Here is a 57,671-nt window from a genome sequence, read left to right on the forward strand (position 1 = left end):
GATTTTTTTTCGGAATTACTAAATATTGCAAAGACTATTTTTTTAAAAGCACCTGCGTATTTTTCAGTAATAATTTCCTTGAACAAATGTGCTACATCTTTGGTTTCATTTCTAAAAACGCCACAACCCCAAGCTCCCAAAATTATTGTATCACTTTTTTGCTTTAAAGCAATTGCCAAGACTTTATCCATTCTGTTTTTAAAAACCTCTTCTGTTGCAGCAATTTCTTCTTTCCTATTATGTTGCAGCATCGCGCCTTTGTTTGGCGCTGGAGATGTGATAATGTCTGCAACTAATGGTTTTTCAAAATAATTTCCGCTATCATCATTCCAAAACAAGACATTCGGACTATAAATCATGTAATCTGAATATAGAAATGAAGACTGATTTCTATTAAAATCATACATCACTTTGTCTTTGATTTGTGTTTCATAAAGGTTTGAAGATCTAGCTAAACTTTCTTCCTGAGCAGAAGCACCTCCTAAAAATCCACCGCCTGGATTTTTTGCAGAAGCAAAATTCAAGACGCAAATTTTGCCGTTTTTCTCTTGAACAATTGCTTCAATTGTAGAACAATTTTTCGTTATAATCTCTGTTTCAAACTTATTTTCAATTGGAGTTTTCAAGATTGCATCCCAATCGTTTGGCTCAATTGTAAACGTATTTTCTATAGATTCTTCAAGTTCTTTATCTATGACAATCTTTTCCCCTTTATATTCATAAAAACCATTCTTTATGATTTCTAAAGTTTTATTTGCTATTTCTACTCTATAATTTTTATTCATAATTCTAATTTTATCACTTCAACACTTTCGCCTTCAAAATCTTTGAAAGAATTCGTTGTGAATATTTTCTCGAAACAATCTAAAACTTCAAAGCCTTTATTGAAAATTCCGTGGCTTACAGCCAAATATAATTTTCCTGCATTCTTGTTTTTTAGTTCTTCTGCCAATCCTACAAATGTTCCTCCACCATCACAGATATCATCTACAATAAGACAATCCATTCCTTTTAAGTCTTCTTCATAAACTTTAAAACCAGATAATCTTCCTGTTTTTACATCACGACTTTTGCTACATTCAACAACATCTACTCCTCCTAAAAACTCAGAAACTTTGTAGATTTTTTTCAAAGCACCACCATCAGGAGAAATCAATTTTACATCGTTTCCTATTGTTTTAATAACTGCTGCTATAAAAGTATGATTCGGGATTACTTCACAATTGTTTACCAAAGCTGGTGTAACTTCAGAATGTGCATCAAAAACAAACACTTTGTTTAATTGCATTGCATTGATAATATCCGCATATACTTTTACAGACAATGGTTCTCCTTTTATCATTACACGATCTTGTCTTGCTGCTGGAAAATAAGGAATAAACAAATCAATAACTTTTACATCCATTCTTCTTAAAGCATCAACTGTTAGACACAACAATCCTAAATCGTTGAATGAATTTAATCTATGTGTGATTGTAATTTTTTGATTGACATCAAAATCAGGATTAATTTTGATATGTGGTTCTCCTCCAGAAAAAGTAAAGCTTTTAAAATCTATTTCTTTTTGTCCTGTAAAAGGGGTAAAATTTGGGTCTAAATTAAGTATCATAGTTTTTTTGTTTTGCGTTAATTATACGCAAATATACATTTAATATTTATACAAACAATTATTTTGTGTAAAATTTACGCAAACTTAATTTCAAAGTGAAATCCTTCCTTCAATAAAGCATTGTATTTCTGCTGATTGAACTTAAATAATTTTGCGGGCCTTCCTGTTTTATTAGGCGAAAAATTATCTGTTTCCTGAATAATCCCAAAACTTAAGATCTTTTTTCTGAAATTTCTTCGGTCTATTTCTTTCTCCAGGATTGTACAATACAAATTCTCCAGTTCCGAAAATAGAAATTCTTTTGGCAACAAATCAAATCCGATTGGTTCGTAAGTAAGTTTTGCTTTTAAACGCTCAATCGCTTTTTTTAGAATTAAATTATGGTCGAATGCCAAAGCAGGAATAGCATCCACTTGAAACCATTGTGCATTATCTGCATCAGAATCGGCTTTAACTTTTAACTTCGAAGGATCTACCAATGCAAAATAAGCAACAGAAATTACCCTGTTTCTCGGATCCCTGAAAACATCATCACCGAAAGTAAATAATTGTTCAAAGTGATTCACCGTAATATTAGTTTCCTCTTTTAACTCACGTTTTACAGCTTGTTCTAGTGATTCATCATTTTTTACTAAACCACCAGGTAAAGCCCAATACGATTCTTTAGTTCCAAATTTTTGCTGAATTAAAAGCACATATAATTGATTGTTCTGGTATCCAAAAACAATCGCATCAACAGCAACTCTAATATTTTGATTTTCTATCATAACTCTAATGCGTAAAATTTACACAAATATAACAAAGAAGAGTCAATTTTATAATTTATGCTATTGCAATAAATTATAAAATTGACTCTCCTAAATATGTTTTCTTCCTGCTTTTTTAATTTACCGTTATACTTTTCTTTGGGCTTGTAGTACAACTGCCTCCGTCTTTGGAAATAGTTACTTCCGCTGTAACTTCAAATGTTCCGGCAGCACTGTAAGTATGTGCTACTGATCCCGTAGTAGTGCTTATAACTTCAGAAGGAGATCCATCTCCAAAAGTCCATTTTACAGAACTTATCGTTTTACTTCCATAATATTCTATAGAATAATTAATTTTCTTAGAATCAGTTTCATCTTCAGAATGTTTTAATTTCATTAAAATTGAATCTCCTAAGCAATCTACTATTGCCTCATCTTCGCTCTTACTGCATGAATTACTCATAAAGACTACAGCGATCATTATTAAAATTATTTTTAAATTATTCATTTTTCAAAAATTAAGTTGTTTAGCCATCAAAATTATTCTTTTAAAAATAAAAAATAAAGGATTACGGCTAAAATATCTTACTAAAAAACAACTTTAATTCTGTAGCAATAATTTCAAAAATCGGACTCAGGTTACTGTTTTTTCCTGATAACAGGAAAACATCAATACTTGGCATTTCCTTACTATCCCATAATAACTGTAGTTTACCTTCCTCAATCAATTCTTTTGCATTGCAATTCCAGGTTATCCCAATTCCGCTATTTTTAGAGAGTACTCTTAGCATTTCACTTTCATTAGGAATAATATAATTAGGAACCATCGAAGGTCTTTTTTTATTAAAAACGTGCAGCCAGAATAATTTAACATGAGGAATTCGTGCATCATGACTATACCATTTTTGCTCATTAAGCCATTGTTCTATTTCAGAGGATTCTTTAGTTTTTAACTTCTGCGTAAACTCATTTACCTCAAGTTGTGGTGACGAAACCATAACTAATTTAATTTTTCCAACAACTTCCTGAATAGTATCAAACGTATCAAATTGCTTGGTAATAATTGCAAAATCAAGTTTTTTGGCATCTACTAATTCAAAAAGAGTATCATTATCATTAAAACTAAAATCGATAAAATCAAATTTAGATATTAAGACACTACCTAAGCTAGCAAACAGGTTTTTAGAAATGCCAACAGAAATTAATCGATTTGCATCGGATGCTTTGGCTCGAAACCCATTCTCTACGTTTTCGAGACGGTCAAGCGCATCTATAATCAAATTATTAAGTAACTTAGCGTAATCCGTTGGTTCGACTCCTTTTGATTTTCTGTTAAAGAGTTTATAACCAACGTGTGCTTCTAACATTGATATCTGCTGGCTAACTGCGGGTTGACTAATAAAAAGCTCTTTGGCAGCCAAAGAAAAATTGCCATTTTTATATACCGATTTAAACGTTCTGTACCATTCTAGATTAACCATGATATAAATATATTTATCACAAACATAATTTATTTTATTTTTACTAATACCTTAATTGCTCTAATTTTGTATCAAATAAAATACATTATGAAGAAAATCGCTCTATTTGTTATTATCGCATTAACTATAAATTGTGCTAAAACTACTGCGCAAAAAGTAAATAAAAAAAATATGAAAAAAGTATTATTTGTTGTTACTAGTCATGATAAGCTGGGTAACACAGGCGAAAAAACCGGATTTTGGACAGAAGAACTTGCAGCGCCTTATTATGCTCTTGTAGATAAAGGAGTTGAGATAACAATAGCAACACCACTTGGTGGTTCAACCACCTATAGATCCTAAAAGTGCAGACCCAGCATCGGCAACCGAAGACACTAAACGATTTGATGCTGATAAAGTTTTATTAGAAAAATTAAAACACACCATTAAATTATCAGATGTAAATCCTGCTGATTATGACGCTGTATTTTATCCTGGTGGTCACGGTCCTTTGTGGGATCTAGCCGAAGACAAAAACTCGGCAGAATTAATCTCCGCATTTTACACACAAAATAAACCTGTAAGTTTTGTTTGCCACGCTCCTGGAGTTCTTAAGGATGTTAAGGTAAATGGGGAATTTTTAGTAAAAGGAAAAAAAGTTACTGGCTTTTCTAATGCCGAAGAAGAAGCAGTAGGATTAACAAAAATAGTTCCGTTCTTGCTTGAAGATGCATTACAAAAAGATGGGGCAATTTATTCTAAAGGACCAAACTGGGAACCATACGCAGTTGAAGATGGATTATTAATTACAGGACAAAATCCAGCATCATCAAAATTGGTAGCTGAAAAATTATTAAAAAAATTAACTAAATAAGAATCTAAGATACTGAGTCGCTAAGTCGCTGAGATTAAAAAAAAACTTAGAACCTCAGCGCCTTAGTATCTTAGTAACTAAAAAACAAAAAAAATGTTAAACTTTGAATTATACAATCCGACAAATCTAGTTTTCGGAAAAGGACAAATTGAAAAACTAAAAGACCTTGTTCCTCAAGGAGCTAAAATATTATTAGCTTACGGAGGTGGAAGCATCTTTAAAAACGGAATTCACGAACAAGTAATCAATAATCTAAAAGGATTTAATATTGTAGAATTTGGTGGAATTGAACCAAATCCTCATTTTGAAACTTTGATGAAAGCTGTTGCTGTTATTAAAGCCGAAAAAATCGATTTTATCTTAGCTGTTGGTGGTGGATCTGTTATTGATGGAGTTAAATTTATTTCGGCTGCGGTTAATTTTGAAGGAAACCCGATTGATATCCTTCAAAAACGTTTATTGATTAAAGAAAATGCAGTACCATTCGGGACAGTTTTAACATTGCCTGCAACGGGAAGCGAAATGAATTCTGGTGCTGTAGTAACCATCGAATCTACTCAGGAAAAATTGGCTTTTGGTGGTAGTGCTTTGTTTCCTAAATTCTCTATTTGTGACCCAACTGTTATTGCTTCTTTACCAAAAAGACAATTACAAAATGGTGTTGTAGATGCTTATACGCACGTAATGGAGCAATACTTAACTTATCCTCATGAAGGATATTTACAAGATCGAATTGCCGAAGGTATTTTACAAACCTTAATAGAAATTGGTCCAAAAGTAGTTGAAAACCCTACTGATTATGCACTGGCTTCAAACTTTATGTGGAGCTGTACAATGGCGCTTAACGGATTAATACAAAAAGGTGTACCGAGCGATTGGGCAACTCACATGATTGGTCATGAATTAACTGCTTTGTATGGTATCGATCACGCAAGAACATTGGCAATTGTTGGGCCTAGTTTATATCGTGTAATGTTTGAAACTAAAAAGGGAAAACTAGCACAATACGGAAGACGTATTTTTAACCTAACTGGTTCTGATGATGAAGTAGCAAAAGAAGCAATTAACCAAACAGTTGCTTTTTTCCATACTATGGGAATGGATACTAAACTATCTCAATATACAAACGACTATGATAAAACAGCCGACTTTATAGTAAATCGTTTTGAAGAAAGAGGTTGGAAAGGTTTAGGAGAAAACCAATTGGTTACTTTAGATAAAGTAAAATCGATTGTAGAAATGAGCTACTAGTCGCAGTATTTTGTCTTAGTTAAAAACTGAAAACTAAAAAAAGGCGTTCTTAAAACTTATTAAGGACGCCTTTTTACAATACTAAAACAAAACTAACTAACTCAATTCTTTGTAAATTCATTTAACTAAAATTCTAATTCATAAACTACTACAACGTAAGAATCAGCTACTTATTGTATATTTTGTAAAAAATAATTATTTTTTTTTATTAGATTTTAAACTAATAAAAAACGAGATAGTTTCTGTATATTTTGATATGTATTTTTCATACCAAAAGCGTTTGTTAGCATGAATTTTTCGTACTATTCGTATAATATTAGTACTTTTGATAAAAATTAATAATTATAATGAGCGAAAATTTAAAATTTGCAGTAATTGGTGGTGGAAGCTGGGCAACCGCCATTGCAAAAATGTTATGTGTAAATCTTTCCGAAATTTCGTGGTACATGCGTAATGACGCTGCTATCGAACACATTAACAAATACAAACACAATCCGAATTACTTAAGTTCGGTAGAGTTTGATACTACTAAATTAAAGCTTACTAATAATATAAATGAAGCCGTAGAATATGCTGATTATATTATTTTTGCTATTCCATCGGCTTTTTTAAATGCTGAATTAGAAAAATTAACAGTTTCCTTAGATAACAAAGTTATTTTCTCGGCTATTAAAGGTATTGTTCCTGAAACAAGTTTAATTGTTGGAGAACATTTTCATATAAAATATGATATCCCGTATTATAACATTGGTGTTATCACAGGACCATGTCATGCCGAAGAAGTTGCTCTTGAGAGACTATCTTATTTAACAATTGCATGCGGAGATTCTACTAAAGCTAGTGTTGTTGCCAAGAACTTATCTGGAAATTATATAAAGGCCAAGATATCTGATGATATTATAGGTACCGAGTATGCTGCAATGCTTAAAAATATTTATGCAATTGCTGCAGGAATTGCCCATGGTTTAGGTTATGGCGATAATTTTCAATCGGTTATAATGAGTAATGCTATTCGCGAAATGAAGAAATTCATCAAGAAAGTCCATAAAATGAAACGTAACATTAATGACTCTGCTTATCTGGGTGATTTATTAGTTACAGGATATTCTGTTTTTTCGAGAAACCGAATGTTTGGAAACATGATTGGAAAAGGATACACTGTAAAAAGTGCGATGATGGAAATGAGCATGATTGCCGAAGGGTATTATGCTACCAAAAGTGCTTATAAACTAAACCAAGGTTATGGTGCAAAAACACCAATTATCGATGCCGTTTATGCTATTTTATACGAAGGTAAAGATGCTAAAACTGTTTTCAAGAAACTTACTGATGTATTGGATTAGTATTTAGTTACAGTCGCAGTAAAAACAGTGGCGGTTTTCAGTCTCAGTTTGCGGTAGAAAGTAAGAACTAAAAAATGTAGAGTATATCTACTATATTATAAGAATAAAAAGAGAGTCAAAGCGATTTATTTCGTCTTGACTCTCTTTTTATTTATTTGAACCTCTTTACTGTTTTACTACAACTGAGACTGAGACTAAAAACTGAAAACTACTTATTCTTTTCCTCCATTTCAAGGAGCCATTTTTTTCTCCATAAACCTCCACCATAACCAGTCAGCTCACCATTCGAGCCTATAACTCGATGACAAGGAATAAGTATAGATATTCTATTCATCCCATTTGCATTGGCGACAGCCCTAACCGCTTCTGGCTTATTAATTATTATAGATTGCTCTTTATACGACTTTACGGCTCCGTAAGGAATTGCTTTTAAAGCTGTCCATACCCGATTTTGGAAATCAGAACCTGGCGAAAAAATCGGAACTGTAAAATCTTTTCTTTCTCCATCAAAGTATTCTTTTAATTGACTTTCTAACACATTAAAATGCTCATTCTCCCCTTGAATAATAGTTGCATTTAGAGTTTTTGCTAAAGCTTTTAATTCAGTTTCAAGCATTTTTCTATCCGTAAATTCAAGCAGGCAAATTCCTTGCTTTACGGCACAAGCATACATTGTACCCAGAGGAGTTTCTATCCTTTTGATATCAATTAAATTCTGTGTTTTACTATTCTTAGGAGAAACTCCAAATACAGATTTAAAAGTATCATTAAATCCACTCAATGATTCATATCCTGCGTCAAAGGCTGTGGCTGTAACACTTTCTCCTTCTTTTATTTTTTTGAAAGCACTATTAATACGAAACATTCTTTGATATGCCTGAAATGTAATTCCGTGATTTTTTAAAAACCATCGTCTCATTTTACTGGGTTCAATTCCTCGTTTAACCAAATCATAATCTTTAAATTTAAGAGATGGGTTTTCAGATAATTCTCTAAGAATATCTTTTATAAAATCGGGTGTTTCATTATATTTTTCTAATGGAAAACAAACTTTACATGGTCTGTATCCTTTTAAAATAGCTTCTTTTGAAGAAGTAAAAAATTCTACATTTTCTCTCTTTGGCTTTCTTGCAGTACACGTAGGTCTGCAGAAAATCCCTGTAGTTTTTACTGCAGTAAAAAAAACACCTTCAAATGAAGTATCTTTATTTACTGCTGCCTGATACATTATATCATCTGTGAGTTTCATAATCGTATTTTTAGAAAATTGGGCTGAAGCTATTTTTTTCAATTATCTCTTTTGTAACCACTTCCAACTGTTTGTTAAAAAATGCGTGCATAAAGTTCCCCATACTAATACGTTTTACTCCTAATGTTTTTAATTCTTCAAAATTAGGAAGATTAGGCATACACATAACATTAAGCGGAACATCTATTGTCTCTGCAATCATTTTTATATCATTCGCATTTGTAATACAAGGGAGAAAAATACCATCTATGTTAGCCGTCCTATATTGTTTTATTCTGTGTATACTTCCATTTAATGCATTTGATAAATCTAAAAGAAAAGCATCACAACGAACGTTTATAAACATTGGGATATTTCTTTTTTTGAGACCACCAACAATCGCTTTTAGTTTGATTGTAAAATGTTCTGCATCTTCTATTTTACGTTCAGATTTTTTTACTTCTGAATCTTCAATATTGATTCCGACAACTCCTACTTCATGCAATCTTATAATGTTAGTAATTATTGCTTCGGCTGTGCTTCCGTATCCTGCTTCCAAATCGACTGTTAGAGGAAGCTTTGTCGAAACTGCAATTCTTTTAATCATAAAAAAATAATCTTCAAATGGCATATCTTCTCCATCTTCATAACCTAAGTCATTTGCAATTGCTGCACTCGAAGTACCAATAGCCTTAAATCCTAATTTTTCATATTGTAAAGCTGTCTGCACATTCCATACATTTCCGATTAATAATGGCGTTTCACCAGAATGTAATTTTCTAAATTCTTCAAATTTTGTTGTCATAGTATATTGCAATTATTTATCACAAAAATACTTTAGGAGTTATGCCTCCAGCAACCGAAAAATTAACAAGTATTTTTTTTTAGGCATAAAAAAAAGAGTCAAGACTAATTTATTTCGCCTTGACTCTTTTCTTATATTTTATTCTCTAACCAATTTACTGTTTTTACTGTAACTGTAAACTGAGACTGTTTTTATACTGAGACTGTAAACTGCAACTGAGAACTAAAAACTGCTACTTCACTATAACGCCATCTACAAACAAGATAGGCACTTCTTCAGAGAAATCTTCATGTATAGAATGTGCTTTAAAAATATATTTCTTGTCGTATAATGTGTTTCCGATAAAAAAAGTAACCATAAACTCATTGTTTAAAGCTAATACACTTTTTTCTACCATTTCGATTTTTACTACCGAAACCGATGGAACCTCAACAAAAGCATGACGCAAAAGTGACGTTTTTTTCATTTCGCCATCAATTGTTCCAAAAGCTTTTGAAACGACCATTACACTTTCAATATTAAAATCACTGTCATTTACAAGATAAGCATACCATACTTTCTCCATAAAATCGTCGCTCCATTCCTGAACAACGGCCATAAAAATATTCTCTACTTCTGGAATAATTATATCTTTTTTCATAGTTGTAAAAAGTTATAAAGTCATAAAGTCGAAAGCTTCATGTTTTGAAACTTTCGACTTTACAAATTTTGGACTTAAATTATATGTTTGATTTAAATTGCTCTAAGAATCTAACGTCGTTTTCGTAAAACATACGAATATCACCAATTTGGTATAACAACATTGCGATACGCTCTACTCCCATACCAAATGCAAAACCATTATATTCTTCTGGGTTGATATCACAATTTTTCAATACGTTTGGATCTACCATTCCACATCCTCCAATTTCTAACCAACCTGTTCCTTTGGTGATACGATAATCAGTTTCGGTTTTTAGACCCCAATAAATATCAATCTCGGCGCTAGGTTCTGTAAACGGAAAATATGACGGACGTAAACGGATTTTTGATTTCCCGAACATTTCTTTAGTAAAATAAAGCAATGTTTGTTTTAAATCTGCAAACGAAACATCTTTATCAATATACAATCCTTCTACCTGATGGAAGATACAGTGTGATCTTGACGAAATTGCTTCGTTACGGAAAACACGTCCTGGTGAAATAGTACGAATAGGCGGTTTATGATTTTCCATATAACGCACCTGAACTGATGATGTATGCGTACGCAACAAAACATCAGGATTTGTTTGTATAAAAAATGTATCCTGCATATCACGTGCCGGATGATATTCCGGAAGGTTTAATGCTGTAAAGTTATGCCAATCGTCTTCGATTTCCGGACCTTCAGAAACGTTAAAACCAATGTTTGCAAAAATATCTATAATCTGGTTTTTTACGATTGATATCGGGTGACGAGAACCAATAATTACTGGCTCGGCAGCACGAGTTAAATCTCCATAAATACCTTTAATTTCTTCTTTGCTTTCTAAAGCTTCAACTATTGTTTTTACTTTATCTTCCGCAGCTGTTTTTAAAGCGTTTATAACCTGTCCAAATTCCTTTTTCTGGTCATTTGGTACCGTTTTAAATTCAGCAAAAAAATCGTTTAAAACACCTTTTTTTCCAAGAAATTTAATGCGGAATGCTTCTAACTCTTCCTTATTTTCAGTTGAAAAAGCTTGAGCTTCCCCAATATATTCTTTTATCTTATCTATCATTTTCATTCCGTAATTGAGAATACAAATTTACATAATTTGTTTCAAGTTTAAAGTCTAAAGTTTAAAGTTTCCTTTGCAAATCGTAATAATATTAACAAATAAAACGAGTAAGCCTGACAAAAATATAAACTTGATTAAAGTAGTAATCCATTTTCTATTGCAAAAACAAGTTTAATCTATAACTATTTTATCAAACTTATTTTACTTTCAATTTCCTTTACTCTATTTAACCAAAAGGTTATTCCTTCCTGATTCTTAATAATTTCTTTTTTAGAATTAGATGAAACCTTACCTAATTCATGCCAATTTTTTTGATAATCTTTCTCTCTTTCCTGTTTATTGGTAGGCTCTGTTCTTGAACGCCAAAAATTAATATTCTTAAGATAAGTATCTCTTAAGTTTTCAAAATACTCGATTAATTTTTCTTTAGAATTAGGAATATAACCTGGTCCGCTGCAACCACAGGAATGAAATGCAATTCCAACTGAATACAGACTTTTAATATGCTCCCATTTTTTTACATCATCTTTTTTAGGTGATTCAAAATCAAGTCCCATATTAGCCATTAATTCTCCGCATTCTGGACACTTTGCTTCCTGAACAGATTTCTCTCCTCTTTCTATATCAGTCATCAACCTTCTTTTAAATGTCTTACGACAATCAAAACAAGCGTAATGTGGCTTATAGGAAACCATTGCGTATCTACACATATTTTTTTAGTTTACAGTAGCAGTGTTAAGTGTTCAGTCGCGGTTTACAATTTAGCACACGCTGAAAACTGAGACTGAACACTGAATACTAATAAAACTACTCTATAAGTTTTCTTTCTAAAAAGTAACTCACAATTGCTTCTTTCATTAAAACCGATTGTTCTCCCGCTTTTAATGGTGGTAATTCTTCTTTTACCTTATAATGTGGCCAACCTTCCTCATCAAAAAACTCAAATTCATAAAAACCATAAGGCTCTAATAACCTACAAATAGCAATATGCATGAGGTTTAATTTTTCATCTTTTTTAAATTCACGATGTAATTTCCCTAATTCTTGTACTCCAATTAAATAAATTATGGAATCTAAATCTAGGTTTTCTCCTTGTGAAAATTGATCGGAAAGTATATTTACAAGCTGTTCCCAGCGTTCTTTAAGTTGTGCGTCTCTTGACATTTTTATAGGTGTGAATTATGAATTATGAATTATAAATTCAAAAGTCATAAAATTTAGTTTGCAAAGATACGGACTTCAAATCCAAACACCTTAAAAAATTAAACGTATAGATTCATAGATTTAACGTTCTAAAAAGGATCATTTTGAGACAATGCTTTTGTCTATTGATTCCGAAAAATCAAAAACATCAACATTTAAAACCTCTGTCCCGATCCCGAACTGTCGGGCAATATCATTCAGTAAAGCTTTTTTAGCAAATTATGATTAATTGTATACTCGACAAAGATTATCTAGAAGGGAACGCGGATGATGCGGATTCGCTATAGCGAAAACACGGATTAAACACGGATTTTCTTCTATTCCGACGCTCAATGTCATTAAGTTAAGAGATTGAAGATTTAGTGTTTGTAAATATCGATTGTCGATTTTCCTGAGGTTTCATACATCTGAAATCAAAAATCGTTAGTCAAAAATCTTAAATCTTTTTATCTTTTCCTTAACTCAATGACATTGACCGTCGGGACGGGATTGCATCTCTGAACCTCAGAACCTAAAAAACAGATAATTCTTCTATATTTGCGCCTTTATTAAACAAAAACAGGAATATGAGTTTTTTCGATATGATTTTGGGTGTTTTATTGGCATACGGTTTATACCAAGGTATTAAAAACGGGCTTTTTGTAGAAGTTGCTTCTTTTATCTCTTTATTACTTGGGATTTACCTAGCAATAAAATTTTCGTCTTTAATGAAAGAAATCATCATGAAACATGTTTCATGGAACCCAAATACAATCCAGATTACAGCTTTTATCCTAACCTTTATTCTAGTAGTTATCGCAGTATATTTATTAGCTAAATTTTTAACCGGAATTGCTGATTTTGCTCAACTAGGATGGTTAAACAAATTAGGCGGAGGTCTTTTTAGAATTCTAAAAACGATTCTTATTTTGAGTATTGTTTTTAGTCTTTTCGAAAAAATAAATTTCAATCATACTTTTGCAAAAAAAGAAACATTAGACAAATCGATATTTTATAATCCGATACAAAAAATAGCTGGTTTTATTTATCCATCTATAGAAAACTGGTATGATACGTTAAAGAAAAGCGAGGCCAAAAAAGAGTCTTCGGCAACTAAAGAATCATAATTATTCTTAGATTATAAAAACACTTGTTTTGCTTTAAACTTAAATTTTAGAATAAGCATTCAAGAGTGTAAAAAACAGCCGAATCCATCTTTTATTTCTTAAAGATTCAACAATAATACATCAAGATTCTACAATCCAAAAGTTTGCATTATCTTTGCCGATTAATGACGCGCCTGTATGGCACAGCCATACTATAAAATCACAACAAAAAATACTTAAACTCGTATAGAGAATTGATATAAAAGAAAATGAAAAATATACGTAACTTTTGCATTATTGCACACATTGATCACGGAAAAAGTACACTTGCCGATCGCTTACTAGGCGCAACACAAACCGTTACTGCACGTGAAGAAAAAGCGCAATTGCTTGATAATATGGACTTGGAACGTGAACGCGGAATTACCATAAAGAGTCACGCCATCCAGATGGAATATACTTATAAAGGAGAGGAATATATCCTGAATTTAATTGATACTCCCGGACACGTTGACTTTTCATACGAAGTTTCACGATCAATTGCTGCCTGCGAAGGGGCGCTTTTAATTGTTGATGCTGCACAAAGTATACAAGCTCAAACAATTTCAAATTTATATTTGGCTCTGGAAAATGACCTGGAAATTATTCCAATCTTAAACAAAGTCGATTTACCAAGTGCAAATCCTGAAGAAGTTAGCGATGATATCGTAGATTTATTAGGATGTAAACTAGAAGAAATTATTCATGCCTCTGGTAAAACAGGTTTAGGTGTCGAAAATATATTGGCAGCAATTATCGAAAGAATTCCTCCTCCAAAAGGAGAAATCGATGAGCCTTTACAAGCTTTGATTTTTGACTCTCACTACAATCCTTTTAGAGGAATTGAAGTTATTTTCCGTGTAAAAAACGGACAAATTAAAAAAGGGCAAAAAATTAAATTCATGGCCACAGGTAATGAATATTTTGCTGATGAAATTGGAACTTTAAAATTAAATCAAGTTCCAAAAAGTGTTATTTCCGCAGGTGATGTTGGTTATTTAATTTCTGGTATTAAAGAAGCTAAAGAAGTAAAAGTTGGGGATACCTTAACGGATGCGAAAAACCCAACAACTAATATGATTACTGGTTTTGAGGATGTAAAACCAATGGTATTTGCTGGGATTTATCCTGTAGATACAGAAGATTACGAGGAGTTACGTAACTCGATGGAAAAACTACAATTGAACGATGCTTCATTAGTATTTTTACCTGAAAGTTCTGCGGCTTTAGGATTCGGTTTCCGTTGTGGATTCTTAGGAATGTTACACATGGAGATTATTCAGGAAAGATTAGAACGTGAGTTTAATATGACTGTAATTACTACAGTTCCTAACGTTTCTTACTTGGCTTATACCAAAAAAGAACCTACTGTAGGATTTGTGGTAAACAATCCTTCTGATTTACCAGAACCATCAAAATTAGATCACGTAGAAGAACCTTATATCAAAGCAACAATTATCACCAAATCTGATTTCGTAGGTAATGTTATGTCTTTGTGTATAGAAAAACGTGGTTTAATTACCAACCAAACATATTTAACTACCGAAAGAGTTGAGTTGACTTTTGATATGCCTCTTGCCGAAATTGTATTTGATTTTTATGATCGTCTTAAAACGGTTTCAAAAGGATATGCTTCGTTTGATTACACACCAATTGGAATGCGAACTTCAAGCTTAGTAAAAGTTGATATTTTATTAAATGCTACAATTGTCGATGCTTTATCTTCTTTAATTCACGTAGATAATGCTTACCACATTGGTAAAAAAATGTGTGAAAAACTAAAAGAATTAATTCCACGTCAGCAGTTTGATATTCCGATTCAAGCAGCAATTGGAGTAAAAGTAATTTCTCGTGAAACTATAAAAGCATTACGTAAAGACGTTACTGCAAAATGTTATGGTGGAGATATTTCGCGTAAGCGTAAATTACTTGAAAAACAGAAAAAAGGTAAAAAACGTATGCGTCAGGTAGGAAACGTTGAGATTCCTCAAGAAGCATTTATGGCTGTTTTAAAATTGAACGACTAGTTTTTTTATTTTAGATAAAAGAAGAAAGAGAATAGAATATAGATGAACCCAATAACTAACGTTATTGGGTTTTTTTATGCTCTTTTAAATCCCTACAGCCCACAAAATCTAAATAAACCACTACATATCAACGCATTGTTAATTAAATAATGGATAAAATCTCACTTTATTAAGTATTTATTTGTAAGTTTTTAATTATTTTTACATATATGAATTAATCAGATTTTATTTAAACAATTTAAAAGCAATGATTATGAAAACAAAAATCACAACACTTGTAGCGTTATTTACATTTTGTTTTGCAAACGCACAACAGAAAGAAGTAGAAGAAGAAATTAGTACTGCCAAAGGAGTACGATTCGAAAAAGGAAGCATGTTTATTGAGGGGGGTGTATCGGTTAGCACTGTAAAAGATAATTCAAACGCATTTGCTATAAACCCTCAATTTGGATATCTTATTGCCGACAATATAGCTATCGGGTTTGACTTGGATGTATCTGGATCTACAACAAGCAAAGGAACTCCCGCAGAAACAAAAAACAATCAATTTGGTGTTGGAGCATTTGCCAGATACTATTTCTTAGAATTGGATTCTAGACGTCTTAAAGTATATGGAGAAGCAGGATTAGGTTATAGTCATGTTAAAACAGAAGTATTAAATGTAGAAAACACAACAAATGGAATTAAGGCAAACATAACAGTGGGACTAAACTATTTCTTTACCAAGAAATGGGCTGCTACATTTGCTCTAGCCGACATCTTAACGTACAATAATGCAAATCCTGAAAATGGAACATCAACTAGTAGTTTTAACTTAAACATCAACTTGTTTAATAACATTTTTGCACAACCTAAATTTGGATTACTTTATAAATTTTAATACTAGTTTAGAAATCTACTCTAGGTTTTAGAAAATAAAGTACAGCATATAGAAAAGCCCAATAACTTTCGTTATTGGGTTTTTTAGTTTAACAGTTTTATAATTTAAAGCAATAAAAACGAAACCTTTGTATCTTTGAACCTCTGTACCTATAAAAACTCAAAAGAAAAATGCTCGATGAATCCCCAAAACGATTTGACCGAATTGTTGCAATTCTTATTCAGCTACAATCTAAAAAGATTGTAAAAGCACAAGAACTAGCCAATCGTTTCGAAGTAAGTTTAAGAACAATTTACCGTGACATTCGCACTCTAGAAGCATCTGGCGTTCCTATTTATAGCGAAGCTGGTGTTGGTTATGCTTTGATGGATGGTTATCGATTACCGCCAGTTATGTTTACCCGAGAAGAAGCTAGTAGTTTTATTGCTGCTGAAAAATTGATGCAAAAATTTACTGATACTACTTTGGGAAATCATTATGCTTCGGCAATGTATAAATTAAAATCTGTGCTTAAAAGCGACGATAAAGATTGGGTTTCTACAATTGAATCGAGTGTTTTAATGCAATCTGCCGAGAAACTTTTTAACGATAAATCTCCAAATACACTCACTTTACTTTTTGAAAGTATTGCCGAAAAGAAACAAGTTATTCTTTCTTATCAAGCTTTTACTTCAGACGGAATTACAGAAAGAAATATTGAACCAGTTGGCATTTTTCATGATCACAATAATTGGTATGTTATAGGATATTGCCATTTGCGCACCGATTATCGCCAGTTTAGAACAGACCGTGTACATAGCATAAAAAAAACAGAAAAAGATTTTACATTAGAACATGATTCTCTTGAAACTTATTTGAATAAAAATGAAACTATCCCAACTACCAAAGTGCGCATTCTGATTGATAAAAAGATAGCAAGATATTTATCTCACGAACGAAAATACCATGGTTTCATCTCCGAAAAAGAAATCGATGGGAATATCGAGATGACTTTTATGAGCCGAGATATTGAAAGTGGCTTTCCGCGTTGGTTCTTAATGTTTGGAGATTACGCTACAATTCTGGAACCTGAGCGATTAAAAACACGAACTTTAGAGTTATTAGAAATTAACAGACAAAGACTTTTATAAAAAAACTCCTAAAATGAGATTTCATTTTAGGAGTTTTTTCTATATCAAATATTCGTAATTTTTATTGCTGAGCATGAACAACATTATAAAAATTATAATCTGTATTTGATGCATCTGTAATACCAATATTACGACCAATTGTAACTATCTGCCCTCGATGATACGTACCATGGTTTACAACCTGCAATAAATAATCACATATTGGCAACTCACATTGAAACCAAGGACTTTCAATTTTAATTTTTCTGGATAATTCTTCTTCTGAAAGTGATTTGATATATTCAGACAAACGAGCTGATCTATTTACTAATCCTTCAAATATTTCCTTAGTTATCAATTCTGTGTTTTCTCTTTTATCAAATTCAGAAGTCTCTGCTATTATCGAATACCAATATTCTTCGGTTGCCCAAATATGATTGAGTGTTTTAATAATACTAGAATAACTCGAAGCTACTTCTTTATGAAGCAGTTCGTCTGATTTTACAGAAAGCCAATTAACAAATTGCTGATTTACCCATAAATTATAGTCTGCATAATTTGTCATTATTTTTTTTAAGCTCATGATAATTTATTTTAGTTTTTCTGAATAAGAATTGATTTGAAAATATAATTTGATTGATGATTGAAAGGATTATTTAATTCTAATTATCTTTCCCAGAAAAAAGGAGGCTCAATACCTAATGCTCTTAGATAAACATACCCTTGTCCGCGGTGGTGCACTTCATTATCGATAAAATATAAGATATTCTGAACGATCGGAAATTCATATTGTCCAAACAAATTAAAATTTTCACTAAAATCTTCTATCTTTAATTGCTCCCAATATTTATTAATCTCATCGGTAGATTCATCCCATTTTTCAAGGTATTGCGCTTTAAAAATTAATTTCTCTTCTCCTTCTTTAAAAGGCTGACTGTCTCGATTTACGATACTTTTTAAGGCTGGTGCCGCAATCGCCAAAAGTTCATCTGTCAATTTTGAAAAAGGACGCATTCCGCCAATAGAAAATTCAAAGAAATCTTTTTCAGGAAAAGCTTCAATTACATGACGTGTCAATGCGCGATGACCTTGCCAATGTTTTAATAAATCTTCTGGAGTAATAACTTGTGCTGCTAGTGTTTTCATAATTTTAAAGTTTTGATTTTTTATTACTTCAAAAGTAAATCGAGTCGGTGACAACAGTTTGTCAGTAGTGATTTTATTTTTTAAAATTATTTCAAAAATAAAACATAAACAACTAATAATCAAACATATAAATAAAAAATTTATGTATAATTTTTCTTTAAAAAATCTTTATATTGACATAAAAACACAAAAGGCTAAACAAATTTTACTTAAAACAAATACCTCTAGTAAATGGCCTTCTTTTTAATTAGTCAAAACCTTTGCATCTTTGTACCTTTGCACCTAAGAAATTTAGTACCGTAACAAAATGATTGAAGATAAAAACCCACAACGTACCAGCATAGCGCAATTAGGCGAATTTGGACTAATTGAGCACTTAACACGAAACTTTGATGTTACACAAGAATCTACTTTAAAAAGTATTGGCGATGATGCTGCTGTATTAGATTTTAAAGACAAAAAAGTAGTCGTTTCTACCGATTTATTAATCGAAGGTGTGCATTTTGATTTGGCTTATATGCCTTTAAAACATTTAGGTTACAAAGCTGTGGTGGTAAACATTTCAGACATTTGTGCCATGAATGCTAAACCAACACAAATAACTGTTTCTGTAGCTGTTTCTAATCGTTTTCCATTAGAAGCTCTAGAAGAATTATTTGCAGGAATCACGCATGCTGCCAAAGAATATAATGTAGATGTAATTGGTGGTGATACTACTTCATCCCAAAAAGGATTAATCATTAGTATTACTGCTATTGGTGAAGCCGATGAAAATGAAATCGTATATCGTAATGGCGCTAAACAAACTGATTTATTGGTTGTAACTGGCGATATTGGAGCCGCATATATGGGATTACAGGTTTTAGAAAGAGAGAAACAAGTTTTTCAGGTAAATCCTAATTCGCAACCTGATTTAGATGCCTATACTTATTTAATAGAACGCCAATTAAAACCTGAAGCTCGCAAAGACGTTCGTACTTTGTTACATGCCTTGGAGATTAAACCAACATCTATGATTGATATTTCAGACGGATTATCATCGGAGATTATTCATTTGTGCAAACAATCTAAAGTAGGTTGTAACTTATATGAAGATAAATTACCGCTAGATCCTCAATTTATAAATGTTTGCGAAGAATTTAATATCGATAGTACAACTGTAGCAATTAATGGTGGAGAAGATTACGAATTACTTTTTACTATTGCAATGGAAGATTTTGAAAAGATAAAAGCAAATCCAAACTTCTCAATTATTGGTCATATGACGCAAGAAAGCGAAGGGATTCATTTAGTAACTCGTGCTAATACAAAAATTGCTTTAAAAGCCCGCGGATGGGATGCTTTAAGCGAATAATTACATATATCCATAAAAAAGACATCTTATCAGATGTCTTTTTTTATTTTATAGAAGCGCTGTTTATAAAAGTCCTTTGTTCCTGGCTTCGTGTACTAAATCATCATCTGTACCGTCAGTTACTTTTAACAATTCTTTTAAATTTTCTATTCTTCTTATTGTCGCTTTCAAAGAAATAGGAATGTAATGTGGCATTTCGTCTGTTTTAGTTCCTTTGGATAAATGAAACAGAATTTGTTCGTCAATCTGATCAATTTCGATGGAGTCTTTTGGTGATTTTTCTAACATTTCAACAACCGACTGGCTGTAGTAAGTCTTTTTTTTCATCACTTTATCAAAAGCAAATAACAACTCATCAAATGTTAAATCATTTTTTATGATTAATCCTCTAGGATTAATTGTTCTAATGATTGTTTTTATCTTTAGTAATTCGGTATACATTGTTAGCAAAATTATTTTACAATTTGGCATATGTTCCATAATCAGCTTTGCTAAATCTTCTCCCGAATATATTTCCATTTCTTCATAAGCAGGCATACTAATGTCTAGAAATGCAATATCAAAACTTGTTGTTGCAGGATCCATAATTACCTCGTAACCCGATTTACAATCTTTGGCCTGAGTAATTAAAAATTCATATTCTTTAGGATTATATCTCGTAATCGCATTTTTGTACCCTTCAATTATAAAAGGATGATCATCTACTATAAATATGTTATTCTTAATTATTTCTACTGGAGGTTTATCAGTTGTCATTATGCTGAAGGTTTATTTTTTGATCAATTGGAATTTTAATTACTATAACTGTTCCATCTGCTTTATTAGATTTTATATCAACGGTTCCATCGCATTCTTTTACTCGATAGAAAATATTTTGCAAACCAATTCCTTTTTTGGTTCTATTTACATTAAATCCTACTCCATCATCACTTATCAACAACGCCAAATGATTTACTTCATTTTTAAGCTCTATTTTTATTGTTTCTGCTTGTGCATATTTATTACAATTTTGCAATGCTTCCTGAATAATTCTGTACAGATTTATTTTAATGGAGTTACTTACCAAATCCCATCTTATACTTGAATCAATACTCGAGATTAATTTTGATTTAAAAGTAACTCTTTGATTTTCCAATAACTTATCAAGAATCATTACAAAATTATTAATCAATTCTGATTTCTCTTTATTTAAATCATGCGAAATTTCCCGAATATCTTGCTCAATTTCTTTTAAATCTGATAAATATTTTTTGCGCTTTACAGCTGCTGCTGCATCATCTACTTTATCTAAGCTGTCTAGGCTTATCCTAACCCCAAACATTCGCCCTAAAACACCATCATGTAAATCTTGGGCTACCTTTTTCTTCTCTTTAATTCGAATAGCTTCAATTGTATTTTGTTGCGAAATCATCAGGTTATAAATATCTTCATTGGCTATCTGCTGCTGCTGTTTAAAAAGCAGCTCTCTATTTTTGGCTTTTTGTGCCAAATAAACATAAAAAAAGAGTCCTAATAAACCACAGATACTAAAAACATATATCAATGTTCGGTTCTGAACATTTAAACTCGTATTTTCATCTTTTATTTCATTCGTTTCATATTCTATTCGGGAAAATTTTTCTCCCATCTTTCTTTCTGCTTTTTGTGCTTTTTCATTTATCTGTATATATTCTTTCGAATAAACCGATGCATTTGTTGGATCTACAAGAGCCATTTGCTTAAGTGCCTCAAGTGTATTTCTTAATCTATTCGAATTTCGGGATAACTTAAGTGCATCTTTACAATATTGCATTGCTTTTGAAGTATCTTTTTTATAAGCAAAATACTCAGATAAATGTATTTTACTAGATATGACCCCTGACTTAAGATCTAGACTATCTCTAATTTTCAAAGATTTATAAAATAGATCTGGAAGTCCTTCAGACTCATGCAACTTAAATTTAGAATAAGCCAAATTATCATATAACATAGCATATAATATAAGTTTTTCCTTAAATAAGTTTTTTTGTTCTAATCCTTTTTGAAAATATATTTTTGCTTTTTTATAATCATTCATACTTAAATAAACAAAGCCAATATTATTTAGCGAAGTAGCTTTTAGCTGAAGATCTAATGGGATTGATTTATCTTCAAGAATAACTAAGGCCTTATTATTAAATTCCAAAGCCTTATCATATTCTTCTCGCTCCTTGTATAAAATCCCTAAAAGATTATAGGATTCATGCAATAAATAACTTACTTTTTTCTGACGCTTCAAAAGCCGCAAGGCTTTAAAAACCATTATTTCACTCTCAAAAAAATCGCTTATGTTATATTGTAGAGTTGCCTTACTCAAAAAAGTTCTGGCAAGATTATAGTCATCATTAATCCGGATATACAATTTCTCTGCTTTATAGTAGTTCCTAAAAGCACTATCAGGAACTGTTTTAAAACTATAGTAATCTCCTAAATAAGCATAGGCCTTAGCCATACTAACCGTATCAAGGTTATTTTTTGATCGTTCTAGTATGAGTTTTGTTGTTTCCCGATAGGCATTCCAATCATTCATATTGTAATACCGATTGGCTACTTTAAATAAATTTACTCTATTAACCGAATCATCTTTTTGATTGATAATTATATCGAATGCTTTTTTATTATACTCTTGTTTGGACTTAAATGACACGTTGATATCATTTGCCAATGACAAATAAAGAGACAAACTATCTACAGAAGAAGTCACATTGTTGTCGACAATGCTTTTCTTGGTACAGCCAAAAAAAACAAAAACTAATAACAATAATATAGGGTAGATTTTTTTCAATAGTACATTTGGCTTTTATCAAAAATACTAAAACTATAGACACAAAAAAAGGCTGTCAAAAAATTGACAGCCTTTTTTTACATATAAACTCTTTGTTCTAGTCTTGTTTTCTTCCTCCTCCTGCTGATCCACCACCATCAATAGGCTGTCTATAACTGTTAGTTGCTGACAAATCTAACATATAACCATTATCTTGTTTTCTACCTCCTCCTGCTGATCCACCACCATCAATAGATAAATCGATGTAAACATCTTGTTTTCTTCCTCCTCCTGCTGATCCACCGCCATCAATAGGTGGTATTATCTCACTTTTTGCATTTAATGAAATGTTTTTAGTTGTTTCTGGAGTAGTAAAAGATGTTGCTACTAATGCTAAAGAAAATAATGCGATTGTTGTGATTGAAGTTTTCATAATCTGGGGATTTTTATTGTTAGTATTTTTTTACGTTTTAAATGATCGCTTATTGCTAAATCATGGTGTAAAATTAGTACTGTAATCCCCTTTTCAACTCTGTAAAAAGGCATATATGGTGGAATGCTGCCAAATGGTAGTGTACGTAGGTCAAATACGTGTAAATACTTAGTTGCTAGACCTCTATATAGTTTCCGTTAGCAAACTCGGCAATTATTATCTCTACATTTCTTTTATAAGTCTTAGAAAATGGTAGTTTTTTTGTAGAGTTTTTTATGTAACAAACTGAGTTCCCAGTATGTATCCTCGCAATATGGTTTCTGTTGATGATATAACTGTTGTGTATGCGTATAAATGGGTGTAATAAAATAGCTTCAAAATATTTTAATGTTTTAAAAGCTGTTATCATTTCTCCAGTATTCAAATAAATATCTGTCGAATTATTATCTGCCTGAATATAGGTAATATCTTTAGCTTGAATGTATCGATAATCTCCATACGATTTGACACATAACACTAAAGATTGATTTATTTTTTGTACCTCGATAGCATCTCCTTTAAGCGAGGTTTTAAAATCCTGAACGGTTTGATTGCTAATTAAATTTACCTCATAACTAGGCCAATCTAGTTTTAAAATCGTTTTGAGTAAATCTGCCCGTTTAAGTGGTTTTAGCAAATAATCCATTACGCCATACTTAATCGCATCAAAAGCAAAATCTTTTTTGGTGGTTGTAATAATAACTTTAGGAACTATCCGCAAATAATGATAAAGCTCATTTATAAATGATAACGAAAGATTGCTTGTATTATCATTTGGATCTATCTCAAGAAATATAATATTTGGATTATGCTCTAAAACTAAATTTAATCCTTGCTGATATGTATTTGCAATAGCAACAAAAATTAGCTCTGAAAAACCATCTGCTAATTCCTTGGTTTTTAGAACACTTTCTTGATTATCATCAATAATAATGTATGAATAATTTTTCAATGCTTTTGTAGATTTAGTGGTATTATTTTACAAGAACCGAACTGATAATTATATGCAAATTTATCTCCTTCATTGGAATTTCAACAATAAAATCTTATTTTTAGCTTTAATAAAGCAATTAAATTTACATATTTCCTTTTTTTAAAGATTTTATTGTTAATATATTTTAAACAAATGTTAACACATTAAGACGAAGTGCAAATATATCCGATGAAATGCACAAAATAAAGTCTTCTTTAATATATTATCTCTATTTTTTGCATGTTTAAAACATACCTTTTCTAAACAAAAAAAGCTTCTCAAATGAGAAGCTTTTTTCTTATTTTTAATTATCGATTATACTAATAATCGATTCTTATTTTACATTTTCATTAACCAATTTTTCATCGAAACTTCATTTTCGATAATTGATCTTAAATCGGCAATAGCTACACGATCTTGTTTCATTGTATCTCTATGACGGATTGTAACTGTTTGATCCTCGATAGTTTGGTGATCAACTGTAATACAAAAAGGAGTTCCTAATGCATCTTGTCTTCTATAACGTCTTCCTACTGCATCTTTTTCATCATAAGAAACATTGAAATCCCATTTTAAATCTTCGATGATTTTTTTAGAAATTTCAGGCAAGCCATCTTTCTTTACCAATGGTAAAACTGCTGCTTTTGTAGGTGCTAAAACTGCTGGTAGTTTCAAGACTGTTCTTGTAGAACCATCTTCTAATGTTTCTTCTTTTAATGAAGTTGCAAAAACTGCCAAGAACATTCTATCTAATCCTACTGAAGTTTCTACCACATAAGGAACATAATTTTGATTTAATTCAGCATCAAAATACTGTAGTTTTCTACCAGAGAATTCTTCATGCGCTTTTAAGTCAAAATCTGTACGCGAGTGAATTCCTTCTAATTCTTTAAATCCAAAAGGGAAATTAAACTCGATATCCGCAGCTGCATTAGCATAATGTGCTAATTTTTCGTGATCATGAAAACGGTAATTTTCTTTTCCTAAACCTAAAGATAAATGCCAGTTTAAACGTGTCGTTTTCCAGTGCTCGTACCATTGCATTTCATCTCCTGGACGTACAAAAAATTGCATTTCCATTTGTTCGAATTCACGCATACGGAAAATAAATTGTCTTGCAACGATTTCATTTCTAAACGCTTTTCCTGTTTGTGCAATTCCAAAAGGAACTTTCATTCTTCCTGATTTTTGTACATTCAAGAAATTCACAAAGATACCCTGAGCTGTTTCTGGACGTAAATACAAGTCCATTGCAGACTCTGCAGATGCTCCTAACTTAGTACCAAACATTAAGTTGAATTGCTTTACATCTGTCCAGTTTCTAGATCCAGTTTCTGGATCTGCAATTTCTAGTTCTTCGATTAAAGCTTTAACATCTTCTAAATCTCCATTACCTAAAGAGCGTCCTAAACGTTCTCTGATTTCTTTTTCTTTAGCTAAATATTCAATTACTCTGGCATTTGTTGTTACAAATTCCTGTTCGTTGAAAGCATCTCCAAAACGAGCACTCGCTTTTTCGATTTCTTTTTTAGCTTTTAGATTTAGCTTTTCAGCATAATCTTCTACTAGAACGTCAGCTCTATATCTTTTTTTAGAATCTTTATTATCAATTAACGGATCATTAAAGGCATCAACGTGGCCTGAAGCTTTCCAGGTTGTTGGATGCATTAATATTGCGGCATCTAAGCCTACAATATTCTCATTCATCTGAACCATTGATTTCCACCAATATTCACGGATGTTTTTCTTTAACTCTACTCCGTTTTGCGCGTAATCATATACTGCACTTAAACCATCGTATATTTCGCTCGACGGAAAAATAAATCCGTACTCTTTTGCGTGCGAAACTACATTCTTAAATAAATCGTCTTGTTTTGCCATAGTAATGCAAAAATATAAAAAGTCCTTGTAAAAAAAAGAAAAATTGCAAAGATTGAAGCCTGAATTTCTTTATTTTTGTAACTAAATTCTTTCTATTTGTGTTTAATTACATTATTAACCTGTTTTTCCCAAAAGCGTGTGCTGGATGTCACTCTTTTTTAATGGCAAATGAAACCATAATTTGTACCATTTGCAGACATGAAATGCCTCTAACCCAATATTATTTAAATCCAAAAAACGAAGCTTTTAAGAAATTTTATGGAAAAATTGAAGTCGAACATGTTTCTGCTTTTCTTTATTTTAATAAAAAAGGAATTGTGCAGGAACTCATTCATAACTTAAAATACAAAGGGCACGAAAATATTGGCACTATGCTTGGCCAATGGCATGTCGAGGATTTAAAAGAATTAGTACTAGATGTACCTTTTGATATGATTATTCCAGTTCCTTTGCATCGAAAGAAATTTCATGAAAGAGGCTACAACCAAGTAACTACATTTGGCCGCGCTCTTTCTCAAGGTTTACAAATAGATTACAACGATACTTTGTTGATTAGAACCAGATACTCTAAAACCCAATCTAAAAAGAATCTTTTAGGAAGATCAGAAGGTCTTAAAGAAATATTTGATGTCTCGTTTACCGAAGACAAACACGATAAGCATTTTTTACTTATCGATGATGTAATCACAACTGGAGCAACACTTGAGGCTTGTTCTCGTGCATTACTAAAAATTCCAGGTGCCAAAATCAGCATTGTTTGCATGGCAATGGCACACTCTTAAATTAGCTTTAGTATTTATTCGAAACCAATCTTTTTTACTGTTTTTCTATCTCCATCATATACAACCAAGAAATAAATCCCTGTATCTAAACGATTATTCAGTATAATTTTTTGCTTGAAATTTGCCATACTTTCAAATGTATTACGGTAAACTTCTTTACCCGCATCATTGTATATAAAGACTCTAACTCCATCTGTTGATTCACATCTAAAAGCAATTTCAAGATCTCCTTTAGTAGGATTAGGATAAGCTATAAGCTCCTTTGGCATAACAATAACTTCTGTTTGCAAAGTGTATTTTTTTGTACAAATCTCAATTGAGCCTGAATCTATTGTACCATCTCTCCCTACGTAAGCATCTCTTACCTTGAATGCCCAAGTTCCTGCAGCATCTTTATTATTAAAACTGTTAAGCAAATCAGTAGGAGTTACAGTTTGTAAAGTAGGTATTGAGCAATCTAAAGCTGTTCCCCAATCATCATACTTTAATAACAAACTGGCGTTTACATCTCCACAATTTCTATTAAACAATCGTACAATTGCTCCTTGAGGATTTACTAGTTGCATCTCTACATCTGACAATCTTGTATGTGTCAATCCTACGGAAACATTTACATCTGAAACTATCCCTGCATCGGCTGGAACATTTATATTTCTTGTTGTATATGCTAATGCATTAGGTATTGCAAAAGCTGCTCCAAGTGGATACGAAGTACATGTTGCATCAACTTTATATCCAATTGCAAATGATCTACTGTTTACTGCATAATAAATATTGGCTGTAGGTTCAATTAAAATTCTGCAATTTGTTGCTGTTACATCCTCTGGAACATCCACTGTTTGAGAACCATCATTAGGTGTATTTGCAGCCAAGACAATCGGAAAGGTTAAACCTCCATCTGTAGAAAGTTTTATATTTACATTGGCAGATCCTGGCAAAGTATTCGTGCTTTTTACATCCCAAGTAATAATCTGACTCGTTCCATGAAGCCACCCAATATCATTTGTGCTTTGTGATGTTACTGTAAATGGCCCAATATCTTTTATTACATTTACAATCATTGCAGCTGTATTGGTTTGTGCAGTTCCCGCAGCAGCATTATCACGACCTGTTAATGTAAAATGTAAAGTTCTGGAGATTGACGGAGCCGACTCCCAAGTACTCGTTACTTTACCTGAAAGAACAAGGTCTAAATTTGGCATATAACGTATAGGTGAACTCGAAGGCGGAAATGATCTAAACAATGGCCCATCTGATTTATTTGGGGTAGCAACGCTAGCACCTCCTGATGTTGATGTTGCCGAATCGTTTTCTTCCCAGCAATAAGTAATCGAATCTGCACCATTACCAGACCCCGTCCCTTTTAAAACAAAAGCAGTACTAACCGGAATGCTGTAATTGGCACCCGCATTAATCACTGGAGGGTTATTTACTAAAGGTGTACTAACCGGGCATGTTTTTGTCGCTAGATTTTCTTGAATTTGTAAAATACTAGCATACGTAAAATAATCATCGGAGTGGTCTTGTATATTATACTGATCCTCGGGTATAACTCCTGCATATCCCATGATTGTAGAACCACTTCCTGGTTCTACATTTACGCCTGCTCCTTCTATAGCATAAGAAAAAGTATGGGTTGCTCCTAATTGATGCCCAAATTCATGTGACACAAAATCAATATCAAAAGTATCTCCTTGCGGTTTTCTATCAGATGGAGATGTAAACCCACTTCCTTTAGAATTATCTACACATACGCAACCAATACAACCCGCATCTCCGCCACCTCCTGATGCTCCAAATAAATGACCAATATCATACGCATTTTCGCCAATAACATTTGTTAAAGTAGTTTGAACTTCTTGATTCCAAGCTCCTTTAGCTCCTGTGGCTGCATCAGAATAAGGGTCTGTCGCTGCATTTGTATAAATAACAGCTTCATTATTGGCTATTATGATTAATCTTAAAGCCAAGTCTTTATTAAAAACACCATTAACTCTTGTCATCGTAGCATTCATTGCTGCTAATGCGTTAGCTTTTGTACCTCCAAAATAAGCCGCATATTCGCCTGTACAAGACAATGCCAATCGTAGAGTTTTAAATACTTTATTGTTTGCTGCTATTTTAGCTGTCTTGGCTTTTAATTCTTTATTTAATACAATATCTTTTGTCTTACATGTTAATGGCAAACTTCCTTTATCTCTGCTTTTAGCAGTAAACAGGGTATATTCTCCACTATTTTCTGTAATTGGTTCGATAAATTCAGAAGCATTATCAGCTCTTAAAACCATCGTCTGGATTCCTTCTGGAGAAACACTAAAATGAATTTTTGCTGTTTTATCTTTACTACTTATTCCTTCGTAAGCTCTAATATCTGGGTATTTTGCTTGTAATTGAGGATCAAAATTAGAAGATTCCCAAACAGTATATTTTTCGAAAGCACCATCCATATTAGGAATCGTAATTTCGGCTGTAGTTCTTTTATCAGTTTTAAGTTGTGCACTAGCGAGTTTTTCTTTCAAAAAAACTTCGTTTAGTTTATAAACAATCTTTTCTCTATCGTCTGACTTTACATTTCCTCTCTCGGTAATCGAAGTGGTACTTTGACTAACTTTTTTCCACATTTCGTTACTTTGTGCCTGAATTTGGACAGAACTAAAGATAATTAATAAAAGAAGTATAGTTTTTTTCATGTTGAGAAATATTTAAAGTTCAAAATTAATTCAATTAATGTGAATAAAAAGATTTAATCGTCAAGTAATTATATAAAATCGTCAAATAAAGCTTTTTTAGCAAAATCATCCCCAACTTTATAAAAAATCAATTCTCCTTACTATTAGATTTAAAATAGATAGTATAAATTTGCAACATCTTAAACTATTTGCTTTGAAGCTCTTTCATTCTATAACCGATTTTCGATCTACCAAGAAAACAATACTAACTCTTGGCACCTTTGATGGTGTACATATTGGTCATAAAAAAATACTTGAAAAGATTACCCAAAATACTCAGGACGGAAAATATGAGAGTTTGGTTCTTACCTTTTTCCCTCATCCTAGAATGGTATTACAGGAAAAATCAGAAATAAAATTACTGAATACAATTGCCGAAAAAACAAAACTCCTAGAAAACACAGGCATAGAAAACCTTGTCATTCATCCTTTTAACGAAAGTTTTTCTAGATTAACTGCCGAGGATTTTGTGAGTTCAATTTTGGTAAATCAGTTTCATATCCAGAAAATAATCATTGGTCACGATCATCGTTTTGGAAGAAACAGAACCGCTGATATTAATGATTTAATTGCATTTGGGGAGCAATATGGTTTTGAAGTAGAGCAAATTTCGGCACAAGAAATAAAAGATGTATCTGTAAGTTCTACCAAAATAAGAAAAGCATTAACCGATGGCGATATGAATCTTGCCAATGAATATTTAGGTTATGATTATTTCCTAACTGGTACTGTTGTAAAAGGAAAACAATTAGGCAGAACTATTGGTTTTCCTACTGCTAACCTAAAAATTGAGGAAGAATACAAATTAATTCCTAAAAATGGAGTCTATATTGTAAAATCTATCATCAATAAAAAAGTGGTTTATGGTATGATGAATATTGGCTTTAACCCAACTGTGGGTGGTCAGGCTCAGTCTATCGAAATTCATTTCTTAGATTTTGATGAAGATATTTACGATTTAGAAATTTCCGTTTCTTTATTGCAATATGTTCGTGAGGAACAAAAATTTGGCTCTTTCGACCTTTTAAAAGAACAATTAAAAAAAGACAAAGAAACAACTATAGCCTTCACAAATAAATTATAATTCCTTTAATTTATTTGTGCCATTCATAATGATAACGTAGTGATTTTTTTAGTAAATTTGATAAGCATTATACTGTATATCAACCAAATACTATTAACTTCTTAAAAATAATCGTTATGAAACTTTCAAAAGAATTATACAATGGGATTCTTATATTCCTAGGTATTGGTGTTTATTTTTTATTAATGAATGTTTTAGGTCTTTCTCATATACTTTACTTACGTGCACTGAACGTAGCTTTTGTTGTTTATGGGGTAAACAGAACTATAAAAATGAATCTTGCTGAAGGCGAAACCAATGCTGTTTCTAATGCTGTTTCGGCCATGACAACATCTGTAATTGGAGTTGCACTTAGTATTCTCGGATTACTTATTTACAGTTATGCTCGCGGTGGAGATGCGTATGTAAAAACCTTATCTGCTACTTTTATGTTTGGTGGTAACCCATCTGTTCCAACCTACTGTATTTGTTTATTGTTTGAAGGTATCGCTTCATCAGTGGTTGTAACCATGCTATTAATGTTGTATTGGAACAATAAATATGCTGCTGACTAATTTGTTTTAGCACTTTTTTTAAATTATTTTTTTAATAAATCTGAGAATTCCAAAAGGATAAATTACTGTTTTTTGGATGTCTTTACGTACCTACATTCGTAAATTGTGTCTTAAAATACAACCGCAAAAACTTTTAATAGACTGAAATTAAAATACTGCATTGATTCATTAGAACAATTTAATTACTTTTGAGCATCAAAAAATCGCATAGATGAACAGTACAAAACACAATTGGACGAAAGACGAGATTATCGCTATCTATAATAAACCAATGATGGATTTGCTTTATGAAGCAGCATCAATTCACAGAGTAAATCATGACCCAAATGTAGTTCAGGTATCTACTTTGTTATCTATTAAAACAGGTGGTTGCCCTGAAGATTGTGGCTATTGTCCTCAAGCTGCTCGTTACCATACTGGAGTAGAAGGAAATGATTTAATGTCAGTTAGTCAGGTAAAAGCTCAAGCTTTACGAGCAAAATCTAGTGGTTCATCTCGTGTATGCATGGGAGCTGCCTGGAGAAATGTAAAGGACGGACCAGAGTTTGACCAGGTTCTGGAAATGGTACGTACCATTAATAAACTAGACATGGAAGTATGTTGTACTCTTGGTATGATTACCGAAAACCAAGCGCAACGTTTGGCCGAAGCTGGTTTATATGCTTACAACCATAACTTAGATACATCTGAGGAATATTATAAAGAAGTTATATCAACTCGTGGTTTTGAAGATCGTTTGCAAACTATAGAGAATGTTCGTAAAACCAATGTTACTGTTTGTAGCGGAGGAATTATAGGAATGGGAGAAAGTATCGAAGACCGTGCTGGAATGTTAGTTGCTCTTTCTACTTTGAATCCTCAACCTGAATCGGTGCCAATTAATGCATTGGTTGCTGTAGAAGGAACTCCTATGGAAGAAGAGAAACCAGTAGAAATTTGGGAAATGATACGAATGGTTGCAACAACCAGAATCATAATGCCAGAAACTCAAGTACGTTTATCGGCAGGAAGAACTAATATGAGTCGCGAAGGTCAGGCAATGTGCTTTTTTGCCGGAGCAAATTCTATCTTTGCCGGCGATAAATTACTTACTACTCCAAATCCGGATGTACACGAAGACATGAAAATGTTTGATTTATTAGGTTTGATTCCTCAAAAGCCTTTTACTAAAGTTTCTCAACCAGAAACTGTAGAAGCAGAAGATTCTCAATTTGCACCTCTTGGTGAAAAACCAAAATGGTCAAGACCTGGACACTCTATCGAAAGAAACTTAGAAGCTTCGGTTAAAGCAAAATAATCTGAATTTAGACATATAAAAATCCCTATTAATTAGTTTTAATAGGGATTTCTTCCTTTGCTAAAGCATTATCTTTTTTACAACTGTAGTTTTATTTTGCAATAGTATCTTAACTACTACCATTTGTGATGCGACATTAATTTTTGCTATTTCTAACTGATTTGAATTTACTTTATTCTTTTCGTAAATTTTCTTACCCGATACATCATAAACAAATACCTTATCGATAATTTCGTTAAAAGCATTAATTCTAATCTCTTTGTTTACAACCGAAACAAAAATTGTATTTTCTATTGTTTCAAACTCTCCAGATTTCAATGTTTCATTAGTATATCGCAATGCAAAACGATCATTAAAAGTTCCAACTTCTGTAGAAAAAGTATAATCTGTTTTATACAAATCGTGGATCTCATTGGTTAATTTATCTTCTAAATAGACCATTTGGTTTGCCAATAAACCATCGGACTTATCGATGCCTATAGTAAATTTCCCTGCTATTTCTGAACTATAACCTAACGGTACAGAATCAGCTTCATCAAATGGCAATCCTTTACTCTGGATTACTAATTTTTTATCTTCTTTGATACTATAAAAATTCACAAATTTGTTTCCGTTAAAATTTTCTCCATCAAAAAAAGAGTCATACGAATTGGTTGCTCCTTTTATATATCCTAATAAAATTTGTTTAAAAGCTCCTTCTTTATTCGTTAGATTCAACCAAATACGGTGTCTTTCGACTGAACTTTCTCTATTTTGTTTTTGAACTTTACTCGGTTTAAAAAATTTTGAATTACTACCAATTATTCGCATACTATTATCAAAATTAACTTCTCCTGTTCCTTTACTACCTAAGAAAAATGCTTGTCCGGAAGCAATAATCCCGTTGGGTTCCGTTTCATTAATTCCAGATGACAAAGCGGGTCTTGTCGCAACTCCTCCTAATAAATTATACACTGCATAATCATCAGAATTATAATCATTATTAATAAGTGGGGTATTATGTGTCCAGAAATAAAGCGTTCCGTCTACATTCTCTCTGTTTTTTGATATAAAAACATCTGCATCTATCGCCGAAGGGTATGGATTGCCTATTAAATCATAACCATTTTGATTATCTAATAAAACCGAAATTTTACCATTAGTCGGTATTCCTTTAAAAACAGCTTCGTAAACTGTTGCAATACTTTTTGAAAAATCTCCAGGAGCTTCTATAATATAGCCTTTACCAATTATCATATTGGTTGATGAATTTTCTTTATTCCAAGCTATTTTGGTTGCATTGTATGAAAAATAATTGCTGGATGCTGTATTTGGCGATACATCAAATAGGTTTTGGCTTTCTACTGGTGATGACCAATACGTATAATCATGTTTTAGGATGGGAGTCGTCTTTCTTTTTACCTCAACAAATCCTGTATTTACCACCTCATCATCCAATTGATATAAAGCTGCTGTATCTTCTAGAACCAAGGTTCCCAATCCTGAATAATTTAAACTTAATTCTAAAGTATTCCCTCTAGAAATCGTGACTTTTTTTCCTGCATCAATACTACAATTACAGGCATTAACCTGTCCTGAAAAAGTATAATTATCATGAAAAATTAATTCTTTTCCTTCTGATGGTAATCCGTTTGTCCAGTTTGAACCATCCCAAGTAGAACTATCTGTGCATAATTTTAATCGTGCAATCCTATGTTTTGTTTCTCCTGATACTGAATTAAAATTACCTCCTATAAGAAGTTTATTATCGGGTGTAAAACTCATACTGAATAATGTACTATTTAAGTTTACTGCAAAAGATGTGTCATATAAACCGTCTTTTAATAATCGAAGCATTCGCATTGAAGCCACTCCATTATAAGTTCCCGAAAATGCTCCTCCAACCAAAATTCGGTTGTCCTTTTGAACCAAAATACTACGAACATCTCCATTACTAAATCCTGAACCAATTGTAAAACCAGTATCTAAACTTCCGTCGGGATTTAATCTTGTAATTCTTTTTTGGGCAACTCCGTTGTATGTTAAAAAAGTACCTCCTAAGATTATTTTACCATCAGATTGTAATGCAATTGCATAAACATATTTATCAAAACCATCACCTACGTTAAAACTAGTATCTATACTTCCGTTTGAGTTTAAACGAACTAAACCTGGAGATAAGTGTCCATTAAATGTCTCAAATCTTCCACCTACCAAGATTTTTCCATCTGGTTGTACAAACAATGTTTCTATTATTGCATTGGCTCCTGAACCTGTTACAAAACCTGTATCAATAGTTCCGTCGAGATTTAATCTTACAATTCTGCCTACAGATAACATTCCATTATAACTCGTGAAATTCCCTCCAACAATAATTTTGGAATCTAAATGTACTGCCAATGCATAAACCTGATTATTGAATCCTGTTCCCACTGTAAAACTTTCATCAATACTACCACTTGGCAAAATTCTGGTAATTCGGTTACAAACTTTTCCATTATAATTTGTAAAAGCTCCTGCAAAAACTATTTTATTATCCGATTGTAAAACAGCTGCTTTAATTGCATTATTTGCTCCAATTCCATTTAGATTAAATATAACATCCAAAGCTCCATCTTCGAGCAATCCTACGATTCTTAGGATTGATTCTCCATTGAATTTTGTAAAATTACCAAAGGCTATCGATTTATTATCTGCTAAAGAAATTATCTTCGAAACCGAATTATCAAATCCAACTCCTGCCGCAAGATATCCTATATCTAATGCTCCTTCTGAATCTATCTTAGCCAATCTTCCTTGATTCTGGGAATCAAAAACGGCAAATGAACCGCCAACAAACCAAGAACCATCTGTATTATTTGCTAAATCAAGTACTGATGCTGATGCAGGTCCTGAACCAATATCAAAATCAGAATTCATTGTTCCGTCAGAATTTAACAAAACCAATCTATTTACTGTTATACCATTATACTTTCCTGTAAATGAACCTCCAACCATTATATTATTAGCTGCATCTGTCTTGATAACTGTAACACCATCATTACTAAATGCTGTTCCAGACAAGAAATCAGAATCTACAGATCCATCATTATTCAGCCGAATTATTCTATTTGCAGGTGTTTCATTATAACTTGTAAATTTCCCCCCTACTAAAATTTTTCCATTTGTCTGTAATGTCAATGCTGCAACATCGCTGTTAAAACCTGAACCTATATTAAAAGTAGTATCGATAGTACCATCAGGATTTAAGCGGACAATATGATTTAAATCTGTTCCGTTAAAAGCGGTAAAATTCCCAGATAGAATAATTTTTCCATCAGATTGAATTTGAATATTTGTAATATTTTTTGAAGATCCTGTGCCTGTTGAAAATGACGTGTCTAAACTTCCGTCTTCTAATATTCGAGCCACTCTATTTACTACAACTCCATTATATTGGGTAAAACTCCCAACAACGATAATCTTACCATCTGTTTGTTGTGCAATATCATATATGATTCCGCTTCCTGCTCCATTTGTATTAAAACTATTATCTCTAGACCCATCGGGATTTAAGCGAATCAACCGATTGGAAGTTATTCCCGAATAAGTTGTAAATGCCCCTCCGATAATTATTTTTTCATCTTTTTGTATAAGTGAAGCATATACTTTTCCATTAAATCCACTACCTATATTAAAGTCCTCGTCTATACTCCCATCTGGTTTTAACCTACATAAGTAACGTGCTGAAGTTCCATTAAAATTAAAATAATCTCCACCAACAATTAAATTCCCATCTGGTTGTAAGGCTATTGTTCTCACAATATTATCAAAACCATCCCCAGAATGCCCATCGTCATAGGTATTAAACGTAGCATCGACATTCCCTTGTTGCCCATTACAAATAGTAATAAATATAAAACTTATCAAAACCAGCAGATAATATTGTTTTGTTTTCAAGATAATCTTCTTTTAAAAGTTATTTCTAAAATGATTAATTAGTAGGAATTTATCGCTAAACTAATCTTTAAAAAACAAAACACAATATTAAAACTTAATTATTTTGTAAATATTACGCTACATTATTAAATTCTAAAAAACTTCTTAAAATAAAAAAACCATTCCGTTTTGTGGAATGGTTTTTAAAAATTAACTTAAACTGTATTTAAAAAATCACCTTCTTGGTTTCGATATGTTTGTTATCCAGGACAACTTTTACCACTAAAACCTGATTGGCAGATTTTAAGTTTTCGATAGTCAATGTAGGATTTCCTACCTTCTCTTTCTTGTAAATTAATTTACCTGATACATCATAAATAAATACCTTATCTATAGTTTGACTAAAAGCATTGATTTTAATTTCTTTGTTTGCAACAGCTACCAAAACTGCATTTTCTGCTAATTCGAATTCTCCTGTACCTAATGTTTTATTGGTGTATCGCAACACAAAACGGTCATTGAATGTTCCTGCTGCTGTAGTAAATGTATAATCTGTTTCTCGTAAATTATGGATCATCCCAATAACTTTATCCTCTAAATAAATACCTTGATCTGTTAATGCCCCATCTACAGCATCAATACCTATAGTAAAATTACCTGCTATTTCTGAACTATAACCTAAGGGAACCAGATCGGTTTCCTTAAATGGTAATGCTCGTCCTTGAATAACGAACTGTTGACCTTTATTAATGCTATAAAAATCAATATAAGCATTCATATTATAAGAAAGACCATCGTAAATACTTTCATACTCATTTGATGCTCCCTCGATATAACCTACCAACATTTGTTTAAAAGCACCGCCTTTATTAGTAAGGTTTAACCACACGCGGTTTTTTTCTAAAGATGTTGTTTTATTATTTATACCTGGCTTAAAAAACTCACCATTTTTACCTGCTACACGCATACTATTCTTGAAAGTAACATTTGCTCCTCCAGTTTTAGCATTAACAAAGAAAGATTGACCTGCTGCTATATTTCCTAATGGTTTAGGACTTTTAGATCCTGAAGCAGTACCTTCTCCTGAACCTCCAGCAACTCCTCCACTTAAATTATACGTCGCATAATCATTAGAGGCATAGTCCCATTTGGATCCATCATATTTAAGTGGTGTAATATGTGACCAGAAATATAACGTCCCGTCTAAAACATCCTTATTACCTCGCAAGAACTCATCGGCAGATAATGCCGAAGGGTATGGATTTCCTACCAAAATATATTCATCTGCTTTAGTTTGGGTACCGAGAACAAGAGCACCATTATTAGGAAATCCATTAAACACAATTGTTTGCTCATAAGGAAAAGGACCTACATTACGAGATTTAATAATGTAACCTCTACCAGTTTCCATGTTATCAGCTGTCCATACCCAACTATTTGTGTCAATATTAAAAGCATGATAAGAATTCGTTCCTAATGACAGCTTACTAAATTTTTGATCAACTACAGGAGATGACCAATAAACATAATCTTGGTCTTTCATGCCTTTAGTAAGACGCTCATAAGTAATTGATCCTGTATTAATCGCATTATCATTTTTCTGATACAAACTTGCTTGATCTTCAAATCTTAAACTAGCTGTAAGAGCAACTTTAAGTGAATTAATAACTGTTAATGTACGACCTGATTTAATCACAACATTTGCATTTACCTCGCAAGTACAACTATTTATATCTACATTAGGATTATTTAATGTTGGGGAGTTGTAGTTTCCAGTAAAAATAACATTCTGATCTATTGTTGGCGCACCACCAAGCCATGACCATGCTGTACCGTTCCAAGTATTAGTAACCAAACCTGGAATCGTAATTTTTGCTGATGCTATAGATGTACAAGTTGATGTTGTACTTTTTACTGTAAAAGTATAATCTCCAGGAGCAAGTCCTGAAATTGTTGTAGATATTCCTGTATCAGTTTTTGTTACTGCAGGAGGATTACTTACAATTGTCCATGTTCCAGTTGCTGGAAGCCCGTTTAACACAACACTTCCTGTAGGAACTGCACAAGTTGCTGGCGTAATTGTTCCTGCAACTGGTTTAGTAGGTAATGGATTTATTGTTAACAAAACAACATTAGAAGTTGTAGAACAACCACTATTAGTTACTATACATCTAACTCTATTACTATTCCATCCTACAGGCGCATTTGTTAATGTTAGTGTTTTTGTCGTATATCCAGACACATAAGGCTCCTGAGCAGTATCTACATTTGTCCAATTTGTACCATCTGGTGAATATTGCCACTGATATGTTGAACCCAAAGCCAAAGTCTCTACTGTAAATGAACCGCTTGTACCTTCGCAAATTGTTAAATCAACTGGCTGCGTACTAATTTTTAGCGAAGCATCAACTAAAATTGAAGCCGAAGGAGTTCCAGAACCACCGTTTGAACAGGTAGCAACAGCACGATAATATGTTGGAGCTGTTTGCGATGTAGTCAAACTAGGATTAGAATTAACTAAATCTAAATATTTAATACTTAGGTTATCAATACTTTGCTTATCATATTGTAAACCAGTACGTGATGAAAACTTATATCTCCAAGTACTTTTATTTACCGATTTATACCCTTGTAACAAAAGGTTTGAGACTATTGTTGTTGTTGCTCCTCCATTTTTTCTAATTCTCAAGGTTAAATAACCATCATTATCTACAGATAACATCACCGTATTATAATCGGTACCTCCAGCCGTTCTTAATAAGAATGCATCAATGCCATTTGCAAAAACTAATTGATTATTATATTTAATATAGATACGAGAACCCGTAGCTGTACCTCCTACTCCTATACCATCATTATCGTACGTGTCCAATCTTAATCTTATACCACTACCTTCTCCCTCTTCTCCTAGTCCAGCATCAGTAGTAATAATATCAGACGCATAACTCAAACTTATACCATCTGCTCCATTACCTCCTGCCATTTTATAATCAAATTGTACTGTAAAAGCATTGATATTAGGTACTGGTGTTTTAGTAATAACATATCCACCTTTCTTAGATGATGAGGCTGGAGTCAATACCATCTCACCACTAGATATTGCAGCATCTCCATAAGCAACTGAGCCAGTAGGAATTCCAGATGAAAAATCTGTATTAAAATAATCTACCGGAGCTGTAGGCGCACTAGCCCATGGAGCATTTCCATTTGGAGAGGTTTCCCATTTATAAGTAATTCCATTTGTTTCTGGCGAAACTACTGACAAAGTAAAAGGCTCACTAGTACAAACTGGATTTTTTGAAACATTAATTGCTGGAACTGATGGCGCAGCAGAACATGGCGCTTGAATATTTACAGTATAATCTTCTACTTGCCCTTCACTGTACCCACCTATCGATGAACATGGTGTGGTATTATAAGAATCTCTATGCCCTATAATTCGCATTCTTGTAGATCCTAAAGTAGCTCCTGTTGGTACAGTAAAATATAATGATGCTAAATTGTCATCTGATCCCGATGAATTTGTTATTGAACCAATCTCGTATGATTCTTCTGAGTCATTAAAATCGTTATCCTTGTTCCAATCAATAAAAGCAGTATATCTAATTGTTTGCTTGTCACCTGTATTTCCTTTTACAACCAATGTGTATGCTTGTCCTGAAAATATATTAGCAACTGAAGCTGTAAAATCTTCGTAAGCTGGTGCACCCGAAGCTAGGCTAGTCTTATTCAAATTACTTAATACAACACTTGTAATTGGTCTTACAGTTGAAAAATTACTAAATTTACATACACTTGGAGTCCAAGTATAGGTTAAACCAGATACGGGTAATTTACTTGTAGAATTGCCTGTATTACATGTTGAGTTTCTGCTCGGTCCGGGCACCGATGTTGACCAGTTATTAGATGTTGACCAGCTATTATCTACCAGTCTATTATTAAAATCGTTATTTGTTGTTCCCCTCAATCCTACCTGAACTAGTAAATCTGTACTACTCATAGTAGTGCAATTTCCATACACAATTTGTACTACATTAGTTGATTCGTTTAATCTGATTTGAAAATTGAAATCACCATTAACAGGACCTCCTGAATAACGTCTTGCATTTTTCCATTCCACCACAAAAACCCTATTAGGAGCAGCACCTATTGTATTATAGACTATTGGAGAACCATTATCTTTCAAATCCCTACCTAAAGCACTAATAACTCCTAAACCCTCATTACTTGAAATTGGAGTAAAATTAGTTGAATTTGGTGCTGAGCTACCAAACGTAATAAATCCATTTGTGCTAACCATGCATGAACTATAAGAAGTTCCATTAAAAACAAAGTTAAAACCTGAAGGAAAACCAATACTACTGCTAACAGTATCATCCCATCCTGAACTAAAAACAACATTTGCACTTGGTCCAGAAATAGATGTATAAGTTCCCGATGCTTGCCCAAAAGTATAATTTGCAACTTGGCCATTAGAGAAATTAAAAAAGAAAAGAAAAAGAAAACCAAAATAAATTTTACTTGTTGGTTGTTTCCTTTTCAAAAAAAGATTTAATAGTAATTTTTTATTCATAAGTAGGATTTAGAATTATAAATTGTTTTTTTTGGGTATATTATTTATTTGAAAATTAATTTGATATTCTGCGTTTTTGCAATCTTTATTTTAACAATTCATTACTTAATACTTTTTCAATAACATGCAGAAAATCAGCATTTATTATTTTTTCATTTTCAACTTTATGTCGTTTTAAAAAATAATTTTAACATATTGTAAGTTTTTATGTATAAACTGATTTTGATTAAATGCTTTTATACTTTTTTACACATTCCAAAACAACCATAATAACTTGATTATTAAATATTTAAAATTAAAAAATATTTATTTTTTGTTAATGCGCACCAAATAAAGCACAAAAAAAAACCTCTCACAAGATTTTTTTTTTTGGAAAATACGTTTTCGCTATTTTACTTAAATACCCGTTGAACTGCATCTTTTTTAAGATAAAATACATATTAACGACGTAAATACTTACTTTTTGTTAACTTGATGATATTTAAGAATTAAACTAGAAACTAAATCCATTTGATTTTTCTCTTCATCCTAAATAAATTTGTTAAAAAACAAAAAAACCATTCCGCAAAAAGGAATGGTTTTTAAAGTTTAATCTAAGTTTTATTTAGTAAATCACTTTCTTGGTTTCGGTATGTTTATTATCCAGAATAACTTTTACGATTAAAACCTGATTACTTAATTTTAAGTTTTCTATTCTCAATTTAGGATTTCCTATTTTATCTTTCTGATAAAGTAGTTTGCCCGATGTATCGTAAACATATACGGCATCTATAGTTTGATTAAGTGTATTGATTTGAATCTCTTTATTTTCAACGGCTATTCTAACTGCATCTTCTGTTACTTCAAACTCTCCTGTACCTAAAGTTTTATTAGTATATCGCAATACAAATCGATTATCGACACCATCAGTTTTTACTGTGCTAAACGTATAACCTTTTTGGCGTAAATCCTGTATAACACCAGTTACTTTATCTTCCAGGTAAATAGCATGATCTGCTAATAAACCATCTGCATCATCTATCTCAATGGTAAAATCTCCTGCTATTTCTGAACTATATCCTAAGTACACCAAATCGGTTTCTTTAAATGGTATGGCACGACCCTGGATACTGAGCTTTTTATCTTTAAGAACACTGTAAAAATTAATAAAAGTATTTCCGTTTAGAGAAATTCCGTCAAACAGACTCTCATAATCATCCGTTGCTCCTTCGATATAACCTACCAATATTTGTTTGAATGCACCTCCCTTATTGGTAAGATTTAACCATACTCGATTTTTTTCTATTGCTGTTACTTTTTTTGTTTTTCCTGGTCTGTAAAACTGTCCATTTTGCCCAGAAGCACGCATACTATTATTGAAAGCGACATGTGCATCTCCTATTTTTGCATTAACAAAAAAGGACTGTCCTGCTGCAATATATCCTAATGGGGGAGCACTTCCTGAATCAGAACCAGTTCCTTGGCCTGGAGTAACTCCACCAGTAAAATTATATGTTGCATAATCTTCAGATGCATAATCCCATTTACTACCATTATATGCGAGTGGAGTAATATGGGTCCAGAAATAAAGAGTTCCGTCTAGAGTAGTAGAATTTCCTCTTAAAAAATCATCTGCAAATAAAGCCGAAGGATATGGATTTCCTACCAAAACATACTCATCTAATTTAGTTGGTGTGCCAAGAGTAAGTGCGCCATTATTAGGTTCCCCTTCAAAAGCTACTTTTTGATCATAAGGAAATGGGCCAGCATTACGTGCTTTTATAATATATCCTCTGCCTACTTCCATATTATCAGCTGCATATATCCAACTATTTGTCGCAATATTAAAAGCAAAATAAGAATTAGTCCCTAATGACAGCGTACTAAATTTTTGACCAAATACAGGAGATGACCAATAGACGTAATCCTGATCTTTCATCTGTGGAGAAATACGTTCGTAAGTAACTCTACCACTATTAGTTGCATTATCATTTACCTGAAATAAACTCGCTTTATCCTCAAATTTTAAACTAGCCGTAGAAGCTACTGTAACCGAATTAGTAACAGCTAAAGTTGCTCCCGTCTTAATTGTAACTTTAGCTGTCAAATTCACCTGACAAGAACAAGCAGTTAAATCACCTGCTGGTCCTGTTGCCGAAGTATAATCTGCTGAGAAAATAATATTTTGATTTGCCGTTGGTGTACCACTAGACCATCCGGAACCGCTCCAACTATTAGTAACCAAAGTAGGAACTATAGCGGGAAGAGATGCTGCAGAAGTACAACTTGTTGTTAAGTTACTTACTATAAAAGTATATGTATTTGGTGCAAGATTACTAATAACAGTACTTGTTCCTGAACCTGTGGTAGTAATAGTGGCTGGATTTGTTACTATTGACCAATTACCAGATGGTAATCCGCTTAAAGCAACACTTCCTGTAGAAACCGCACATGTTGGAGGTGTAATAACTCCTATAACTGGAGCTGTTGGTGTTGCATTTACCGTTACCGTAAAAGTTGAAGCGGGGCTACTAACACAACCTGCTGCTGTTTTTACGGTTAATGTTCCTGTATAAATACCCGCAAGTGTACCAGCTGGAACAACAATCGTAATAGGACTTGCTGGTAATGAAGCATCTGTAACTGCCGAAAAAGTATTTGTGGGAGATCCATTCCAAACAATACTATATGTTGTTGGAGTACCCGATGTAGCACTATAACTTAATGTGGTATTTTGAGCACTAGCGCTTGAACAAACTGTTGCTGCCGATCCCGCTAATGTTATTGTTGGAGTCGGATTTACCGTTACTGTAAAAGTTGAAGCAGGGCTACTAACACAACCTCCTGCAGTTTTCACCGTTAATGTTCCTGTATAAATACCCGCAATTGTACCTCCTGGAACAACAATCGTAATAGGGCTTGCTGGTAATGAAGCATCTGTCACTGCCGCAAAAGTATTTGTCGGAGTCCCATTCCAAGTAATGCTATACGTTGTTGGAGTATTTGTTATTCCGCTATAACTTAATGTAGTATTTTGGGCGCTTACACTTGAGCAGACACTAGCTGCTGATGCTGCTAATGTTATTGTTGGAGTCGGATTTACTGTTACTGTAAAAGTTGAGGCAGGGCTACTAACACAACCCACTGCAGTTTTCACCGTTAATGTACCTGTATAAGTACCTGCAAGTGTACCAGCAGGAACAACAATCGTAATAGGGCTTGCTGGTAATGAAGCATCTGTCACTGCTGCAAAAGTATTTGTGGGTGATGCATTCCAAGTAATACTATATGTTGTGGGAGTATTTGTTGTAGCGCTATAACTTAATGTGGTATTTTGAGCACTAGCGCTTGAACAAACTGTTGCTGCCGATCCCGCTAATGTTATTGTTGGAGTCGGATTTACCGTTACTATAAAAGTTGAGGCAGGGCTACTAACACAACCCGCTGCATTTTTTACGGTTAGTGTGCCTGTATAAGTACCTGCAATTGTACCCGCTGGAACAACTATCGTAATTGGACTCGCTGGTAAAGAAGCATCTGTAACTGCTGCAAAAGTATTTGTAGGCGATGCATTCCAAGTAATGCTATATGTTGTGGGAGTACCTGATGTAGCACTATAACTTAATGTAGTATTCTGAGCACTTGCACTAGGACAAACTGTTGCCGCAGCTGCTGCTAAGGTTATTGTTGGAGTCGGATTTACCGTTACTGTAAAAGTTGAGGCAGGACTACTAACACATCCAATTGCATTTTTTACCGTCAATGTGCCTGTATAAGTACCTGCAATTGTACCCGCTGGAACAGCGATGGTAATAGAACTTCCTGGTAATGCTACATTTGTTACTGCTGCAAAAGTATTTGTAGGCGATGCATTCCAAGTAATACTATATGTTGTGGGAGTGCCCGATGTAGCGCTATAACTTAATGTAGTATTCTGAGCACTTGCACTAGGACATACACTTGTTGTAGCTGCTGCTAATGTTATTGTTGGCGTCGTATTTACTGTCACTGTAAAAGATGAGCCTGAACTACTAACACAACCCGCAGCATTTTTTACCGTTAATGTGCCTGTATAAGTACCCGCAACTGTACCTGCTGGAACAACAATCGTAATAGGACTTGCTGGTAATGCTGCATCAGTCACTGCTGCAAAAGTATTTGTAGGTGATGCATTCCAAGTAATACTATATGTTGTGGGAGTATTTGTTGTAGCACTATAACTTAATGTGGTATTTTGTACGCTAGCACTAGAACAAACAGTGGCTGCAGTGGCTGCTAATGTTATCGTAGGCAAAGCGCTTACACTTAATGTAGCCCCAAAATTAACCGTTGATGAACAAGATCCTGACGTAAGCGCAGTAACTGTTATAGTACTAGATCCTGCTGTAGTTAGTCCCGTAGCCGTAAAGAATCCAGTTCCAGCCGTACTAACAGTCATATTTGCAGTTAATCCTGTACCACCAGCAACTGGATTACTCCTATTGTAGGTAACTACATAATTACCAACAGGCAATAACGCAGCACTCGCTGTTACTGTTACTGTAGATGTTGTACCTACAGATATACATACATTTGTTGCGCTAGCACCTGTAATATTATAAGTAGGACAAGTATAGGTAACCTTTATCTGTCCAGCTGCTCCATTTCCTCCATTATTATTACCAAGGCCTAATAAAACTAAACCTCCTCCTCCTCCTCCTCCTGGCGGAAGTCCTAACTGTCCATTACCTGCTAGTGTTGCTCCATTACCTCCGGCACCTCCTCCAGTCACAACAGCGCCTCCGCCACCTGCTGATCCATCATTACCATTTGAAGCTGTACCAGCACTACCTCCTCCTCCTCCTGAAAATAATAATCCAAGCACCAAACTTCCATTTGCTCCTTTACCTCCAGAAAAATTTGCTCCAACTCCTCCAGTACCACCAATACCAGCTCCACTTCCACCATTTCCACTTGTTCCTCCTGCACCTCCATTAGCTGTTACCGTTAAAAAATTGGATGCTGATCCACTAGTCCCATTTGCTTTAGACCCTAGACCTCCAGTACCAACAGTATAATTAATTGAACTACCAGGAGTTACACTAAGACTAGTAGTCTTACTGTAGCCTCCTCCTCCTCCTCCAGCTGCGGAATTACTATCATCATTACCTCCTCCGGCACCTCCAGCTCCCCAACATTCTGCAGTTAACAAAGTAACACCAGCGGGGACAACAAAAGTACCACTACCAGCAGCTGTAAATGTGTTTGTAGTCTGAGACCACGAATAAGTAATAATAAAAACGAAAAACAAAGATAATTTTAGTCTCATAATAGTAGGTTTTAATGATAAAAAAAATCAATTAACTCTTTGTAATATTTATGAGTGGTATTGAAAAGGTGTCGATACTGATTGAAGATTTATCAGCATCATATTCTTTTCTCAAAAAAAAAATCATACAACGTAACTCATTAGGGCAAAGATACTTATATAATACATTCTTAAATTTAACTAAAAATTCCTAAAAGAAGTTCATATATTGTTCATATTATCATGTATTACAACGTTTAAGATTGAGGTTTTATCATATATTTAACAAATTACAAGGTAATACCTCTCAATTATCACAATTTGACATAAAAATTTCTATCTCTACTAGATGATTTACATAAGTCTTTTTAAGTAAGATTATTTCGAAATAGACTTTCGAGGCAAAACAAGTTTTTGAAAAAAAATTAAAGCTTTACATTTGTTCTTTATTCAATACTAAAACTACAATAGACTATATGAAAACGGATTGTACTCCCAAAGAAGCATTACAAAAACTAGAACATTTTTGTGCTTATCAGGAACGTTGTCATGACGAGGTGGTGTCTAAGCTATATAGTCTAAAAATGACACCAGACGAAATAGACTCTATTGTGGTACAACTTATTACAGATAACTTCCTAAATGAAACTCGTTTTGCTTGTAGTTTTGCACAAGGAAAGCACCGCATAAAGCAATGGGGAAAAATAAGAATTGTAAACGAACTTAAGGCACGTCATATTACATCAACCAATATCAACCTTGCACTTGCAGGAATTAGTAATGATGAATATCTAGAAACATTTGAAAAATTAACGCAAAAATGTTGGGATAATTTACACGAAAACAATCAACTCAAAAAGCGTAAAAAATTTTGTGATTATGTATTGCGCCGAGGTTTTGAAAGCAATATGATTTATGAAAAAGTAAAGGAACTTGAAACCAATGTCAAGTAGTTTTTATATTTAAGTATAGATAAATCTTCGACTCCGTTCAAACAGACAATCTGCTTCAAATTACTTACATCAAATCTGTAAAATTTGTCTAACAGAGTCTAAATATTTATTAGGCTTTTTCGAGTAAAATACTCACCGCATTTCCTCCAAAACCAACTGCATTTATCAATACCTTTTTTATAGGTTTCATTTGTTGTTGTGCTTCCGCAAAAGGAACTCCTATAAATGTATTGTGTTGCATCATTAAGATTGCCATTTCTACACTCAATATTCCCGAAGCTCCAAAAGTATGTCCAATCTTCCATTTATTAGTGGTAAGCAGAGGAAGTTTAGTCTCGGCAAATATCTTTTGGATTGCTTTATATTCTGTTAAATCTCCTTTTATAGTTCCTGGAGCATGCATAACAATCACATCTACATCTTCTGGATTAATTCCTTCCAGAGCCATTTTCATTGATTTTTGAAAACAAGTAGCTTCAGCAGAGATCGATATATTGTGTTCTAAAACTTCTGTAGCATATCCCACACCTATAACATAAGCAATAGCGTTTTCTTTTTCTCCAGCTTCAATACAACATACTGCAGCCCCTTCTCCCAGAACCATAGTATTTTGAGTTTTATTTAAATCGAATGCTAGATTTGGCCATTTATCGGTATTCAAATCTGCCCGAGAATAAATTTTTAAAGCTCGCATTTGTGCAATCGTAAAATCTGTTAATGGAGCTTCGCTTCCTCCAACCAAAAATTTATCAACCATTCCTGCTCTTAACCATGCCACCCCGTTTAGTAAAGCGTGTAAAGCTGTTGAACAAGTTATTGAATGCGAAATTTCTGGACCCGAACTTTGTAAATCGTGCGCTATCCAAGAAGAGATATTGCCTAATGTAGTTGTTGGAGAAGCTAATGTTTGTGCTTTTCCGGTTTCTAAATATTCCTGAAAATGTTTTTCGAATAAATCGGTAGCTCCACGAGAAGAACCTATATTAATCCCGAAAACAGCATCAGAATCCCAACCTGAATTTTTTATTGCTTCTCGAGACGCCGCCAAAGCAAACAAAACACTATTATCAAGAAATTTATATTTGATGTCCGAATTACGCACTTGTTCCACAATTTGCTTAGAATCTGTAGTAAGTGCAGCAACAGGAGTTTCTTGCTTATCTAGTTGCTGTACAGTAAAACAATGTTTGTTATTTAAGTAATTCTCCCAAATATCTTTTGGATTATTTCCTAAAGGTGAAATAGAAGAAAAGGCTGTTATGGCAATTTTTTTATTCAATGTCAATATTTTATTTAATCGAAAATTCGCAAGGTTTTAATAATTAATTAAATCCAAAAGTCTAACTAATCTAATAGTCTAAAAATCTAAGAAGTCTAAATTTATCAAACCATTTCTAGAGCTTCTTCAATAATCGAATATACTTTTTCAAGCTGCTCATCACTAATAATGTATGGCGGCAAAATGTAAACTATATTCCCCACTGGTCTTAGAACAACTCCTTTATCAATAAAGAAATTATAAAGCTTCGTTCTCATCGAACCGTAATAACTTTCTTCAGAATCAGATTTTATTTCCAATGCAAAAATAACTCCTAAAACTCTGATTGTAATAACTTTTGAGTGATTTTTTATTTTATCCTGAAAATGTAAATGGCTTTTATTTATACGCGCAATATTAGCTTGCATTTCCTCTGTTTGTAGCAAATCGATACTTGCCAGAGCAGCAGCACATCCTGTAGGGTTAGCCGTAAAGGTATGCCCATGAAACAATGCTTTATTAATATCATCATCGTAAAACGCATCAAAAACCTCTTGGGTAAAAGTCGTAATAGCCATCGGGATAGTTCCTCCTGTTAGTGCTTTCGAAAGACATATCATATCTGGATTTTCATCCAGATAATCCATCGCAAATGTTTTTCCTGTTTTACCAAAGCCCGTCATAACTTCATCGGCAATTGTAAGAACATTATTTGCTGCACAAATCTGGATTAGAGTTGCCAATGCATCTGGCTCATACATAACCATTCCAGCTGCTCCTTGCACCAAAGGTTCAAAAATAAATCCTGCACAATTCTTATCTTTTATTACTTCTTTTAAAGCATCAAAACTTACTTGCTCTTGTCCTTTTACAGGAACCGGAATTCTAACCACATCTATAAACATCCCCTGAAAAGCTTGTGTATAAAATGAAATTCCGCTTGCAGCCATTGCAGCAAATGTATCTCCATGAAAAGCATTTTCAAAAGCAATAATAGTAGTACGTTTTTCTCCTTTATTAAAAAAATATTGCAAAGCTACTTTTATCGCAACTTCTACCGCTGTAGAACCATTGTCTGAAAAAAATATTTTCTGTTGGTTCTTTGGTAAAATTTCGATGAGTCTTTCGGCAAGAACAATTGCTGGTTCATGTGTAAAACCGCCAAACAAAACGTGTTCCAGAGTAGTTAATTGTTTGTAAATCGCATCGGCAATAAAACGATTACTATGCCCAAAGGGGTTAACCCACCAAGAGGCAATCGCATCTATATATTCTTTATTGTTTTCGTCCCAAAGTAATGCGCCTTCCCCTCTAGAAATGGCGATAGGAATTGCTGCGGTTTTATGTTGGGTATAAGGATGCCAAAGGTATTGGCTGTCTTTTTCGGATAATGTCATTTTATTTAGAATATAGAAAATAGAGTTTAGAAAGAAAAGACTAAACATCTATAGATTTTAGCAAAGATAGGAAAGTCTATTTTCTTTATTCCATAATCTCACCTCTACATTCCATCCTCTTTCATCTACAATCTTTTCTCAATCCTCTTGCTTCTGTTCTCTTATCTCTATTTTCTCCTTCTATAAACCAAGTAAATTTTCCCTAAATAAATCAGCATATTCTTTAATAACGTTTTGATCAAAATAGGGCTCTTCATCAATTCGACCAATACATTTTATTCCGGTGCTATTAATAATAATTGCTTCAGAAGATTTGTTTTCGCTTCCGCTAAAAATAATTCCTGCAATATTTAATTTTCGATTCTTCAATGCTTCAATAGTCAGCAATGTATGATTGATACTTCCTAAATAATGTCTCGAAACCACAATTACTTTATAATCTGGCTGAATTAAATCAATAACAAATTCTTTATCATTTAATGGAACAAAAAGTCCTCCAGCACCTTCTACAACCAAATGATTATTGCTTATTGGCTCAACTATTTCTTTTAAATCAATAGTAACACCATCAATTTTTGCTGCCAAGTGCGGACTTGCTGGCGTATTTAAAGCATAGGCATTTTTATGAAACTGAGACTTATTATTTGAAATTCTTGATTGAACTTTTGCCGTATCCGAATTCTCTAAATCTCCTGCTTGTATCGGTTTCCAATAATCTGCTTCCAGCGCTTCTACAATTATAGCCGAAGCAATTGTTTTACCAACATCGGTGGATATTCCTGTTATAAATAATTTCATGATTTTTTTGTTTCCCAAAGATTCATAAATTCGAAAAAATAGATATACAAAGACTTTATATTTTTCTTTCATAAATCATCTTTCGAGAATCTTTGTGTTATAATTATTTTTAAAAGACAAAACTACTCAACAAATTCAATACCTCAATTATTTCTTCTTGTGTATTATAACTATGAATACAAAAACGCAATCTTTCCTGTCCTTCCGGAACTGTTGGCGATACGATTGCTTTTACATCAAACCCTTTATCCAGCATTTTTTTAGCAACTTCTTTTACATTTTCGTTACCAGGAATAATTGCTGATTGAATAGCCGATTTGCTTCGAACAAACATCGGTTGTAATCCTAGAAGTTTTTTTTGTTGGTTGAAGTAAACGATGTTTTGGCGTAGTTTTTCAATGGTTTCTTTTTCTATTTCCAATTGCTGATAGGCAATAAAAATAGTTGCCACGGAATGTGGAGATAATCCTGTGGTATAAATAAAACTTCTTGCAAAGTTAACGAGGTATTCTTTTAGTTCTTCTGAACCAAGAACTGCTGCTCCATGACAGCCTAAACCTTTACCAAAAGTCATTACTCTGGCAAAAACCCGATTATGCAATCCTAAAAATTGCACTAATCCCTCGCCTTTTTCGCCAAAAACTCCTAAAGCATGAGCTTCATCAATAACGAGGTAACAATTATATTTTTCAGACAATACTACTAATTCCTCTAGATTTGGACAATCGCCATCCATAGAAAAAACACTTTCGGTTACAATATAAATCGTATTTAAAACTGTCTTCTTTTCCTTTTCTCCACTCGGAATGGCAATGTTTTGGTGTTTTAATATAAGTCGTTCTAAATCTTCAAAATCATTATGATTAAATTTATAAGATTTAGCATTCGACATCAAAATCCCGTCCCGAATAGAAGCATGACTTAATTCATCATACAAAATAACATCATTACGCTGTGGTACAGCACTAAAAAAACCAACATTGGCATCATAACCCGAATTAAAGATTAGAGCCGATTCTGACTCGTGAAATTGAGCTATAAACGTTTCTGTGATTTTATAGAGAGAATGATTCCCAGAAATTAATCTTGAACCAGTTGCTCCGTTTTTAGTACAATTAGTATCAAGCAAATATTGGTGTGTTTTATTAAAAATTGCTGCAGAATTTGAAAACCCAATATAGTCATTGGAAGTAAAATCAATTGATGCACTCGTATATGGCAATTGCCTAAGTGCATTATTTTGCTTTCGTACAACTAATTTTTGAATAAGATTTTCTGGTAATTTCATAGAGCAAAGTTATGAAATTGATTATCATTATTAAATAAACAGCGAGTCATATCTAACTCGCTGTTTATAATTTGAATTTTAAATAATTCTTGTTAATTAAAATATTTTTTCTCTAATTTTAAAACGACAAACTGACTATCTGTAATCTGTATATTACATTAAAAAGAAAAAAAAATGAAAATCATTTGTAAAAACTGTGAAACCTCACACTATTCAAGTTTTAATTATTGTCCTCAATGTAGCCAAAAAGCCAATTTACATCGCATAAATTCACATGAGGTTTTTCATGAAGCTGTTCATTATTTCACACATGCTGATAAAGGAATTTTTCAACTAATTAGAGATTTGACACTGAAAAGTGGAATTGTAGCTAAGGAATACATAAACGGAAAAAGAAAAAAATATTTCCCTCCGCTTAATTTTTTCCTCCTGATTGCGGCAATATTTGTTTTTATTTCTAATATCCCAAAAGAAGTACCTCCTATAGATATTCAGAAAGAAAATCAGGAACTGAATAGCATCTCCAATCCTGCTCAGAAAGAAAAAATGATACATCTTTACGAACGAAAAGAAAAAATGCTTCATTTCATAAAAAAATATTCTAATCTAATGGCGATGATGGCCTTACCACTTACTGCCTTTTTCTTTTGGCTTTTTTACAGAAAAGAAAACTACAACTACACCGAACACCTAGTCGCCGGAATGTATATGTTAGGTTTTTGTATTTTAATCAACACATTATTAATACTACCAATATCCTTATTATTCCACCTTTCATCTAATTACTCCACAGTACTTTTTCTTCTTTTTCAGCTCCTCTATTTTACTGTTTTCTATTATAAGTTTTTAAATAAAAACACAAAACTTCAATTCGCAAAAGCTTTTACTGTAAGTGCTTTAGGAATTATTTTTTGGGGAATTGTTTCAGGATTTACTGTTAACGCCTATATCTCTAGCGGTTTTTGGGGAATCGTATAAAAAAGAACATCAATCTAAAACAAAAAAGCCAGACAAATTATGTCTGGCTTTTTCAACTTTATTCTGAATTGTCTTAGTCTGCTAAAACAATTATTTTATTGTCTTTCATCTCGATTGTTCCTGATACGATTTCTAATGTATAGGTCTTATCATTTACTTTCGTGAATTTATCTGCTGCTTCTTTAGAGAAATTGAAACTTGTTCCTACAATTTTCACAGTCCCTTTTTGTAACAAAGAAACAATCGGCGCGTGATTATTTAAGATTTGAAAACTTCCATCTACTCCTGGTAGTGTAACCGAAGTAACTTCTCCTGAAAATAATTTTGCTTCTGGTGATACTATTTCTAAAATCATAATTCGTTATAATTGATAATTGATAATTCTCAATTGATAATTATCAATTGAATTACGCTTCTGCCAACATTTTCTCTCCAGCTTCGATAGCATCTTGAATAGAACCTTTAAGGTTAAATGCTGCTTCAGGAAGGTGGTCTAACTCACCATCAATAATCATATTAAATCCTTTGATAGTATCTTTAATGTCAACCAAAACTCCAGGAATACCTGTAAATTGTTCCGCTACGTGGAAAGGCTGAGATAAGAAACGTTGTACACGACGTGCTCTTGATACAGATAATTTATCTTCTTCAGATAACTCTTCCATACCTAGAATCGCGATGATATCTTGTAATTGTTTGTATTTTTGAAGAATTTCTTTTACTCTTTGTGCACAATCATAGTGTTCATCACCTAAAATTTGTGGAGTCAAGATTCTAGAAGTAGAATCCAATGGATCTACCGCTGGATAAATACCTAACTCAGCAATTTTACGAGACAATACTGTTGTTGCATCTAAGTGGGCAAAAGTAGTTGCCGGAGCCGGGTCAGTTAAATCATCCGCAGGTACGTAAACCGCTTGTACAGATGTAATAGATCCTTTGTTTGTAGATGTAATACGTTCCTGCATTGCACCCATTTCTGTTGCTAATGTTGGTTGGTATCCTACCGCAGATGGCATACGACCTAAAAGTGCCGATACCTCTGATCCTGCTTGTGTAAAACGGAAGATGTTATCAACGAAAAACAATACGTCTTTACCTTGATCAGTTCCTGCTCCATCACGGAAATACTCAGCGATAGATAATCCTGAAAGTGCTACACGTGCACGAGCTCCAGGTGGCTCATTCATTTGTCCGAAAACGAAAGTAGCTTTAGACTCTCTCATTCCTGGCATATCTACTTTAGATAAATCCCATCCTCCATTTTCCATAGAGTGCATGAAATCATCTCCGTATTTAATAATACCTGACTCTAACATCTCACGAAGTAAGTCATTTCCTTCACGTGTTCTTTCTCCTACTCCTGCGAATACAGAAAGTCCACCGTGACCTTTTGCGATATTGTTAATCAACTCCTGAATCAATACTGTTTTTCCAACACCTGCACCACCAAACAATCCAATTTTTCCTCCTTTTGAGTAAGGCTCAATCAAATCGATTACTTTAATACCTGTGAACAATACTTCAGATGAAGTTGATAGATCTTCGAATCTTGGTGCTGGTCTGTGAATAGACAAACCATTTTCTCCTGTTTTTGGCAAGTCCCCTAAACCATCAATTGCATCTCCGATTACATTAAATAATCGACCATATACGTCTGGACCGATTGGCATTTGGATTGGGTTTCCTGTTCCAACTACTTCATATCCACGACTCAAACCATCTGTTGAGTCCATTGATATTGTACGAACTGTATTTTCTCCGATGTGAGATTGTACTTCAAGAACTAACAATGTTCCGTCTTTTTTAGTGATTTCTAATGAATCATAAATTTTTGGAAGTTCAACATCTTTACCGTTGAAAACAACATCAACTACTGGTCCAATGATTTGGGCAACTTTTCCTATTACTTTTGACATTACTGTATGTGTTTATTAAATAGCTATTTAGGTTTAACGAAAATACCTCTTTTTTCAGAGCGCAAAGATAATTTTTAAAATATAAAATCAATAACTTTTTTTTAGAAAAATACTATATTTTTATCAGTTTACAAAAATAAGTACATCGATTGCATAAAAGTCCATCTTTACAAGGAGATAAAAAAACCACCACATTGTTAAAACGGGTGGCTTTCCTACTAAAAAAAATTGGCTTTATTGTAATATTGCTGGATATTGAATTGGATAAGTAGACAAATCAACATGTCGCAATGTGGAACCATACTTTGCATTAATGGCATCTATAAAGATATTAGCAATTAACCCGTACCCTCGCGCACTTGGATGAATTCCGTCAAGCGAAAATGCTCCTCCTGTTACATAAGCGGATGTCATATTAAAATTTCCGAAATTAAGACCCCCATTAGATAATTTTGCCATAACAGTTCTTGTATCGACAAAAGCTAACCCTTTTTCCTTAGCGATTGCTTCAATTGTTATATTATAAGCATCTGTTGCTGTACTAACTTCTTTTACTTCATCTTTTGACAACACCCAATTATCTGCCAACGGTACCGACAAACCATTTACTTTTGTTGGATCTCCACCAACTGTAGTACCTATAAATGCTCTGGAAGTCAAGACCATGAAATCTTCTTTCGTAGCTTGCCTGTAAGACGGAAGCCCGTATGCGCTAAGATCTGTTAAATAACTATCTACAATAACAACTGCATTACCATTTCCAGCTGCAAATTTTACCGTACGACGAGCCGCTTCGGCTTCAGTCAGTAATCCATTTTTAACCATACTTAACAAACCTGCATTATAAGTAGCATATCCAGAATTTAATAGTGCTACCAAAGGAGCCGTTAGCGCAGCTGGATTATAAGGAACAGTTGTAAAATAAGGCAATGCATTTACGTAAGGTAAATTTGCTACTACCCCTTTAGCTCCCCCTGCCGTTAAACCTCCAACTAAAGCTGTATACACATTTGCAAATACAGTAGGATCCGTAATATCATCACTACCATAAGTAGCTGGATTAGGATTCCCTTTTTGATCTTTTCCTGCTCCGCCTGATGTTGCATAACTTAAAACATCGTTTCCTCCTATAAATAAAGAGAAAAAAGTAGGCTTTTGATCTGTAGCATCCTTCAAAATAGTAGTTCCTGGTACAGTAGCGAACCGAACAAAATATGGATTTGCAGCACCTAAAGATAACCCTGCAGGATTACCATATCCTGGCGCTATTAAATGAAAGCTTTTTGCCCCAGGAACACCCAGGTTATTAAAAGGTCCTGTTATGTGCGCCATAACTTCAGTTGTGGAAGCAAATGGTACAGGCGCAATCTTTGGCGTACCATCTGGATTAAATCCTAATATTGCAAATCTTGGTGGAAATTTTGGATTTGGAACACCCCCAAATAACAACCCTCCAACATTATCCGAAGTCAACGGCGTTTTAAAGTCCCCACCCCCAGCAGCAATAAACTGCTGAGATAATATATTAGCATAAGAACCTCCCTGTCCTTTTACAAATAAAGCTCCATCACTATATCCTGCTGCAAATGAATCTCCCAAAGCTACATACTTTGTAAAAACTGCCGAACCTGGTGTTACTGGAACTTCTGCTGGTGTTGTATCTTCATCATCGTTATTACATGCTACAAAGGCTAATGAAACCAATAGTAGCCATTTAAAATTTTTTATCATGATTTGTTATTTTAATACATTAATATTCATTTTCCCAAAACTTCTTAATTCAACAAGAAGTACTTAATTATATATCTATAATTTTTATGGGTTAATTGTCCATGAAGCAAACCATTGTTGCCCTATTAAACCTGCTCCTACAACCTGAATATAATCTTTTCCAAAAATATTTGTTGCTCCAACCTTGATAACCGATTTCAACTTAGGAATTCCGTAATTTACCTGAGCATCAAATACCGTATTCTCCGGAACCATTCCATCTGCGAAAGATGCCTCCCATAAATACTCTGTATTCCATCTTATATTCATGTTAAACCCAAAATTTTTAAATAATTTTGAATTTCCTAACGAACCTTTAATTCTATGTTTTGGAGTATTAAAACCTGCAACAAATCCAGGATCTTTCGACTGATCAAAATTAAATTGTGAATAGTTGTAGTTAACGCCAACCTCAAAGTCTTTATATACTTTTTTAGATAAACCAACACCAACACCAAAAGAGGTAATTTGCGCACTTGTATTTGTATAAACTTGATAAACTCTTCTATCTCCAAACGCTAACGCTTGGTAACTTTGCAATACCGCCGGATTAGTCATATCCGTTCCCACCGTTCCATAATACGGACTAATTACTCGAGCTGTATTCATGAAATTATCATAGATATTATAATATGCATTAAGATCAATTGAAAAATCTCTTACTACTGAGCGATACCCAACCTCAAAAGCTTGCACTTCTTCTGGTTTTACCAAACCAATATTAGCTACCTGTAAATCTTTTGGATTTCCCGAAGCCGCAAATGCTTGTACAGAAGCTACAGTATATGCATTATGATAAGCATTTTGTCCACTCATTTCTATCTGAGCAGGATTACCTGCAGCTTGACCAGCAGGACTCACATCTCTAATTTCTGTAAAACGATCAAGATTTTCTGCAGCAGAACCAATTAATGCAAATGGCCCTAAATCCAAACCAATATATTGATCTTGAGTTGTTGGATTTCTAAAACCTGTTTGATAAGAAACTCTAAAATTATGAACTCTTGTTGCTCCTGCTGAATATACAAATGCTACCCTTGGAGATATATTCCCTTTAAAATTCTGACTTTTGTCATAACGAACAGATCCAGTAAATTTCAATCTATCATCCATCCATTTTTT

At 33.2% G+C, this 57,671-nt stretch carries 43 protein-coding genes and 1 pseudogene (2 of these 44 cut by a window edge); 14 read left to right on the forward strand and 30 right to left on the reverse strand.

Features of this window, described 5'->3' with window-relative positions; genetic code table 11:
• The 5 genes from OA93_RS10760 to OA93_RS10780 form a co-directional block, all read right to left on the reverse strand.
• A protein-coding gene (locus OA93_RS10760) for a TIGR02452 family protein (RefSeq protein ID WP_039113196.1) crosses the window boundary here: on the reverse strand, positions 1-785 show its 5' portion. It extends 37 nt beyond the left edge of the window; the window shows 785 of its 822 coding nt (coding positions 1-785); it begins with the start codon at positions 783-785; its stop codon lies off the left edge, out of view.
• Positions 782-1,609, reverse strand: a complete 828-nt coding sequence (prs, locus tag OA93_RS10765) for a ribose-phosphate diphosphokinase (protein WP_039113198.1) — start codon at positions 1,607-1,609, stop codon at positions 782-784. The genes OA93_RS10760 and prs overlap by 4 nt, the downstream gene beginning before the upstream one ends.
• A 74-nt stretch (positions 1,610-1,683) precedes the next feature.
• Positions 1,684-2,376: an NUDIX domain-containing protein gene (locus OA93_RS10770; protein WP_039113199.1), complete on the reverse strand. Its 693-nt coding sequence runs from the start codon at positions 2,374-2,376 to the stop codon at positions 1,684-1,686.
• 115 nt (positions 2,377-2,491) lie between these two features.
• Entirely contained in the window at positions 2,492-2,863 is a 372-nt protein-coding gene (locus tag OA93_RS10775) for a PKD domain-containing protein (RefSeq protein WP_039113201.1), read from the reverse strand.
• Between the two features lie 67 nt (positions 2,864-2,930).
• Complete coding sequence (locus OA93_RS10780; protein WP_039113203.1) at positions 2,931-3,836, reverse strand: LysR family transcriptional regulator; 906 nt, start codon at positions 3,834-3,836, stop codon at positions 2,931-2,933.
• 87 nt (positions 3,837-3,923) lie between these two features.
• Between OA93_RS10780 and OA93_RS10785 the strand changes: the two are divergent.
• From OA93_RS10785 to OA93_RS10795, 3 genes and pseudogenes are all read left to right on the forward strand, one after another.
• Positions 3,924-4,689: pseudogene (locus tag OA93_RS10785) on the forward strand (type 1 glutamine amidotransferase domain-containing protein).
• Positions 4,690-4,782: 93 nt separating this feature from the next.
• Entirely contained in the window at positions 4,783-5,940 is a 1,158-nt protein-coding gene (locus tag OA93_RS10790; RefSeq protein ID WP_039113204.1) for an iron-containing alcohol dehydrogenase, read from the forward strand.
• Between the two features lie 347 nt (positions 5,941-6,287).
• Entirely contained in the window at positions 6,288-7,283 is a 996-nt protein-coding gene (locus OA93_RS10795) for an NAD(P)H-dependent glycerol-3-phosphate dehydrogenase (protein ID WP_039113205.1), read from the forward strand.
• 208 nt (positions 7,284-7,491) lie between these two features.
• On the opposite strand, the gene OA93_RS25550 is transcribed toward OA93_RS10795, so the two are convergent.
• From OA93_RS25550 to OA93_RS10825, 6 genes are all read right to left on the reverse strand, one after another.
• The gene (locus tag OA93_RS25550; RefSeq protein WP_039113262.1) at positions 7,492-8,532 is read right to left on the reverse strand and encodes a trifunctional transcriptional activator/DNA repair protein Ada/methylated-DNA--[protein]-cysteine S-methyltransferase; all 1,041 of its coding nucleotides are present in this window, start codon (positions 8,530-8,532) and stop codon (positions 7,492-7,494) included.
• A 10-nt stretch (positions 8,533-8,542) separates the two neighbouring features.
• On the reverse strand, positions 8,543-9,316 hold the full coding sequence (locus tag OA93_RS10805; RefSeq protein WP_039113206.1) for an isocitrate lyase/phosphoenolpyruvate mutase family protein: 774 nt from the start codon (positions 9,314-9,316) through the stop codon (positions 8,543-8,545).
• Between the two features lie 232 nt (positions 9,317-9,548).
• Positions 9,549-9,956, reverse strand: coding sequence for a hypothetical protein (locus OA93_RS10810; RefSeq protein WP_039113207.1), 408 nt, complete (start codon positions 9,954-9,956; stop codon positions 9,549-9,551).
• Positions 9,957-10,035: 79 nt separating this feature from the next.
• Positions 10,036-11,055: a phenylalanine--tRNA ligase subunit alpha gene (pheS, locus tag OA93_RS10815; protein WP_039113263.1), complete on the reverse strand. Its 1,020-nt coding sequence runs from the start codon at positions 11,053-11,055 to the stop codon at positions 10,036-10,038.
• Between the two features lie 182 nt (positions 11,056-11,237).
• The gene (locus OA93_RS10820; protein WP_240474721.1) at positions 11,238-11,687 is read right to left on the reverse strand and encodes a hypothetical protein; all 450 of its coding nucleotides are present in this window, start codon (positions 11,685-11,687) and stop codon (positions 11,238-11,240) included.
• A gap of 175 nt (positions 11,688-11,862) precedes the next feature.
• Positions 11,863-12,219 carry a hypothetical protein gene (locus tag OA93_RS10825; protein WP_039113210.1) on the reverse strand — a complete coding sequence of 119 codons (357 nt, stop codon included), beginning with the start codon at positions 12,217-12,219 and terminating at the stop codon, positions 11,863-11,865.
• Positions 12,220-12,824: 605 nt separating this feature from the next.
• Here OA93_RS10825 and OA93_RS10830 point away from each other — a divergent pair.
• The 4 genes from OA93_RS10830 (at position 12,825) to OA93_RS10845 (ending at position 17,419) form a co-directional block, all read left to right on the forward strand.
• The gene (locus tag OA93_RS10830) at positions 12,825-13,364 is read left to right on the forward strand and encodes a CvpA family protein (RefSeq protein WP_039113211.1); all 540 of its coding nucleotides are present in this window, start codon (positions 12,825-12,827) and stop codon (positions 13,362-13,364) included.
• Between the two features lie 248 nt (positions 13,365-13,612).
• Positions 13,613-15,409: a translation elongation factor 4 gene (gene lepA / locus OA93_RS10835; RefSeq protein ID WP_039113212.1), complete on the forward strand. Its 1,797-nt coding sequence runs from the start codon at positions 13,613-13,615 to the stop codon at positions 15,407-15,409.
• 253 nt (positions 15,410-15,662) lie between these two features.
• Positions 15,663-16,289, forward strand: coding sequence for an outer membrane beta-barrel protein (locus OA93_RS10840; RefSeq protein ID WP_039113213.1), 627 nt, complete (start codon positions 15,663-15,665; stop codon positions 16,287-16,289).
• Positions 16,290-16,459: 170 nt separating this feature from the next.
• The gene (locus OA93_RS10845; protein WP_039113215.1) at positions 16,460-17,419 is read left to right on the forward strand and encodes a YafY family protein; all 960 of its coding nucleotides are present in this window, start codon (positions 16,460-16,462) and stop codon (positions 17,417-17,419) included.
• A 61-nt stretch (positions 17,420-17,480) separates the two neighbouring features.
• On the opposite strand, the gene OA93_RS10850 is transcribed toward OA93_RS10845, so the two are convergent.
• Both OA93_RS10850 and OA93_RS10855 read right to left on the reverse strand, forming a co-directional pair.
• On the reverse strand, positions 17,481-17,981 hold the full coding sequence (locus OA93_RS10850; RefSeq protein ID WP_039113216.1) for a DinB family protein: 501 nt from the start codon (positions 17,979-17,981) through the stop codon (positions 17,481-17,483).
• Between the two features lie 83 nt (positions 17,982-18,064).
• Positions 18,065-18,544: a DinB family protein gene (locus tag OA93_RS10855; RefSeq protein WP_039113217.1), complete on the reverse strand. Its 480-nt coding sequence runs from the start codon at positions 18,542-18,544 to the stop codon at positions 18,065-18,067.
• A 307-nt stretch (positions 18,545-18,851) separates the two neighbouring features.
• Here OA93_RS10855 and thiL point away from each other — a divergent pair, with 307 nt between their 5' ends.
• The gene (thiL, locus tag OA93_RS10860; RefSeq protein WP_039113218.1) at positions 18,852-19,898 is read left to right on the forward strand and encodes a thiamine-phosphate kinase; all 1,047 of its coding nucleotides are present in this window, start codon (positions 18,852-18,854) and stop codon (positions 19,896-19,898) included.
• 63 nt (positions 19,899-19,961) lie between these two features.
• Here thiL and OA93_RS10865 read toward each other — a convergent pair whose 3' ends face one another.
• From OA93_RS10865 to OA93_RS10885, 5 genes are all read right to left on the reverse strand, one after another.
• A complete protein-coding gene (locus OA93_RS10865; RefSeq protein WP_039113219.1) occupies positions 19,962-20,654 on the reverse strand; it encodes a response regulator in 693 nt (230 codons plus the stop codon).
• Positions 20,644-22,701, reverse strand: a complete 2,058-nt coding sequence (locus OA93_RS10870; protein ID WP_039113220.1) for a tetratricopeptide repeat-containing sensor histidine kinase — start codon at positions 22,699-22,701, stop codon at positions 20,644-20,646. Before OA93_RS10870 ends, OA93_RS10865 begins: the two co-directional genes overlap by 11 nt.
• A gap of 97 nt (positions 22,702-22,798) precedes the next feature.
• Positions 22,799-23,113, reverse strand: a complete 315-nt coding sequence (locus tag OA93_RS10875) for a hypothetical protein (RefSeq protein WP_052250000.1) — start codon at positions 23,111-23,113, stop codon at positions 22,799-22,801.
• Between the two features lie 175 nt (positions 23,114-23,288).
• The gene (locus tag OA93_RS10880; RefSeq protein ID WP_039113221.1) at positions 23,289-24,104 is read right to left on the reverse strand and encodes a LytTR family DNA-binding domain-containing protein; all 816 of its coding nucleotides are present in this window, start codon (positions 24,102-24,104) and stop codon (positions 23,289-23,291) included.
• A 360-nt stretch (positions 24,105-24,464) separates the two neighbouring features.
• Positions 24,465-26,006, reverse strand: coding sequence for a glycine--tRNA ligase (locus OA93_RS10885; RefSeq protein ID WP_039113222.1), 1,542 nt, complete (start codon positions 26,004-26,006; stop codon positions 24,465-24,467).
• A 98-nt stretch (positions 26,007-26,104) separates the two neighbouring features.
• Here OA93_RS10885 and OA93_RS10890 point away from each other — a divergent pair, with 98 nt between their 5' ends.
• A complete protein-coding gene (locus OA93_RS10890) occupies positions 26,105-26,788 on the forward strand; it encodes a phosphoribosyltransferase family protein (protein ID WP_039113223.1) in 684 nt (227 codons plus the stop codon).
• 14 nt (positions 26,789-26,802) lie between these two features.
• On the opposite strand, the gene OA93_RS10895 is transcribed toward OA93_RS10890, so the two are convergent.
• On the reverse strand, positions 26,803-29,478 hold the full coding sequence (locus OA93_RS10895; RefSeq protein ID WP_039113224.1) for a reprolysin-like metallopeptidase: 2,676 nt from the start codon (positions 29,476-29,478) through the stop codon (positions 26,803-26,805).
• A 193-nt stretch (positions 29,479-29,671) separates the two neighbouring features.
• On the opposite strand from OA93_RS10895, the gene OA93_RS10900 reads away from it, so the two are divergent.
• The 3 genes from OA93_RS10900 (at position 29,672) to bioB (ending at position 32,452) form a co-directional block, all read left to right on the forward strand.
• Positions 29,672-30,601 (forward strand): bifunctional riboflavin kinase/FAD synthetase, encoded by a 930-nt coding sequence (locus tag OA93_RS10900; protein ID WP_039113226.1) that lies wholly within the window; start codon positions 29,672-29,674, stop codon positions 30,599-30,601.
• A 116-nt stretch (positions 30,602-30,717) separates the two neighbouring features.
• On the forward strand, positions 30,718-31,155 hold the full coding sequence (locus tag OA93_RS10905; protein ID WP_039113227.1) for a hypothetical protein: 438 nt from the start codon (positions 30,718-30,720) through the stop codon (positions 31,153-31,155).
• 211 nt (positions 31,156-31,366) lie between these two features.
• Entirely contained in the window at positions 31,367-32,452 is a 1,086-nt protein-coding gene (gene bioB, locus OA93_RS10910; protein ID WP_039113228.1) for a biotin synthase BioB, read from the forward strand.
• 60 nt (positions 32,453-32,512) lie between these two features.
• Here bioB and OA93_RS10915 read toward each other — a convergent pair whose 3' ends face one another.
• The 3 genes from OA93_RS10915 to OA93_RS24110 form a co-directional block, all read right to left on the reverse strand.
• Positions 32,513-36,370: a T9SS sorting signal type C domain-containing protein gene (locus OA93_RS10915; protein WP_240474722.1), complete on the reverse strand. Its 3,858-nt coding sequence runs from the start codon at positions 36,368-36,370 to the stop codon at positions 32,513-32,515.
• A 205-nt stretch (positions 36,371-36,575) separates the two neighbouring features.
• The gene (locus OA93_RS24105; protein ID WP_052259429.1) at positions 36,576-40,922 is read right to left on the reverse strand and encodes a GEVED domain-containing protein; all 4,347 of its coding nucleotides are present in this window, start codon (positions 40,920-40,922) and stop codon (positions 36,576-36,578) included.
• A gap of 604 nt (positions 40,923-41,526) precedes the next feature.
• Positions 41,527-46,209, reverse strand: a complete 4,683-nt coding sequence (locus OA93_RS24110) for a T9SS sorting signal type C domain-containing protein (RefSeq protein WP_052259430.1) — start codon at positions 46,207-46,209, stop codon at positions 41,527-41,529.
• A 455-nt stretch (positions 46,210-46,664) separates the two neighbouring features.
• Between OA93_RS24110 and OA93_RS10930 the strand changes: the two genes are divergently transcribed.
• Positions 46,665-47,141: a RecX family transcriptional regulator gene (locus OA93_RS10930; RefSeq protein WP_039113230.1), complete on the forward strand. Its 477-nt coding sequence runs from the start codon at positions 46,665-46,667 to the stop codon at positions 47,139-47,141.
• Positions 47,142-47,250: 109 nt separating this feature from the next.
• Here OA93_RS10930 and OA93_RS10935 read toward each other — a convergent pair whose 3' ends face one another.
• The 4 genes from OA93_RS10935 to OA93_RS10950 form a co-directional block, all read right to left on the reverse strand.
• Positions 47,251-48,420 (reverse strand): beta-ketoacyl synthase N-terminal-like domain-containing protein, encoded by a 1,170-nt coding sequence (locus OA93_RS10935; protein WP_039113231.1) that lies wholly within the window; start codon positions 48,418-48,420, stop codon positions 47,251-47,253.
• A gap of 104 nt (positions 48,421-48,524) precedes the next feature.
• Complete coding sequence (bioA, locus tag OA93_RS10940) at positions 48,525-49,796, reverse strand: adenosylmethionine--8-amino-7-oxononanoate transaminase (protein ID WP_039113232.1); 1,272 nt, start codon at positions 49,794-49,796, stop codon at positions 48,525-48,527.
• A 180-nt stretch (positions 49,797-49,976) separates the two neighbouring features.
• Positions 49,977-50,594 (reverse strand): dethiobiotin synthase, encoded by a 618-nt coding sequence (bioD, locus tag OA93_RS10945; protein WP_039113268.1) that lies wholly within the window; start codon positions 50,592-50,594, stop codon positions 49,977-49,979.
• A gap of 109 nt (positions 50,595-50,703) precedes the next feature.
• Positions 50,704-51,882: a pyridoxal phosphate-dependent aminotransferase family protein gene (locus tag OA93_RS10950; RefSeq protein ID WP_039113233.1), complete on the reverse strand. Its 1,179-nt coding sequence runs from the start codon at positions 51,880-51,882 to the stop codon at positions 50,704-50,706.
• Positions 51,883-52,056: 174 nt separating this feature from the next.
• Between OA93_RS10950 and OA93_RS10955 the strand changes: the two genes are divergently transcribed.
• A complete protein-coding gene (locus tag OA93_RS10955) occupies positions 52,057-52,860 on the forward strand; it encodes a DUF3667 domain-containing protein (protein WP_039113234.1) in 804 nt (267 codons plus the stop codon).
• A gap of 73 nt (positions 52,861-52,933) precedes the next feature.
• Here OA93_RS10955 and OA93_RS10960 read toward each other — a convergent pair whose 3' ends face one another.
• The 4 genes from OA93_RS10960 to OA93_RS10975 all read right to left on the reverse strand — a co-directional run.
• Positions 52,934-53,215 (reverse strand): F0F1 ATP synthase subunit epsilon, encoded by a 282-nt coding sequence (locus OA93_RS10960; RefSeq protein ID WP_039113235.1) that lies wholly within the window; start codon positions 53,213-53,215, stop codon positions 52,934-52,936.
• A 52-nt stretch (positions 53,216-53,267) separates the two neighbouring features.
• Entirely contained in the window at positions 53,268-54,779 is a 1,512-nt protein-coding gene (atpD, locus tag OA93_RS10965; RefSeq protein ID WP_039113236.1) for a F0F1 ATP synthase subunit beta, read from the reverse strand.
• A gap of 234 nt (positions 54,780-55,013) precedes the next feature.
• A complete protein-coding gene (locus tag OA93_RS10970) occupies positions 55,014-56,510 on the reverse strand; it encodes an SGNH/GDSL hydrolase family protein (protein ID WP_039113237.1) in 1,497 nt (498 codons plus the stop codon).
• An 84-nt stretch (positions 56,511-56,594) separates the two neighbouring features.
• On the reverse strand, positions 56,595-57,671 hold the end of the coding sequence (locus OA93_RS10975) for a TonB-dependent receptor (RefSeq protein ID WP_039113238.1). 1,731 nt of this gene lie beyond the right edge of the window; only the last 1,077 of its 2,808 coding nucleotides appear in the window; the start codon falls outside the window, past its right edge; its stop codon occupies positions 56,595-56,597.

The sequence above is a fragment of the Flavobacterium sp. KMS genome (genome assembly GCF_000813005.1).
In the GTDB taxonomy this organism is placed as follows: Bacteria; Bacteroidota; Bacteroidia; order Flavobacteriales; family Flavobacteriaceae; genus Flavobacterium.

Excerpts from the sequence above, each read along its gene's own strand:
- prs (WP_039113198.1), bottom strand. The coding sequence starts at position 1,609 with ATGATACTTAATTTAGACCCAAATTTTACCCCTTTTACAGGACAAAAA.
- OA93_RS10770 (WP_039113199.1), bottom strand. The coding sequence starts at position 2,376 with ATGATAGAAAATCAAAATATTAGAGTTGCTGTTGATGCGATTGTTTTT.
- OA93_RS10775 (WP_039113201.1), bottom strand. The coding sequence starts at position 2,863 with ATGAATAATTTAAAAATAATTTTAATAATGATCGCTGTAGTCTTTATG.
- OA93_RS10780 (WP_039113203.1), bottom strand. The coding sequence starts at position 3,836 with ATGGTTAATCTAGAATGGTACAGAACGTTTAAATCGGTATATAAAAAT.
- OA93_RS10790 (WP_039113204.1), top strand. The coding sequence starts at position 4,783 with ATGTTAAACTTTGAATTATACAATCCGACAAATCTAGTTTTCGGAAAA.
- OA93_RS10795 (WP_039113205.1), top strand. The coding sequence starts at position 6,288 with ATGAGCGAAAATTTAAAATTTGCAGTAATTGGTGGTGGAAGCTGGGCA.
- OA93_RS25550 (WP_039113262.1), bottom strand. The coding sequence starts at position 8,532 with ATGAAACTCACAGATGATATAATGTATCAGGCAGCAGTAAATAAAGAT.
- OA93_RS10805 (WP_039113206.1), bottom strand. The coding sequence starts at position 9,316 with ATGACAACAAAATTTGAAGAATTTAGAAAATTACATTCTGGTGAAACG.
- OA93_RS10810 (WP_039113207.1), bottom strand. The coding sequence starts at position 9,956 with ATGAAAAAAGATATAATTATTCCAGAAGTAGAGAATATTTTTATGGCC.
- pheS (WP_039113263.1), bottom strand. The coding sequence starts at position 11,055 with ATGATAGATAAGATAAAAGAATATATTGGGGAAGCTCAAGCTTTTTCA.
- OA93_RS10820 (WP_240474721.1), bottom strand. The coding sequence starts at position 11,687 with ATGACTGATATAGAAAGAGGAGAGAAATCTGTTCAGGAAGCAAAGTGT.
- OA93_RS10825 (WP_039113210.1), bottom strand. The coding sequence starts at position 12,219 with ATGTCAAGAGACGCACAACTTAAAGAACGCTGGGAACAGCTTGTAAAT.
- OA93_RS10830 (WP_039113211.1), top strand. The coding sequence starts at position 12,825 with ATGAGTTTTTTCGATATGATTTTGGGTGTTTTATTGGCATACGGTTTA.
- lepA (WP_039113212.1), top strand. The coding sequence starts at position 13,613 with ATGAAAAATATACGTAACTTTTGCATTATTGCACACATTGATCACGGA.
- OA93_RS10840 (WP_039113213.1), top strand. The coding sequence starts at position 15,663 with ATGAAAACAAAAATCACAACACTTGTAGCGTTATTTACATTTTGTTTT.
- OA93_RS10845 (WP_039113215.1), top strand. The coding sequence starts at position 16,460 with ATGCTCGATGAATCCCCAAAACGATTTGACCGAATTGTTGCAATTCTT.
- OA93_RS10850 (WP_039113216.1), bottom strand. The coding sequence starts at position 17,981 with ATGAGCTTAAAAAAAATAATGACAAATTATGCAGACTATAATTTATGG.
- OA93_RS10855 (WP_039113217.1), bottom strand. The coding sequence starts at position 18,544 with ATGAAAACACTAGCAGCACAAGTTATTACTCCAGAAGATTTATTAAAA.
- thiL (WP_039113218.1), top strand. The coding sequence starts at position 18,852 with ATGATTGAAGATAAAAACCCACAACGTACCAGCATAGCGCAATTAGGC.
- OA93_RS10865 (WP_039113219.1), bottom strand. The coding sequence starts at position 20,654 with ATGACAACTGATAAACCTCCAGTAGAAATAATTAAGAATAACATATTT.
- OA93_RS10875 (WP_052250000.1), bottom strand. The coding sequence starts at position 23,113 with ATGAAAACTTCAATCACAACAATCGCATTATTTTCTTTAGCATTAGTA.
- OA93_RS10885 (WP_039113222.1), bottom strand. The coding sequence starts at position 26,006 with ATGGCAAAACAAGACGATTTATTTAAGAATGTAGTTTCGCACGCAAAA.
- OA93_RS10895 (WP_039113224.1), bottom strand. The coding sequence starts at position 29,478 with ATGAAAAAAACTATACTTCTTTTATTAATTATCTTTAGTTCTGTCCAA.
- OA93_RS10905 (WP_039113227.1), top strand. The coding sequence starts at position 30,718 with ATGAAACTTTCAAAAGAATTATACAATGGGATTCTTATATTCCTAGGT.
- bioB (WP_039113228.1), top strand. The coding sequence starts at position 31,367 with ATGAACAGTACAAAACACAATTGGACGAAAGACGAGATTATCGCTATC.
- OA93_RS24105 (WP_052259429.1), bottom strand. The coding sequence starts at position 40,922 with ATGAATAAAAAATTACTATTAAATCTTTTTTTGAAAAGGAAACAACCA.
- OA93_RS24110 (WP_052259430.1), bottom strand. The coding sequence starts at position 46,209 with ATGAGACTAAAATTATCTTTGTTTTTCGTTTTTATTATTACTTATTCG.
- OA93_RS10930 (WP_039113230.1), top strand. The coding sequence starts at position 46,665 with ATGAAAACGGATTGTACTCCCAAAGAAGCATTACAAAAACTAGAACAT.
- bioA (WP_039113232.1), bottom strand. The coding sequence starts at position 49,796 with ATGACATTATCCGAAAAAGACAGCCAATACCTTTGGCATCCTTATACC.
- bioD (WP_039113268.1), bottom strand. The coding sequence starts at position 50,594 with ATGAAATTATTTATAACAGGAATATCCACCGATGTTGGTAAAACAATT.
- OA93_RS10950 (WP_039113233.1), bottom strand. The coding sequence starts at position 51,882 with ATGAAATTACCAGAAAATCTTATTCAAAAATTAGTTGTACGAAAGCAA.
- OA93_RS10955 (WP_039113234.1), top strand. The coding sequence starts at position 52,057 with ATGAAAATCATTTGTAAAAACTGTGAAACCTCACACTATTCAAGTTTT.
- OA93_RS10960 (WP_039113235.1), bottom strand. The coding sequence starts at position 53,215 with ATGATTTTAGAAATAGTATCACCAGAAGCAAAATTATTTTCAGGAGAA.
- atpD (WP_039113236.1), bottom strand. The coding sequence starts at position 54,779 with ATGTCAAAAGTAATAGGAAAAGTTGCCCAAATCATTGGACCAGTAGTT.
- OA93_RS10970 (WP_039113237.1), bottom strand. The coding sequence starts at position 56,510 with ATGATAAAAAATTTTAAATGGCTACTATTGGTTTCATTAGCCTTTGTA.